We start from the raw sequence: 54,980 nt of genomic DNA on the forward strand, positions 1-54,980 counted from the left end.
GTAAGCCGTGTGCGCGAGAAGCGCATGCACGGTTTGACGGGCGGGGGCTGGAAACGGAGCCCTCACAGGCCACCGCGCCAGTCCCCGACCCTACTCAACTGGCAGCGATCACGCCTGACGGATCGAGGTGAAGGACAGTGTTTCCGCCGATTTCCTGGACCGTTTCAAGAAGTCGTACGAAGAGGAACACCCCTCCATCCAGCTGGAGTTCAAGATTCAGGGCTGGAGCGGAATCGGCCCCAAGGTGTCCGCGGCCCTGAAGGGCGACGACACCCCGGATGTCATTGAGGTCGGAAACACCCAGGTCGCCCAGTACGCGGAGAGCGGCGGGCTACGCAATCTGACTCTCGAGTCGATGCGCGATCTCGGAAGCGAGGAATGGCTGCCCGGCCTCGCCGATCCCGGCAGCATCGACGGCGTCCAGTTCGGCATTCCCTGGTACGCGGCCAACCGTGTGGTGATCTACAACAAGGACCTCTTCGAGCAGGCAGGTATCAAGAGCCCGCCGAAGACCCGGAACGAGTGGATCGAGGACAGTCGGCTGCTCAACCGGAACGGCAATCAGGGCATCTATCTCGCGGGCCAGAACTGGTATGTACTCGCGGGATTCATCTGGGACGAGGGCGGCGATCTGGCTGACGAGAAGGGTGGCGACTGGGAGGGGGCCCTCGACACGCCGGCCGCGATCAGAGGCATGGACTTCTACAAGGAGATCCAGTCGTTCGGCGACGGCCCGAAGAACGCCGACGAAGAGCATCCTCCGCAGACCGATGTGTTCGCCAAGGGCGATGTCGCGCAGATCATTTCCGTACCGGGCAGCGCCCAGCTCATCGAGCAGAAGAATCCCGAACTCAAGGGAAAGCTCGGCTACTTCCCGATACCGGGCAAGACCGCGAAGAATCCCGGGTCCGGTTTTATCGGCGGTTCCGATCTGATCGTTCCGGAGAAGGCGGACAACGGAAGCGCCGGTCTCGAGGTGATCAAGGCGCTGGCCGGCGCGACGTGGCAGGCGGACCTCGCGAGAACCATGAGCTATGTGCCGAACAAGGCGAGCCTCGCACATGCCATCGAGGGCCAGGAGGGCACCGCCGCGATGGCCGAGGGCGCCCGGCGAGGTCGCGCGACCCCCAACTCACCGCAGTGGGCGGCGGTCGAGGCCGAGAACCCGATCAAGCCGTACATGTCGGCCGTTCTGCGCGGCGGTGACCCACTGGCCGAGGCGAAGTCCGCTTCGGAACGGATCACCGCCCGGCTCGCGGGCAGCTGACCGGTCCGGGCCGCCGGACGGTCCACCGGGTCCGCCCGATCCGCCGCCCGAAACCTCGGGATTCAGCCGTCGCACATCCAGGCTCTCCACAGCGGTCATGTCGAATCCAGCCGGTCACGGAAGAAGTAAGGGGCCGGGCCGTCGCAGCAGTGCGGCAGCCCGGCAGCCGCCCTTGCCGATCCGTCCCCGGAGACCGCCATGAACGTGCTGCCCATCTCTCCGCTCGTCGCCGGCCCTCTCACCTCCACCTCCTTCGTGCCGGAGCAGCCCGCCCCGGCACGGTCCGAGGCTCCCGCGCCGCCGCTCTACCGCGTCTCCCTCGCCGTCACCCAGGACGAGGTGCGGGCCGCCCAGCGGCTGCGCCACCAGGTCTTCGCCGGTGAACTCGGTGCCCGGCTGGACGGGCCGGAACCCGGTCTGGACAGCGACGCCTTCGACGCGTACTGCGATCACCTGCTGGTACGGGAGCTCGCGACCGGCGACGTCATCGCCACCTACCGCCTTCTGCCGCCCGACCGGGCCCGTGTCGCCGGACGTCTCTACGCGGAGAGCGAATTCGATCTCGGCCGACTCGGACCGATCCGCGACGACATGATCGAGGTGGGTCGCTCCTGCGTCCACCCGGCCCACCGGGACGGCGCCGTCATCGCCCTCATCTGGGCGGGGCTCGCCCGCTACATGGAGCGCAGCGGGCGCAACTGGCTGGCCGGCTGCTGCTCGATACCCCTGGCCGACGGCGGTGCGCTGGCCGCAAACTCCTGGGACACCGTCCGGGCGAAGTACCTGGCCCCCGAGGAGTACTGGGTCACCCCGCACCGCCTCTGGCAGCCCAACGCCACCACCCGTCCCGGCGGAGCCGCCAGGACCCGCGCGCGCACCGGACTCGCCACCCTCCCGCCGCTGCTCCGTGGCTACCTCCGGCTCGGTGCCTGGGTCTGCGGGGCGCCCGCACACGACCCCGACTTCAACGTCGCCGACCTCTACGTCCTGCTGTCGCTGCGCCGCACCGACCCGCGTTACCTGCGTCACTTCCTGTCTCTCGCCCCGCTGACATGAGCGCCTGGCTGCCCACCGCGCCCTGCACGCCGCACGCCTGCGCCGGTCACGACGGCCCGGTGCGCGGCGCCCTCCCGGCCACGGCCCTGCTGCTCGCCGGGTGCACCCTCGTCCTCGTCGGCGCGGCGTGCGCCGCTCCCGTGCTGCTCCTCGGCGCGCGGCAGCGCGACCGGCTGATCGGGTGGTGGGCGTACGCGGTCGTGCGGGCGTTCGGAGTACGGATTCAGGTGACCGGCGACCCCGCGACGACGGCCGGGGCGGATCGCGCCGGTGCTCCCGGTGCGCTGGTCGTCGCCAACCACATCTCATGGCTGGACATCCCGCTCGTCGCCGCCGTGTTCCCGGGCCGGATGCTCGCCAAGAGCGAGATCCGGCGCTGGCCGGTTCTCGGCCCGCTCGCCGCGCTCGGCGGCACGCTGTTCGTCGAGCGCGACCGGCTGCGGGCACTGCCCACGACCGTGCGCACCATCGCAGGGGCACTGCGCGGCGGGTCACGGGTTGTGGTCTTCCCCGAAGGCAGCACCTGGTGCGGGCGTGGATCCGGTGGCCGGTTCCGGCCCGCTGTGTTCCAGGCGGCGATCGACGCGGACGCCGAGGTCCGTCCGGTACGCATCACCTACCGCACCGCGCGGACGGACGGGCGGGTGGCCGGTGCCGCCGCGTTCGTCGGTGACGATCCGCTCGCCGCCTCGCTGTGGCGGGTGGTTACGGCGGCCGGGCTGACCGCCGAGATCCGCGTCCTGCCGCCGATCCCCGCGGGCACCCGTCCCGGCCGCCGTGCTCTTGCCCGTACCGCTCAGACCGCCGTGGCCAGCGACACCGCGAACCGGTCCGCGGAGTCCGTCCACCACTGAGTCAACATGAGGCCGGCCGAGGCGAGTTCGCTCCGGATCCCTTCCTTGCGGAACTTCGCCGAGATCTCCGTACGCAGCTCCTCACCGGCTGTGAACGGCACCACCAGATCCAATTCCGGGATCTTCACCGTGAGCGTTCTGCGGGCCCGCAGGCGCATCTCGATCCACTCCCGTTTCGGGTCCCACAGCGCCACGTGGTCGAAGTCAGCCGGGTCGAAGTCGGCCCCCAACTCCCGGTCGACGACCGTCAGTACGTTCTTGTTGAACGCCGCGGTCACCCCGGCCGCGTCGTCGTACGCCGCGACGAGCCTCTCCTCGTCCTTCACCAGGTCGGTGCCGAGCAGCAGCGAGTCGCCGGGCGAGAGAAGCGACCGTACCGACTTCAGGAACACCGCCCGCTCGTCCGGCAGCAGATTGCCGATCGTGCCGCCCAGGAACGCGACGAGCCGCGGGCCCGGTGTGTCGGGCAGGGTGAGCTCATCGGTGAAGTCGGCGATCAGCGCATGGATCGACAGGTCCGGGCGCTCCGCGAGCAGGGTCTCGGCCGCGCCGCGCAGCGCGCTCTCGCTCACGTCGACCGGCACATAGCTGTGCAGCGCGGGCAGCGCGTCCAGCAGATGCCGGGTCTTCTCCGACGAGCCGGAACCCAGTTCGACCAGGGTCTGTGCCCCGGACGCCGCGGCGATCCCGGACGCGCGGGCGACCAGGATCTCCCGCTCGGCGCGGGTCGGGTAGTACTCGGGCAGCCGGGTGATCTCCTCGAACAGTTCGCTGCCGTGTGCGTCGTAGAACCACTTGGGCGGCAGGGTCTTCGGGTGCCGGGTCAGGCCGTGCAGCACATCGGCGCGCAGCGCCGCGTCCGTCGCGTCCGCCGGCAGGGTACGGGTCAGCTGAATGGGACTCACTCGGTTGGCTCCTTGAGCGGGGTGAGCAGAACGTCGGTGCAGGTCGCGACGAGCAGGGTGCGGTCGGGGACCGTGCGCCAGTGCGGATCGTCGTCGTACGGCTCCGAGGCCACGACCGCGCCGCGGCCCGGCTCGGTGAGGTACCAGAGGGTGTCTCCCCAGGCCGTCGCCACGATGGTGGTGCCGTCGGTGAGAAGGAGGTTCAGCCGCGAACCGGGCGCCGCCTCCGCGATCTCGCCCACGGTGTCCGCGACGGCCTGCGGTATGTCGTCCCCCTGGGCGATCCGGTGCTGCACGAGTGCCCAGACCAGGGCGGAGTCGCAGCGGGCGGTGAGGGTGAGGAGTTCGGCCGGGGGCAGCGTGGCGGCGAGCGGTGCCAGCGATCCGGGCCAGCCCTTTACCGCACCGTTGTGGCTGAACAGCAGCCGGCCCGAGGCGAACGGCGCGGCTGCCGCCTCGCCGTCCGCCCCCGGCTCGGTGGCGTCGCGTACGGCGGCCAGCAGTGCCGTGCTCCGCACCACCCTGGCCAGATCGGCGAAGGACAGGTCGGCCCAGATGGGCCCTTGGCGCCGGTAGCGACCGGGCACCGGGTCGCCGTCCGCGTACCAGCCCACCCCGAAACCGTCCGCGTTGACGGTCCCGTACTTCTGCTGCCGGGGCTGCCAGGACTGCCGGACCAACGCGTGGGACGGCTGCGCCAGCACCGAGCCGAGCGCAACCGGTGGCCCGACATAAGCAATATGACGGCACATCAGAGATCCCTCGCGGTGCGGAATCCGGAGAAGATCTGGCGCCGCACCGGCAGATCCCAGTTGCGGAACGTGCCCCGGCAGGCCACCGCGTCGACGGCGAACGACCCACCGCGCAGGACCTTGTGGTCGGGCCCGAAGAACACCTCCGAGTACTCCCGGTACGGGAACGCCGCGAAGCCCGGATAGGGGAGGAAGTCGCTCGACGTCCACTCCCACACATCGCCGATCAACTGACGTACGCCGAGCGGCGATTCACCTGCGGCGTACGCGCCCGCCCGCGCCGGACGCAGATGGCGCTGGCTCAGATTGGCCCGGTCCGGGGTCGGGTCCTCGTCGCCCCACGGGTAGCGGCGCGAGCGGCCCGAGTCCGGGTCGTGGCGCGCCGCCTTTTCCCACTCGACTTCGGTGGGCAGTCTGCGCCCCGCCCAGCGGGCGTACGCGTCCGCCTCGTACCAGCTCACATGGAGCACTGGCTCGTCGGCGGGCACCGGCTCGGTCACCCCGAATCTGCGGCGCAGCCACTGCCCCGCGTCCCGGTGCCAGAAGAGTGGAGCGGTCAGCTCGTGCTCGCGGACCATGGCCCACCCCTTTGGCGCCCACCAGCGCCGTTCGGTGTAGCCGCCGTCCTCGATGAAACGCTCGTACGCGCCGCAGGTGACCGGTGTCGTGTCGATGAGGAAAGCGGGGACGTCGCGCACATGGGCGGGGCGTTCATTGTCGAGGGCCCAGGGTTCGGTGGACGTTCCCATGGTGAATGGGCCGCCGGTCACCAGGACCTCGGCGGGCAGGGCGGCCGCGTCGTCGGGCCGCGGCGGTTCCGGTGCGGTGAGTACGGCCGGCCCCGACCTCAGTTGATGAGTGATCAGCATCGTCTCGTCGTGCTGCTGTTCGTGCTGGGCGATCATCCCGAAGGCGAAGCCCGCGTCCACGAGCGGGCGGCCGCCGGTCAGGGCGGTGCTGTCGAGGATGTCCAGGGCCCGGCCCCGTACCTCCGCCGCGTAGGAACGGGCCTCGGCGGGCGGCAGCAGCGGCAGGGACGGACGGCTGGCCCGCGGATGTTCGAACGCGTCGTACAGCCCGTCGATCTCGGGCCGCATCGGCTCCCGCCCGGCGACGCCCCGCAGCAGCCACAGCTCCTCCTGATTGCCGATGTGCGCGAGATCCCACACCAACGGCGACATCAACGGTGAATGCTGGGCGGTCAGTTCATGGTCGTCCACACTGTCGGTGAGGAGCGTGGTGCGTTCCCGCGCGGTGAGGAGCGCCGCAAGAGCGCGCCGGCGGAGCATCTCGGTGTCCACGCCGGTGGCCGAGGGGGTGGGGGAGTGGGTCATGAGTCTGCCTTCCTTCCCGGTTCCGGACGGAGCGCCGCCGCGGGAATCGCATGCATCGCCGGCCTCGACAGCAGTCCGGACAGATCGTCGGCCGGACATCGCCCCCGGGCGACATAACGGTCGTGGAATGTCGCCACCGCCTCCTGCGCAGCCTCGCTCGCACCCATCCGGGGCAGCGCGTCGAGGGCCAGCTGGAAGCAGACGGCGGCCACCGCCCGCAGTTCGGGGTCGGCCAGGCCGTCACGGGCGGCGCCGGTCCAGAGCGGGTTGCGCGGTGCCGATTGCGGGCCCGCCGTCTCGGCCAGCGGTTTGACGGTGCGGTACACGGTCTCGGCGGCCTCCGGGTCGTCGAACAGAGCGGTGGTGACGGCGAGCGGCACGAGCCATCCGTCGTCGCCCGGCTGCGCGTCGATCATGCGCAGTTCGAGATGCCCGCGCGGGCGCACCGGAGGAAAGAGCGTGCTGATGTGGTAGTCGAGATCGGCGCGCACCGGCGGCCGTGGCGCGCCCGTACGGATCCAGTCGCGGAAGGTCAGATCCTCCGGGACGGTCCAGGGCCCCTCGCCGTCGCGTATGCACATCACGGGGGTGTCGAGAACATGCGTGGCCCAGGCGTCGCGCGGGGCCAGATGGCCCGGCGGCGCCAGACTCCGTACCGGATCGAGATCCGCCCATATCGACTGGCGGGTGGACCGCAGTCCCGTCGGCCGGCCCAGCCGGTACGGCGAGTTGGCGAACGCCGCCACCAGCACCGCACCCAGCAGATGCGACAGCTGCCAGCGCCGCCCGTAGCCGAGTGGCCCCGGCTCCTCCTCGCCCGCGTCGAGACAGACCTGGACGGATGCGGTGGTGCACATCATGGCGCGGCCGGCCGTACCCGACCGGTCGAGTGAGACCTCCATGGCGTCGTAGCGGGGCTCGTGCAGCAGACGGTGCGGCGGATGCCAGGGGTCGACACCGACACCGACCGGTGCGAGGTCCTCCGCGTCGAGGGCGGCACGTACGGCGGCCAGATCGGCGGTCATGGCATCGACGCAGGCCATCAGGGAGTCGGCGGGGCGCGAGCTGAGCTCCAGCTGGCCGCCGGGTTCGAAGGTGAGTGCCGCACTCAGCGGCAGTGCGCGTACAGCGGCGACAGCCGCGTGGAGACGGTCGTGCGGGACCGGGATCCGGGGGTGGTCACGGTCGTGGATGAGCCATTCGAGCTCGACACCGACCGTGCGGGGCGGGCCCGTCTTGAAGCAGATACATCGCAGTAAATCCTCCGCCTCCCCCTCGCCGAGGGGGAGGTCGTACTCGGCCGGACCGTGGCCGACAGGTGCGTCCGGTGACATTCCGGGGCCTCCTTCTTCGGTGCGTCCGTACCACCCAAACCCGTGCCGGGAGATCGCACAAGAGGGCCCTTGTGCGACAGAAATTCGGTTGTAAACGGGCCTCGGAAGTACCGACCATGTCCCGTATGCACCACAAGGGGGAGTATTGATGAGCGCACGGCTTCGCGCCATCGCAAGAGAGACCGAGGCCATCGTCGAGCAGCGGTTCTACCGCACGCCCGCGGGGCGCGAGGTGAGTATCGAGCGTGCTCTGGCCGCCGCGCTTTCCGGGACCCGGCTGTACGGGCCCGAGCCGGTGCCCGTCGCCGTTCTGGACTCCGACCGCACCACGGTTTTCGAGGTCACCGGCGAGAGCAGCCTGCAGGCGGCGCGCCGGATGACGGGCGAAGGGCCCGGCAAGGTCGCCGTGCTGAACTTCGCCTCCGCCCGTAACCCCGGCGGCGGCTATCTCAAAGGCGCGCAGGCCCAGGAGGAGGCGCTCTGCCGCGGCTCGGCGCTCTACGCCACCCTGCTGCGCGCCCCCGGCCACTACGCCCACCACCGCGCCGAACGCAGCGCCTTCTACACCGACCGGGTCATCCACTCGCCCGGCGTACCGGTGTTCCGCGACGACCGGGGGCGCCTGCTGGACATCCCGTACACCGTGGGCTTCCTCACCTCGCCCGCACCGAACGCCGGAGTGATCCGCAGCCGGACCCCCGAGGACGCCCCTCGCATCCCCGCCGCGCTCGCGTCCCGCGCTGAACGGGTGCTGGAGGTCGCTGCGGTGCGCGGATACCGCAGGCTGGTGCTCGGCGCCTGGGGCTGCGGCGTGTTCCGCAACGATCCGGCGCGGGTGGCAGGTGCCTTCCGCGCGCTGCTCACCGACGGGGGTCGGTTCGCCGGGCATTTCGAGCAGATTGTCTTCGGTGTCCTCGACCGCGGTCCCGAATCGGCCACTTGTGCCGCATTCGCTCGCGTGTTCGAAAAAGAGCTGCGGATGCCGGGGTCGGGCACTCCCTGACCCCGCCGTTGAGCCAGAGGGGTGGACACCGACCGTCACCGTGACGTTGAGCCGGAGGGTCCACGTCAGCTGCAAGGGCCGCGGCGCCGCCGGTCAGTTCCAGCCGTAACGCTCCCGCAGCCGGCCGGCGACCAGATCGAACCGGTCCCGGTCCAGCGCGCACGCCTCGCGCCGCATCCCCTCCTCATGCACCCGCAGCACCCGGTCCAGATCGACCCAGGAGGGCCGGCCGGAGCTGTCCCACGGCCCGGCGCCGAGGGCCACCCACGCGCGGTCCCGGTCGTGCTGCTTGCTGGAGAGCTGCACGGCGAGCAGCGTGCCCGCCGCCTCCCGAGCCACCACCAGTACCGGGCGATCCTTGCCGCGCCCGGCGTCCTCCTCGAAGGGCACCCAGGTCCAGACGATTTCGCCGGGGTCGGGATCGCCGTCGCGGTCGGGGGCGTACGAGGTGCGGACCGGGCCCACCTCGTGCGGGTTCGCCTCGGCGGTCGCGGCGGGGCCTGAGCGCCCGGGGAAGTCGGCCGAGCCGTCGGCGGCGCGGACGGAGTCCGAGCGGTACGTGCTGTCTGAACGGTGAGGGATGGTCATCGGAACACCGTAGGGGCTGTCCGGCCCGCTCCGTGGACCGGGCCCGCCGCACGGGCAGCAGTCTCGGACTGTGTGGCGAACACGTTGTGCACCCGCTCCGACATCATCTTCTGCTGGTCGAGGAATCGACGGGCCGCATTGGCGATCGACACGAAGTCGTCGCCCACCTTGAAGATGACAGCACCGCGCACCCGCAGAGGAATCCCCTGATGCGTGACGCAATCGACGGACAGTTCCGTTTCGTTGAGATCCAGCGACATGTTCCGTACGGCCTGCACGCCGGGGAGGACGAGCGTGCCGTGCCCGGTGACGATGCGGAATCCCATGCCCTGTCCGAGGCCCTCGGTCTTGTGCTTGGAACCGGAGATGACGAGTGCCTCATTCGGCTCGGCCACTCGCCACATGAGCTTGAACAGGACGACCAACACCATGATGGCAGCGAGTACGAGACCCGCCGTGACGCCGATGACCATCGGCATGCGCCCCCTTATCGCAGTACCCCGCCGGTACTGCTGAACAGAGGGAGTCCTCTCCTGTGCGCGACGGCGGAGAAGAGGTGTGCGCAACCTTGCCGCAATCTTGACTGCCGCACCCGGAACGCCGGTCCTTCGCACACCTCAACTGTCGCAAGCAGGAGCCACATAGACCGTGCGCGGTGGCAGATACTCGATCACCGTCACCACCGCCCCCGGCTTGATACGGACCCCCGGCGAGGCGGGATGGGCGAGGAAGTGCTCGGCGCCCCCACGGATGTGAACGATCACCTCACCGACCAGCCCCGGCCCCACCGTCCCGGTCACCCTGCCGACCAGCCCCACCATCGACGAGTCATCCATGCCCCGGAGCGTACCCACTTCCAAGTGGTCTGGAAGACTGCCCGACGCCATGAGCCAGTTACCCAAGCAGCCCACCGAAGGCCCCGTCCCGACCAGCGCCGACGTGGCGCGGCTCGCCGGGGTCTCGCGGGCCACCGTGTCGTACGTACTCAACAACAACTCGACCGTCCGGATCAGCGAGCCCACCCGTCGCCGGGTCAGGGAGGCGGCCTCCGAACTCGGCTATGTGCCGCACGCGGCGGCCCGGAGCCTGCGCGCCGGACACACCCGGACGGTGCTGATGCCCACCGGGAACCACCCGATCGCTCCGCTCCACCACCGCTTCCTCCATGAACTCGAATCCGGGCTGCGCCGCCTCGACTACACCGTGGTCCAGCACGGGAGCCTCGGACTGGACACCGACGAGGCCGCCCGGGCCTGGGCCGAACTTCGCCCCGTCGCTGTGATCGCACCCGGCGGGGTGGCGCTCACACCGCAGGGCATAGCCGTCCTGCGGCGCTCCGGCGCCAAGGCAGTGATCACCCTCGGCCCACAGCCGGTGGACGACGCCCACGCCCTGGTCATGGACCAGCGAGAGGTCGGCAGTTGCGCCACCGGACATCTGCTGGAACGCGGACGACGCCGGATCGGCGTCGTCATGCCCGAGGAACCGGGCCTCGCCCTGTTCGCCGAACCGAGGCTGTCCGGAGCCCGGCGGGTGGCGGCCGATGGCGGAGCCCTCATCGAGCCGTTGCCCTTGCGGTACGACGAGGAGTCGGCCGGCGAGCTCGCCGGCCGGTGGCGCACACTCGGACTCGACGCCGTGTTCGCGTACAACGACGCCTACGCGATGCTTCTGATGCGGGCCCTCCAGGACGCGGGCATCGAGATACCGGGCGAGACGGCCGTGGTGGGCGCCGACGACCTGCTGCTCGGCAGGTTGCTGAGGCCCCGGCTGAGCAGTGTGCGGATGGAACTGGCCACGTCGCAGCCGCTGGCGGATATTGTCGACCGGCTGGTGCGGCATCCGGGAGGCGTGCCGGAGCGCCATGACCTGCTGAGGGTGCGGGCGATCCCCCGCGAGTCCAGCTGAGGGGGTTCAGCGCGGCAACGTGCGCGTCGCGCGTCGCTTGCTTAGCGTCATGACCATGAACCATCCGCAGAGTTACGAGATCCTGCTGGTCCCGGAGTTCACCGAAGGCCCCGCTGAGGCCCCGAAGGCCAAGGGCGCCTCCGAGGCCTCCGGAACCCCCGAGTCCGCCGATGCCGGCGGTGTCCGGCCCGCCGGCGCTCCTATCCGTTCTGCCGTCGTGACGGCCACCGGCGAGACGGGTGCGTCGGGCTACCCTCGGTACGCCGGGGAGGGCATGGTGGCGGACATCGATCCGGCGACCCGCACGGTGGAGGCGCTGCTTGTCGACGGTGCCGAACTGGACCTCGGGCTCTCGGTCAGGATCTCGGAGCGGACCGCCGACAGCTGACCGTCCGTGCTGACAACCGCCTTGCAAAAGGCCGGAGTTGGGCAACCCGCTCGTGCGTGACGCCTGCACCGGTCCGCGCGCGAAAAAGGGAGCAGCAGTTCGATCAATTCCCTTTTCGATCGGTGCGGCGCGACTACGATGTTGCACGTTCAACCGGGCGAGATCACGTTCGATGGCCGAACGCAGCTCGCACGGCTGCGCCGGATCGCGTAGTCCCGAGAGGCCGCGGCCGCACACCCCGCGTGCCCCACCGCATGGGACCACCCCTCGAACCGATCGACTGGAGAGTCTTCATGTCCCTGCTCGACCCCAAAACCTGGCAGTCCCGCACACTCGCGGGTGGTGAGTCGGATGTCGTCGAGCCCGCCACCGGAGAGGTCCTCGGACACGTCACCCTCGCCGCGCCCGAGGACATCGCGGCAGCCGCCGAGGCCGCGGCCGCCGCCCAGTCCGCTTGGGCCCGCACCCCGCACTTCGTGCGCGCGGCCGTCCTGCGCCGGGCCGGTGACCTGTTCAACGCCCACGCGGACGAGCTGCGCGAATGGCTCGTAAGGGAGTCCGGATCGATCCCCGGCAAGGCTGACTTCGAGCTTCACGTCGCCGCCCAGGAGTGCTACGAAGCCGCCGCGCTCGCCTCCCGGCCGGCCGGTCAGGTCCTCCCGAGCGAGGACCAGCGGCTCTCCTACACCCGCAGGGTCCCGGTCGGGGTGGTCGGCGTCATCTCCCCGTTCAACGCGCCGTTGATCCTCTCCATTCGGTCCGTCGCGCCCGCACTGGCCCTCGGCAACGCGGTGCTTCTCAAGCCCGACCCGCGCACCGCGGTCTGCGGCGGGCTCTCACTCGCCGCCGTCTTCGCCGAGGCCGGACTCGGCGAGGACCTGCTGCATGTCCTGCCCGGCGGCGCCGAGGCCGGACAGGCGCTCGTCGCCGAACCTCGCGTCCCGGTCATCTCCTTCACCGGCTCCACCACGGCGGGCCGTGCCGTCGGCGAGGCTGCCGGGCGGCTCCTCAAGCGTGTGCACCTCGAACTCGGCGGCAACTCCGCCCTCGTCGTCCTGGAGGACGCCGACCTGGAGGGCGCTGTGGCGCAGGCGACCTGGGGCTCCTTCTTCCACCAGGGCCAGATCTGCATGACCACCGGCCGCCACCTCGTCCACGCCTCGCTGCACGACGAGTACGTCGAGCGGCTCGCCGCGAAGGCGGACGCACTGGTTGTCGGCGACCCGCACCGTGAGCAGGTCCACCTCGGACCGGTCATCGACCGCGGCCAGCTCGGCAAGATCCACCGGCTGGTCGAGTCGAGCACCGCACGGGGTGCGAAGCTCGCGGCGGGCGGCACCCACCGCGACCTGTTCTACCGCCCCACCGTTCTCACCCACGTCGACGACCGGACACCCGCCTACGCCGAGGAGGTCTTCGGGCCGGTCGCCCCCGTGCGGTCCTTCGCCACCCTGGACGAGGCCGCGGCGCTGGCCGCCGACAGCCCGTACGGACTCTCGCTGGGCATCGTCACCCGTGACACCGCCCTCGGCCTGGAACTCGCCGACCGGATCCCGACCGGCATCGCTCACATCAACGACCAGACGGTGAACGACGAGGCGGTCGCACCCTTCGGCGGCATCGCCGCGTCAGGCACCGGGGCGCGCTTCGGGGGCGAGGCCAATCTGGAGGCCTTCACCGACCTGCGCTGGACGACGGTCCGCCGCGAACCGGCCGGCCACCCCTTCTAGGGCGTGTTTCGAAAGCCCCGTCTGCCAGGCGGTGTCTGGCCCGCCCCATGGGCGGACGACGCCACTTTCGAAACACGCCATACGTCCGGCGGATCGGGGGGCGGACACCCCCAGGGAGATCCGGACGCCGAAGGGGCCCGGCCGAACCGGCCGGGCCCCTTCACCGTCGCCCGCGCGCGCCGCCTACTTCGGTTCCTTCTGCTGGTCCTTGATGGACCTGCGGACCTCGTCCATGTCCAGCTTGCGGGCCTGCCCGATGACATCCTCGAGAGCTGTCTCCGGCAGGGCCCCCGGCTGGGAGAACACCGCCACATTGTCCCGGACGATCATCAGGGTCGGAATGGACCGGATCTCGAAGGCCGCCGCCAGCTCCTGCTGCGCCTCTGTGTCGACCTTGGCGAAGACCAGGTCGGCGTGGCGCTCGGACGCCGCGTCGTACACCGGCGCGAACTGCCGACACGGGCCACACCAGGAAGCCCAGAAGTCGATCAGGACGAACTCGTTCTCGCTGACGACCTGATCGAAGTTTTCCTTGGTGAGCTCTACGGTGCTCATGCTCTCGCTACCTCTTCCTGTGCCCGTTCGGACGTGTCCGGCACAACCGTGCCCGGTTCCGCGCTATTCCGCCTGCCCATGTGGCCATGGCTCACACCCACGGCCAGACTGTCCCCATGACAGATGCTGTGGAGAACGCCGTGTACGACGTCGTGGTGATCGGTGCCGGACCTGTGGGTGAGAACGTGGCGGATCGGACCCGGGCCGCTGGACTGTCCACGGCGGTCGTCGAGAGGGAGCTCGTCGGCGGCGAGTGCTCGTACTGGGCGTGCATGCCAAGCAAGGCGCTGCTGCGCCCGGTCGTGGCCCGTGCCGACGCGCGCAAGGTCCCCGGACTCAGCGCGGCGGTCCAAGGCCCCCTGGACACGGCAGCCGTCCTCGCCCACCGTGACGAATACGCCTCGCACTGGAAGGACGACGGACAGGTCGCCTGGCTGGAGGGGATCGGCGCGGACGTCTACCGGGGGCAGGGACGTCTGACCGGCACGAAGGAGGTCTCCGTCACAGGCCCTGACGGCACCGAACACCGGCTGACCGCCCGGCACGCCGTCGCCGTCTGCACCGGCAGCCGCGCCGTCGTTCCCGGCCTTCCCGGAGTCGCCGACGCCCGCCCCTGGACCAGCCGCGAGGCGACGAGCGCCAAAGAGGTGCCGGGTCGACTGGTGATCGTCGGCGGGGGAGTCGTCGGCGTGGAGATGGCCACCGTCTGGCAGGCTCTCGGCGCGCAGGTCACGATGCTGATCCGCGGCAAGGGGCTGCTACCGAAGATGGAGCCGTTCGCGGGCGAGCTGGTCGCCGAGGCCCTCACTGAGGCCGGAGCCGACATCCGTACAGGCGTCTCGGCCACCTCCGTGCGGCGTGCTGCCCCCGACGGACCGGTCACCGTGGAACTGGACAACGGCGAGCACATCGAGACCGACGAGATCCTCTTCGCCACCGGCCGTGCCCCGCGCACCGACGACCTGGGCCTGGAGACGGTGGATCTGAAGCCCGGATCCTGGCTCGAGGTCGACGACAGCTGCCGCGTCGAGGGCAGCAACTGGTTGTACGCGGTCGGCGACGTCAATCACCGGGCGCTCCTCACCCACCAGGGCAAGTACCAGGCCCGCATCGCGGGTGCCGCGATCGCCGCCCGCGCGCAGGGTGGCGCTCCGCCGGCGACCGGCCGCTGGGGCGCACACACCGCCACCGCCGACCACGCGGCCGTCCCCCAGGTCGTCTTCACCGACCCGGAGGCCGCATCCGTCGGGCTCACCCTCGCCGCGGCCGAGCGCGCCGGGCACCGGGTCCGCGCCGTCGACCACGACCTCGCCGCCGTCGCCGGCTCCGGACTGTACGCGGACGGCTACCGGGGCCGCGCCCGCATGATCGTCGACCTCGACCGCGAGATCGTACTCGGCGTCACCTTCGTCGGCCCCGGCATCGGGGAACTGCTGCACTCGGCGACGGTCGCCGTTGCGGGCGAGGTCCCCATCGACCGGCTCTGGCACGCGGTCCCCGCCTTTCCGACGATCAGCGAGGTGTGGCTGCGCCTGCTGGAGGCGTACCGGGGCTGAGTACGGCTGGTGAGCCAGTGCGTCGGCGTGTCCCGCCGTCCCTCCGAGGGACGGCGGGACACGCCGACGAGGTCCGTCGTCCCGCGCAGCTGCACCTACGAAGTGCCGGTGAGCTCACCGGGCGATGCGTTTTCCGGCTCTCACCAGTAGTGGCGCCGCCCACCGATCCCGTGGCCGACAGCACCGAGAATCCAGAGGACCGCACCGATCAGCACGAGGGCGACGCCGATGGTCGACAAGAAGGAAACCCCGGCAACCATGCCGAGCACGAGCAGAATGGCTCCGAGGACGATCATTGCGTCCCCCAATCTTTCAGGCCCACCTTCGAGTATGCGCCGGACGGCGTAACTCCGCGTCGCCGACGACTGCTGTCGCTCGTGCTGCCGTCCCGGGCCGCCGGGCAGTGGCCGGCTGGGGCCCGGACAGCTCGTCGGACAGCCGGGGTTTCAGGCCGACGACACGGCCGGTGGACCCCCTCGACCAGGCGCCATCCGGTCCGGCGAACCGCTACGCGACCCGCCTCTCCAGCACCTGCTGTTCCTCTTCCTCCTCGGGCAGCTTCACGTCGCTCACCAAGATGTTGACCTCCACGACCTCCAGACCGGTCATCCGCTCGATGGCGGCGATCACCTCGGTCCGGACCTCCCCCGTGAGCTCGACGATCGCGTATCCGTATTCGACGACGATCGACAGGTCGACCGCCGTCTGGACCTCGCCGACCTCGACCTTGACACCGCTGGTGACGGACTGACCACCCGCTCCGGGCACCCGTTCCCTCACAGCGCCCATACCGCGGGCGAATCCCCCTCCCATGCCCTGGACTCCGGGCACTCCCCGGGCCGCCAGCCCGGCGATCTTCGCCACCACGCCATCGGCGATCGTGGTTCGGCCCCGCGACCCAGGTTCCGTTCTGCGGTTTCCGCCGTGCAGTCCTGCTCCGTGCGTGGCCTCGGATTGTGGGCGGGTGGTCTCGGGCCGGTTCACCTGCGTTTGATCGGTCATCGTCGGTCGCCCTTCCGAAGAGAAGGTGGATTCGAACGCCTTGGCCATTTTACGTACCATTTGTCAACATTGCTCGAGCGGTAGGGGGATGTGGCCGGACCCACGGGCAGGCCCCGCCGCAGAGGGGAAGGGTGGGATTCCGCGGTTCGTCACGGAGATGGCTCGCCCGCCCACCGTCTGTCCGCTCTGCTGGTCACCGCAGACGAAAGGTCGACCCAACGATGCACGGGTGGCAGGGCCGTTGCGGTTCGGTGCGGTGTTCTTTCGTCCAGCGGGACGGCGGCTGCGCCGCACTCCGATCGTGGTTTTCCTGCCACAGGTGGCGAACCTCGCGGGGCCTGCACCTACCTGGGCTCCGCCTCCACGACCGCTTCGGTCGCACCGTCGACGAATTCGGACAGGCCGACCGGTCGTCGGGGGATGCTGTGGCCTGACGTCACCGGCAGGGCGGGCCGGTCCGGCGGTGGAGGACGACGCCGGGTCACGGGGCGTCGGTTCCGGTGCTCAGGGACCGCCCGCAGCGCAGGTTCCAGCGGCCGGACCGGCCGCTGAGCTCGGTCAGTGTCAACGGGGCGACGTCCAACCGCCAGAACACCTGCGGCGGAAGGCCCAGCGCATGCACGATCGCGGCGCGCACTACCGCGGGTTCGACCACAGCGATCAGGCGGCCGTCCCCGGCGCCGTCCCGATGCAACGAGTCCAGCCAGCCGCCCACTCGCGCACACAGGTCCAGTAGCGACTCGCCGCCATGCGGTGCCGCCGAAGGGTCGGACAGCCAGGCCGACACCGCCTCCGGCTCGGCCTCGCTCACCTCCGCCAGCCGCTGCCCGCTCCAGCGCCCCAAGTCCCAGCCGCGGAGGACCGGTTCGGGCTCGGACCGCAGCCCCAACGTCTCGGCGGTCCCGACGCACCGCTCGTCCGCTCCGCACACCCGACGATCGGCTGGAGGCACCGCGGCAGCGGCCGCACGCGCCCGCCGGACACCGGACGCGTCGAGCGGGGCGTCGCCGTCGAAACGGGCTTCACGCAGCGCCGCATTGAGCGCCGGTGAGATCAACATCACTTGCACCGTCAACATCGGTGTCACCTCCCTGAACTGTGGCCTTTCGGGTAAGCACACCATGGCATCCGGGCCTCCCGGCCCCGCAGTCGGCGCCATGGCGGCGCGTGCCCGCAGGCGGTATGGTCGCGACGAACATGACGACGGTGTGACGGAAGTCCGGTGAGAATCCGGCACGGTCGCGCCACTGTGAACCCGTACCTCTGCGGGAAGTCAGACCCGGCACTGTCGTCTCAGGCACCACGATCGGGACGCGTGTTCCCTCAGGAGGTTCTGCCATGGCACAGACTGCTGCCCCCGCAACCGTCGCCACACCCGCCATCACCCCCATCTCGCTGAAGGCCATTGCCCCGTGGGCGGTCTTCTTCGGCATTCTCATGCTCGTTCTGCTGTACTTCGTCGGCGCCGAGCAGGGTGCCACCGCCGTCATCTCCGGCGAAGGTGTCCACGAGTGGGTCCACGACGGTCGCCACCTGCTCGGTTTCCCCTGCCACTGACACGCTGCGCACCTCAGGGGAACCGCTCATGAACTCCATATCTGTCAGAGCGCTGCTCGTCCGCGGCATGCTGGCCGGACTCGCCGCGGGCGCGCTCGCTCTTGCCGTCGCCTACTTCCTCGGCGAATCCCGGGTGGACGCGTCGATCGCGCTCGAAGAGGCTCACAGCCACGAGCACGGCGGTGAGGAACTCGTCAGCCGTACCATGCAGTCCACCGCGGGTCTCGCCACCGGTGTCCTGGTCTTCGGTGTGGCGATCGGCGGCATCGCCGCGCTGGTCTTCTGCTACGCCCTCGGCCGCATCGGCAGGTTCGGCCCGAGGGCCACGGCCGCATTGATCGCGTTCGGCGCCCTGCTGACCGTGTATGTCGTGCCGTTCCTCAAATACCCGGCCAATCCGCCGGCTGTCGGAAATCCCGACACGATCGGCCAACGCACCACCCTCTTCTTCCTGATGGTCGTCCTCAGCGTGCTGTTGGCCGTCGCTGCCGTCATCTTGGGCAAGCGGCTGGCTCCCCGCCTGGGCAACTGGAACGCGTCCATTGCCGCGTCCGCCGCCTATGTGCTCGCCATCGGGCTGGCCTACGCCTTCCTGCCCTCGTTCAACGAGGTCGGCAAGGACTTCCCGGCCAGTCTGCTGTGGGAGTTCCGCCTTGCCACCCTCGCCGTTCAGGCCACGCTGTGGACCACTTTCGGTCTGGTCTTCGGCTATCTGACCGAGCGGCTGCTGGTGCCCAAGGCCGGCGCAGTGACGGCCGGGGGCGGTACCACGTCCCACCCGGCCGCCGCTGCGAGCTGAGGCGCCGGCCGACTCGTCGGCCGTTTGACGGCAGAACCCGCCGGGATCCCCCGGTGGGTTCTGCCGTCTATGCGGCGTCCGTCGCGTCGGTCGCTTCAGTCACGTACGTCGCATGCGTTGTGTCCGACGGCTCCGATGGCTCCGGCGTGTCCGACCAGTCGATCAGGAAGTGCTTCAGCCGGTCGTCCGCCCTGACGAAGCGCATTCCTGCCGCGACCATGACGTGGTGGGACGCGATGTTGTCGAGGTCGGCATCGCCGTTCACGGCGGCGATGCCCTCGCCGCGGGCGAACCCCAGCAGCGCCCGCAGCGCCTCGGAGGCGTACCCCTTGCCGCGCGCCGCAGGGGTCAGGCCGTAGCCGATGGTCACCTGCCCCTCCGCGTTCGGAGCGCCGTGAAAGCCCACTCCGCCTATGGCGTGTCCGTCCTGGCGGAGGCGGATCTCGTAGGCACCGAACGGCTGGGGGTTGCCGGTGTCGGCGCAGTGCTCCAAGAAATGCCCTGCCCCGGCCGCGTCGCCGTCGGTGGGGTACTCCGGTGCCCATAGGGCGCCCGGCCCCGGACGGCGGGCCACTATGTTCTCCGCCTCGTCGGGACTCAGCGGGTGGAGTACGAGTCGAGGTGTCAGAAGATCTCTCATGACTCGTCGGACTATCACGGCGGCGAGCTTCGGCGCACCGGAATTATCGGAGTCCTTGCTGTCGGAAGGAGTGGGTAGCAGGGCCGAGTACCGCTGATACGGGGAGTGGGCCGGTCCGACCGTGCGGAGCGCAGGGTCCGCCTCGCCCACCCGCAGGCGTACATCGAATCCCTTGATGAGCGGGACACGGCCGGCGTGTCGGTGCGCTCTTCTTGACGACGCCCACCACGGGGCGACGCACCGCATCACGGCCCCGGCCGGCGCAGGCGGCACCTCCCAGGCCGACGCGCGTGGACACGATCCCACCACAACTGTGGGCCCGGTCGGCACGCGTACGCCGACCGGGCCCACCGCCTGCACCCACAGTGGCCGGGAAGAGGGGCGGGGCTTCCCCGTCGGACAGCGTCCGTCCCGAAGCTCTCAGCTGCTCACGTCCTCCCCGAAGTCCCTGGACATCGCCGCTGCCATCCGCAGATGAGGTGTCGCCTCCTCCTGCCGGCCCTGCCGCTCCAGGGTGCGGCCGAGCATCAGCCGCGCATAGTGCTCCACCGGGTCACGCTCCAGCACCGCCCGCAGCTCCGTCTCGGCCTTGCCGAGCCGCGCCGAGTGGTAGTAGGCGCGGGCCAGCAGCAGCCGCGGCGCGACCTGCTCCGGCGCTTCCTCGACCAGTCCGGCCAGGATCCGGGCCGCGGTCAGGTACTCCTTGGCCTCGAAGAACATCCGGGCGCGGTCCCAGCGATCGGCTGCCGTGCCGAACTCATAATAGGTGTCGTTCACTTGCCCTCCTCGGTTGCGGCCTTGGGAGATCCGTCGGGCCATGCATCCAGTCGTTCGCGCGGCCCGCTTTCAGCTTGCACAACACCTCATTATGGTTGAACATTCCACCAAACTTTTGGCGCGGGTGCCGACCGCCCGCGCCTGCACAGGAATAGGTTGAGCGCCATGAGTAATCTCGATCGCCAGGCCGCACTCTCCGTCTGCGGTGGCCGGGGCTTTGTCGTCGCCGACCCGGTGCGTGAACTCCTCGCCCCGCGTCACGTCCCGCTCGGCGAGTCCACCGAGGTTCGCAGGCTGCTGCCCAACCTCGGCCGCCGGATGGTCGGAGCCTGGGCCTTTGTCGATCACTACGGCCCTGACGACATCGCTGACGAACCCGGGATGCAGGTACCGCCCCACCCCCACATGGGCCTGCAGACGGTCAGCTGGCTCCACGACGGCCAGGTGCTTCACCGCGACAGCCTGGGGAGCCTGCAGACGATCCGCCCGCGCGAACTGGGACTGATGACCTCCGGCAGGGCCATCAGCCACGCCGAGGAGAGCCCGAAGCCGCACGGTCGATTTCTGCACGGCGCTCAGCTCTGGGTTGCGCTGCCCGACGCTCACCGCCAGGTCGAGCCGCACTTCCAGCATCACACCGACCTGCCGACCGTCACCGCCCCCGGCCTCACCGCCACGGTGATCCTCGGCGAGCTGGACGGTGCCACCTCGCCCGGCACCGCCTACACCCCGATCGTCGGCGCCGACATCGCCCTGACCCGTGGCGCCGAGGCGCGCCTGCCGCTCGATCCGGACTTCGAGTACGCCGTGCTGTCAATGTCCGGCGAGGGGGAGGTCGACGGCGTGCCCCTGCTGCCCGGATCGATGCTCTACCTCGGCTGCGGCCGCACCGAACTCCCGCTGCGCGCCGACTCCGACACGGGGCTGATGCTCCTCGGGGGCGAGCCCTTCGAGGAGGAGATCGTCATGTGGTGGAACTTCATCGGACGATCGCAGGAGGAGATCGAAGGGGCGCGCAGGGACTGGATGGAGGGGTCCCGCTTCGGTGAGGTGAAGGGTTATGACGGGGGGCGACTGTCTGCTCCCCAACTGCCGCCGGTTGTGCTGAAACCGCGGGGAAGGGTGCGCTGAACTGCGGTGATGCGCTCTGGGTACATCGCCGTTGGGTGCCTTCTCCATCCTCCTCGGCTGGGCCGGCTGAGAGGGTGGGCGTGCCTGGCGATGATCAGCTCGGGTGCGGGTCACGACTTGCAGGTGTCGGCGCCTGTGGCCAGGTCTGATCGAACACTTGCTGACCCTTTGCTGACTCTACTGACAAGTAGTTAGATTTCGACGGGACCGCCTGCGAGGGGCTGAGCCGTCTGTCGGCCACCGCCGGTGGCGCTGTACGGCGAGCTCGGCCGGCTGACCGGCTCGCCGGTCGTGGAGCTCAACCGCGCCATCGCCGTCGCCGAGACCGATGGCCCCGAGGCGGGCCTGCGCATCGTCGACCAACTGGGCTTGGACGACTTCCGGTACCTGCACTCGACCAGGGGCGAGCTGTTGCTACGTCTCGGCCGGATCGAGGAGGCGCGTGACGCATACCGACGTGCCAGGGAGCTCACCGAAGTTGGCGCCGAACGGCGCTTCCTTGAACGCCGGCTGACAGAGTTGCCAGGCACCTCAGGATCGGGTTAGCCGAAATGCCAGGTCGACTTCGGCCTGCGTTCCGCATAACTCGGCAGCGGCTTGCCGCTGCCTTCGGAGGTGCGCAGGACGGGCATGTCGGTGAGCGGGTCGGTGAAGAACGCGAGAACGTCTCCTGTCGGTTATGGCAGGCAATGTCGAAGCGGATCTCGCCGCCCGGTAGCGCTTGATCCCGCGGTTCGGCGGTGTTCGGTGGTGGTGCCTGAATGGCGCAGCCACTTCAGAGGATGTCCTGCTTCCCAGACGGTCAAGTAATGGTAATCCTGTGATCTTGCAATTGGCCAGCTGTGCCCCCGGACCGGTCACGGCATGGGCCTCAAGGGGTGGGCGAGGAGGTCCACGCCGTCCGGTGGACTCATGAGTTCGCCGACCTTCGCCCAACCCCACCGCCGGTACAGCTCGCGCGCCGGCGCCTCGTTTGACGCGGCGAGCACGGCGAACGGCTCGGTACGGTCGGCCATCAGCACGTCGAGCAACTCACGCCCGTGCCCGCGACCCCGCAATGGGCAGGCGTCGGGCCTGAAGTTGTTCCGCACGAACACGACGAATGCTTTCGTGGAGTCCCTGAAGGCTGGGTTACGGCGTCGGCAGGCACGGTCTTCCACTCGGATCACGGACGTCGAGAACTCCATGATCTTGGAAGCCGTGTCTGTCACGCTCCCGGAACCCCACCGAGCCGGCAGGTCATTACGAACCGGACATCAAGCAACTACCCCGGGGCCCTGGCTCCGGTCCGGGTGCCGGAAAGGGACCGTCGACCAGTCCGGCGCGAGTCAGATGGACCCCAGCCTGAAAGCGACTGGTCGCGTTGAGTTCATCCATGATTTCCGCGATATGGCGGCGGCAGGTGCGGACTGATATCCCGAGCCGGCGCGCGACCATTTCGTCCTTGTGGCCCATCGCCATAAGCCGCACGATCGACTTCTTGAGGTCATCGATATTGCACGCGGTGTCCTTCGTATCGGGAATGAGCGGGGTCGCGCTGTTCCACAGGTTCTCGAAAGCGGCACAGGCGAACGAGACCATGGCGGGGTTGCGCACCACGGTCGCCGCCGTCATGCCGGTCCCGGGGGAAGAGGCCGGAGAATGCGGAAGGACGAGTATTTCTCCGTCGTAGGCGACGAGCGGATCGATCAGCTCGGCGCAGGTGCGGACCTCGGCCCCACGCTGGGTCAGCTCCCGCACCAGGGACTTGGTGACCAGGTCGCCGCGAATGGCGTGCTGGTAGATCAACCGGGCCCGTACGCCGCGATCGAGGAGGTCCAGGGCGGCGGTCCGGGCGGCCGGGAAGGCGCAGGGGCGGGCGCCGCTGGGCAGTACGAGGAGAAGCTCATCCCGGCAGCGGCTGCTCATCTCGGTGATCAGCGCGTGCAGGGAGGCGGTGTCGCCAATGCCGCCCTGGGGGGACTCGGCGTCGGACGGTCCTGCGCGGTCGGGCGTGCACATCCCGGTCACCTCGCGGTCGCAGACGCCGTCCGCCGCGCGCTCGCGCAGTCGCGCCGTGAGCGCCCGCGTCAGCCGCGCCCGGGTCTCCTGTGCGTCGGCCGGGGCGACGAATTCCCCGTCTCCGTCTCCCTGCCGCATCAGTCCCCGGAGGTGCGGCACCCGCTCAGCGCCGACCGACTGCTCAGGACTCAGGCTCAGCCTCTCGGTCACGTCGTCGCGTTCGAACCGGGGCTCTTCCGCACTGAAACGGTGCGTCTTCGTACCGTGGTCCAGTGGTGTGTATTCCCCCGCGGAGTGGGGTCCTCTGGCTGCCGACATTCGTTGTTACCCCCTCGTGCCCGCAGATCAGTGGGCCAACACTATTCCTTTACCTGTCTTGGTGTCGGGGCGGCCAACCGTTTGGGTCCCCCGTGTGCCGGGAACTGTCGTCGTGGCGATCTGCCCGAGGGGACCTGCGGGCGCTAGGGCGTGTTTCGAAAGCCCCGCCTGCCGGGCGACGCCTGGCACGCACGCTCGCTGCGTTGTCGGGCTCGCCCTGATACGCCCAGTATCGGGGCGACCCTCCGCCTTGCGATCGCACGCACCAGACGCCGCCCGGCCCGCCCTGCGGGCGGACGACGCCACTTTCGAAACACGCCCTAGCGGGGGCCCGGACGCGGCAGCGCGCCGCAGGGTCTGCGGCGCGCCGGGGTGCGGAGTGGAGCGGTGCGGGGCCGATGGGTGCGAGCGCCGATCGGGACCGGCCGGAGTTCAGACCGCTTCGGCTGTGGAGACCGTGAGCTGGAGGTCCACCGGCAGATCCTGCCGACGCGTGATGTTGAGCTTGCGGTAGACGCGCGTGAGGTGCTGTTCCACGGTGCTGACGGTGATGTGCAGCTTCAGGGAGATCTCGCGGTTGGTGTAGCCGCTCGCCGCGAGCGTGGCCACCCGGCGCTCGGAGTCGCTCAGCTTCGTGTCCACGTCCGCGCGGCACTCCGCCGGGACGATCCGCTCCCGCATCCGGTCCTGTCGGCCGAGTTCGGGGGAGATCTCCTCGCACAGCGACTCGGCGCCGCACTCCCGGGCCAGATTCCAGGCCCGCCGGATCACCGCGTCGGCGCGGGAGGGCTCGCCCGTCGCCCGCAGGGAACGGCCCAGCTCCGCGAGGGAACGTGCCAGCTCCACCCGGTCGCCGGAGCGGCCCAGTTCGTCGACGGACTGGTTGAGGAGCGAGAGCCGCTGGCGCGGATCCGAGGTCACCGCGCGTAGCCGCAGACTGATGCCGCGCACCCAGGGCCTGCGCGCGTCCGGGTCGGCGAACTGCTGGTCCACGAGCGCCTTGGCGCGCTGCGTCTCGCCGAGCCGGAACAGCGCGTCCGCCGCGTCCGTGCGCCAGGGCAGCATCGCCGGCCGGTCCATGCCCCAGCTCCTGGCGAGCCGGCCCACTTCCAGGAAGTCGCCCAAGGCGGCGTGGAGTTGGTGTGTCGCCATGAGGTAGAGGCCACGCGCGCGCAGGTAGGACAGACCGTGGGTGCTCTTGAACAGCGTGTTCGCGACGGGCTGGCGGAGCCAGCGGGCCACCGCCGCATGGTCCCCCATGAGGGTGCGTGCCCGGATCAGGGTGGCCGTGGGACTCCCGATGAACGCGCTGCTGCTCTGTTCGGGCAGGCAGTCCAGCGCACGGCGTGCGTACTCCTCGGCGGCGTGCAGATCACTCAGGCGCAGCAGTACCGCCGCGAGCGCGGAGGAGAACAGGGCCTGCCAGGCGGGGGCGTTCTGCCGTTCGGCCTCGGCCAACAGTTCACGGCAGCAGACGGCGGCACGTTCCGGGTGGCCGGAGTAGGTGAGGGACCGCAGGGCGCGCATGACTGGTTCCAGTGTGTCGTCGGTGAGGACGGTCGTACGCAGGAAGCGCTCGGCCGCCGTCGTCTCGGCGCCCGCCACGGGTCTTCCCACGCCGTGCCCTCCCGGATGATCGATCCGTACGTGGAGTGCGCCCGCCGGTTCGTCCGTACCGGACCCGTATCCTGGGCCTTCGTGGCCCCCGGCGTCGCTCGCCACGGTCTCCCTGAGGATCCGGGAGCGGACCTCGGCCGCCTCGGCGATCCGGCCCTGGCAGGTGAGGAGTTCGGCCAGGGGGCCAGGCGTTCGGCGGCCAGGCGGCCGGAGCGGAGCACGGCGAGCGGGGCGGAGAGGTGCTTCTCGGCCCGTCCCGGATTGACCCGCCAGGTGACGGCGGCGAGCCGGATCTTGATGTCGGCCCGCTGCTGCTCGCCGTGACTGAGTTCGTGGGCGAGTTCGAGTGCGTCCGTGGCGCGGGCGGGGTCCTGGTGCGTCAGCAGGTCCTCGGCGGCCTCCCGCAGTACGTCGACGGCCCAGGGGACTTCGGCGGGCGACCCGCCCAGCCTGGCCGCGGCGAGCAGGTGCCCGGAGACGGCAGTCGCGGATTCGCCCGCCAGGTGCAGGAGTTCGGCGGTACGCAGATGCAGGCCGGCCAGCACGTCGGCGGGCACCTGGTCAAGGATCGCGGTCTCGGTGTGCGGATGCGGGAACCGGTGCCCGTCCAGGATTCCGGAGGCGGCCAGCGAGGCCACCGACTGTGCGACGGCGACGGCCGGAACCCCCAGCAGTCGGCCCGCCCGTTCCGGTGTGTACGCGTCGCCCAACACGGCGAGCGCCGCGCCGAGTTCGAGCATGTGCGGCCCGCTGTGCAGCAGGCAGGTGAGCACGGCTTGTCCGAACAGCCCGCCCTGCTCGGGCCGGAAGGCGCCGGTTCCGGTCGGGGCGGAGTGGTACTCCTCCAGGAGGGCGCGCAGGAGCAGCGGGTTGCCGCCGCTGATCGTGTGGAACTCGCCGGACAGCGCCTCGCACGGCGCGGGGCCCGGGGAGCCGGCCGCGACGCGCCGGGAGCCCTCGGCGCTGAGCCGCCGCAGCCGGATTCGCCGTACGTTGCGGCTGCGGAGCAACTCGGTGCCGAAGGAGGCGTCCTGGCCATCCTGGTGCGGCGGTGCGGTGAGCACCAGTAGCATCCTGGTGGAGCGGCTGTGCCGGACGATGTGCTGGAGATAGCGCAGGGAGGCGCTGTCCGCGTGGTGCACGTCGTCGACGGAGATGACGAGCGGAGTGGCGGTGCTCAGCCGCTCCAGCGCAGTCTGGAACTCGCGCATCGCGCTGACCTGTGGCCGTCCGTCCGGTGCCGTGGAGACCTCGGGGAGCGCACCGGCCGGCGCGTCCCCGACGAGCTGCTGGATCAGACCGAGCGGCAGGTCCCGCTCGGCCAGGGAGCCGAACGCCCGCAGGGCCCGGTCATCGCCCGCGTCGGTCCATTCGGCGAGGGTGTCGATCAGCTCGCTCTTGCCGCATCCGGCGGCGCCCTCGATGAGGACGATGCGGGCCGCGCCGTTCCTGCACTCGTCCAGTGCGGTGCGCAATGCCTGCACTTCCGGCTCTTGTTCGGCCAATCCCACTCTGTCCCCCCGAACCCCGCGCTGCAGATTGGTATGTCTCCGCCCGGGGAAAGGTCCCGGTGGAACGCGTGTGCCGTACATGGAACCCCTGTGCGTACGTCACACGCGATGAGTGTGGCGCACGCACGCCCCAACCTCTAGTGGCCACAAGTTGCACACTTGCCAAGACGGGAGAACGTTCGGTGGATACGGGGCAACGGTTGTCGGGCCTCGGGGAGTTCGGCCGGTCCGGAGCCTTTAAGATGCCCAGACGGTTTCAAGGCGAGGGTGGTGCTGTGGGTCACCGAGAAGATCTTCTGGAGGGCGCGAAGCGCTGCCTGCTGGAGAAGGGGTTCGCCCGGACGAGCGCACGGGACATCGTGGCCGCGTCCGGCACCAACCTGGCATCCATCGGTTACCACTACGGTTCCAAGGATGCCCTGCTGGTCCAGGCGTACGTCCAGGCGATGCAGGAGTGGGGCGACGAGTTCGAGCCGGGCACCGCGGTCGGCGTCGACCTGGAGTCCGCCTCCTCGACGATCGAGCGCTTCGAGATGGTGTGGAACCGCATCGTCGAACTCTTCCCCGCGCGCAAGCCCCTGTGGGCGCTGAGCGTGGAGGTCGCGGGCCATGCGGAGAATCTGCCCCAGATGCGCGAGGGCCTCTCCAAGGCGCAGCCGTTCGGCTGGTCCGCGCTGGTGGCGCTCTTCCACGGCGTGGACGAGAGCGAGGTCGATGAGCAGATGGCGGTCACCCTCGGCCGGTTCTACGCCGCGTTGCTCAACGGGGTGATGTTGCTCTGGCTGTTCTCGCCGGAGACCGCACCCTCCGGACGCGACCTGGCCGAGGCGATGCGGGCCATCCTGGTGCTCCACCAGGGCGACACCACCGGCTCGGGTCCGGCCGCCTGAACGCGGTCGTTCAGGGCCGGGGTGTGCGGAGCGGGCCTGCCCCGGCCGTCCGGTCAGGGTTCGTCGCGCACGAGGCCGGCGTCCCGCAACTCGCTCACCCAGATGTCCATGTCGGTACGGGTGTTCTTCGGATCGGTGCTCCACAGCTCGGCCAGCATCTCGGCCGCTGGGCCGAGTTGCCCCTCGTGCTGACGCAAGGCGATCCACATGGCGGCGGCGACGGGGCTGCACCGGTAGCTGGTGCCGTCCGCCGCGGTGAGGAATTCCAGGCACCCGTCCTCGGTGACGCGCGAGGTGACGCCGTGTTCTGGTCGTACCGGCATTCTGGCCTCCGTTGTCGATAGCCGGTGGGTGACGGCCAACCATGAGGAGGAGGCGTGACCGTGTACGCGGGATGGGGCGGGACGACTGTCCGTCTGGCGCCTTGCGGGCGCCGACAGGGACTGCCTCGCACGTCGACTCGAGAGGGCAAGCCGCCCTACGCCGTAACAGACGTTAGTCTAGTACGGTCGTCTAAATTCTGGTGGGGATAACGGAACTCGTCCCGGTTGTATCGTCCCGCGCCATGAAGCACGGATGCCCCGGAGGGACTCCGGGGCATCCGTGCTTGGGGCGGGGTCTCACACCGGGCGCCGACCGGAGGGGCCTGTCGCCCGGTACCGGCTCAGGAGCCCACGGTGGCCACGCCCATGCGTCCGCGGATCAGGTCGAGGACCGCCGGCACGTGCGCGTCGAGGAAGAAGTGGCCGCCGGGGAACACCTTCAGCTCGAAGGGCCCCGTGGTGTGCTCGCGCCAGGACCCGGCCTCCTCGACGGTCACCTGCGGATCGTCGTCACCGACGAGCGCCACCACCTCCGAGCCGAGCGGCGGGCCCGGCCGGAACCGGTAGGTCTCCGCGGCCTTGTAGTCGCTGCGGATCGCGGGAAGGATCATGCGCAGGATCTCGGGATCGCCCAGCACTGCCGAATCCGTCCCGCTCAGCCGGGTGATGTCGTCGATAAGGCGATCATCGTCCGCCAGGTGCACGGTCTCTTCGCGCACCCGTGACGGCGCCCGGCGCCCGGAGACGAAGAGCGTGAGCGGCGATGTCCCCGCCGCCTCCAGCCTGCGGGCCACCTCGAAGGCGACCGTGGCCCCCATGCTGTGGCCGAAGAAGGTCAGCGGAACGTCCACCCAGGTCCGCAACTCCTCGACGATGAGACCGGCCAGCTCTTCGATGTCCTCGACACAGGGTTCGGTCCTGCGGTCCTGGCGGCCCGGGTACTGGATGGCGAGGACGTCCGTCGCCGGGGACAGCGCGCGCGCCACCGGGAAGTAGTAGGTGGCCGAACCGCCCGCGTGCGGGAAGCAGACCAGGCGGCCGCGCGCGTGCGGCGCTGGGTGGAAGCGCCGGATCCAGGATCCGGTCTCCCGGGAGTCATCCGTCATCAGTGCTCTACATCCTTCTGTCGGTGGGGAGTTGTTCCAGGCCCGGTACGCATCCGGTGACCCCGGGAAGCGGCTTCATCGCGCCGCCCAGCTTCCGGGCGGCCGGTAGGGGAGCGGCGCACGCCACCGGGGCGCGCAACCCGGCCCGTCCGGCTCGCGCGCCGGAGCGCGGCGAAGGCTCAGCAGTGCGGCGGTCACCGCGGCGATCTCCTCGGCGGACGGCGTACCGCCCAGGAAGCGCAGCACCGGCCCGGTACGGTCCGGACTCGCGGATGCGGTCGCCGGGGCGTCGGGGGGAGCGGTCATCGGCTTCGTCACTCCTACCAGGTGGTGATCAGGGGGCGCATGCCCGCTGAAGGACCAGGAATCTCAGGTCGGGTAATTGCCGTGCTTGCGCGCCGGGATCGGGGCGTCCTTGGTCCGCAGCATCGCCAGCGAACGCACCAGCACCGCACGCGTCTCGGCCGGATCGATCACATCGTCGACCAGGCCGCGCTCGGCCGCGTAGTACGGATGCATCAACTCCTGCTGGTACTCCTTGATCCGCTGCTCCCGCGCCACCTCCGGATCGGGCGCGGCAGCGATCTCCCGCCGGAAGACGATGTTCGCCGCGCCTTCCGCGCCCATCACGGCGATCTCGTTGCTCGGCCAGGCGAAGGACAGGTCGGCCCCGATGGAACGCGAGTCCATCACGATGTACGCACCGCCGTACGCCTTGCGCAGGATGACCTGGATACGGGGAACGGTCGCGTCGCAGTACGCGTAGAGCAGTTTGGCGCCGTGCCGGATGATGCCCTGGTGCTCCTGGTCGGTGCCCGGCAGGAAGCCCGGCACGTCGACGAGCGTGACCAGCGGGATGCTGAACGCGTCGCAGGTCTGCACGAACCGCGCAGCCTTTTCCGACGCGTGGATGTCCAGCACCCCGGCCTGCGAGGCGGGCTGGTTCGCCACGATGCCGACCGTGTGACCGTCCAGCCGGGCCAGCGCGCAGATGATGTTGGTGGCCCACTGCGCGTGGACCTCGAAGAAGTCCTCGTCGTCGACGATCTCCCGGATCACCGCGCGCATGTCGTACGACTGGTTGGCGTGGTGCGGCACCAGGCTCAGCAGGCTCTCGCACCGCCGGTCGGCAGGATCGCCGCTCGGTGCCTCGGGCGGCAGCTCGCGGTTGTTGGAGGGCAGCAGCGACAGCAGGTGCTTGACCTCCTCCAGGCACTCGGCCTCGTCGTCGTACACGAAGCCGGCCGCGCCGGAGACCGTCGCGTGCACCTGCGCCCCGCCGAGCTGTTCATGCGTCACCCGCTCGTTGGTGACGGCCTGCACCACGTCGGGCCCGGTGATGTACATCTGCGAGATGTCGCGCACCATGAAGACGAAGTCGGTGAGCGCCGGCGAGTAGGTGGCGCCGCCCGCGCACGGTCCGAGAATCACGCTGATCTGGGGGATCACACCGGACGCCCGCACATTGCGGCGGAAGATCCCGCCGTACCCGGCGAGCGCCGTCACCCCCTCCTGGATCCGCGCCCCGGCGCCGTCGCTCAGCCCCACCAGCGGCGCCCCGGCCGCGATCGCCAGGTCCATCACCTTGTGGATCTTCTGCGCGTGCGCCTCGCCCAGCGAGCCGCCGAAGACCCGGAAGTCATGGGCGTACGCGAACACCGTGCGGCCGTCCACCTGGCCCCACCCGGTGATCACACCGTCCCCGCTGGGCCGCCGGTGCTCCAGGCCGAAGCCCGTGGACCGGTGCCGCCGCAGCTGCTCCACCTCCTGGAAGGTGCCCGGGTCGAAGAGCAGCTCCAGCCGCTCCGGCGCGGTCAACTTGCCCCGGGCGTGCTGCTGTTCGGTCGAGCGCGGCCCCATCCCCTGGCGTGCCGCGCTCTTCAGCTCCGCCGTTTGAGTCACCAGCGAGCGCAGATCCGGCCGAGGCGCCGTGGAACGGTCGCTCCGGCCGTCCGACGGGGCGTCCTGCATCACTGTCATGGTTCCACCCATCCAAGGCTCGACGGTGCGCGGCGGCTTCTTCCGCCGGCGCCGGAATCCGGGTAACCGTCCCTCATTGAAGACCCGGCGCCGCTGCCATGGACTCCCCTAAGTTGCCCGCCACCCCCCTACGCGTGCGCCTCCCGCCGCTGAGCCCGCTCACCGACCCGGGCCGCGCGAACCCGCGACCCTTAGGGGCTCTACGGGGGACCACCGAGCGGAAGCGAAGTCCCTTTACACCGCATCGGCCGCAGGGCGCCGTGCCCCCCAAGCGCCACGCCCGTCAACGGAATTGGAACCCGCAACCTTAGGGGTTTTGGCAGCGGCGGGCAGACCTCAGCCTGGGTCCCGACCGGTTCGGAGGCTGACCGCTCCGGGCCGCCGTGCTGAAGGGCAGGAACACCATGAGAGACGACTTCCGCGCCGGTGGTGCGCTGGTCTTCCCCGGCATGAGTCCCACCCGCTTCCAGGACTCGGCCAAGTTCATGCTGATCAATCCGGTGGCGCGCCGACTGGTCGCCGAGGCCGACGACGCGCTCGGCTACTCGCTCGTCGACCGCTACCGGCAGACCGAGGGCGACTACAGCGAATACGCGCAGGTCGCGTTCCTCGTCAACTGCCTGGCCCTCGCCACCTGGGCGAACGACCGGTTCGACCCGGAACCCACTCTCTGCGTCGGCCCCAGCTTCGGCGGAAAGACCGCGGCGGCCCACACCGGCGTCCTCGGCTTCGCCGACGCGGTGCGCCTCACCGCCGGCTGGGCCAGACTCCTGGAGTCTTGGTTCGCCGCCAACCACCACGACGTCGTCACCCACTCCTTCACCCGTATCCCGCGCCCCGAACTGGACCGGGTGCTCGCCGAACTCGACGAGCGCGGTGAGTGGTACGAGATCTCCTGCCACGTCGACGAGGACTTCTACATGGTGTCGCTGCGCGCGACCGTGCTGGAGTGGCTCGGCAAGCGGCTGCGGTCCGTCGGAGGCCTGCCCTTGTACACGATGCGCCCGCCCATGCACGCGAGCGTCTTCGGCCCGCTGCGCGAGCGGGCCGAGCAGGAACTGTTCGCCCCGCTCACCTTCCACGACCCCCGGATCCCGGTCGTCGCCGACCAGGACGGCGCCCTGCTGACCACCGGCGACCAGGTCCGCACCATGCTGCTGGACGGCTTCGTCCGCCCGGTGCGCTGGCCCGCCGTCGTCGACGCCCTGCGCCGCCACGGCATCGGCAAGCTGTACGTCGCCGGCTCGGACAGCCTCTTCGGCCGGGTTCCCGTCACGACCAGGAACTTCGACGTGGTCGCCGTGGACCCGAGGACGGCGCTGCGGCCTGTCCGCCGGAGCCTGGCCGCCTGAGCGCGGTCCGATCGCCCCGACCCGACGCACCACCGGTGGGACGCGCCCAGGCCGGCGCCGCGTCCCGGCCCACACCGGCACCAGGACCGGCCGCGGAATTCCGAACGAGAGGTACACCATGACCCTTCTGACCAGGTCGGACCTGGGATTCGCCTATTTGCAGCTGACCGGGTCGGCCTGGCAGGAGCCGGTGCGGTACACCCTGGAGGAGCGGCTGGCGGCGCTGGCCGAGAACAACTGCGTCTCCATGGGCATGAGCGTCGAGGAGCTGGAGACGTTCCTGTCCGACAACTCTGAGGACAAGCTGCGCGGCCTGCTCTCCGAGTACGGGGTACGGCTGCAAGAGCTGGAGGTCCTCTTCGGCTGGAACGCCGGCCCGGAGGAGGGCGGCCCCGGCCTGGAGTCGGAAACCCACTTCTTCGATCTGGCCGTGGCAGCCGGTATCCCCGCGGTCAAGTCCTGTGCCGTCTACCCGCCCGGGGTCGAGGTGCCTCCCACCGAGGTCCTCACCGAGCGCTTCGGCGCGCTGTGCGACCGCGCCGCCGCGCGCGGACTGAACGTCTCCCTCGAAGCCATGGCCGTGATGCCCGGATTCACCTACCAGGTGGCCTCCGACATCATCGTCGCCGCCGACCGCCCCAACGCCGGTCTGCTCATCGACATGTGGCACCTCTTCCGCGACCCGACGGGCATCGGCTCGATCGAGCAGCTCACCGGCGCCCAGATCGCCAGCGTGGAGTTCGCGGACGCCCCGAGCACCCCGTCCGCCGACGTCATGAATGAGGTGCTCAGCGGCCGTCTGCTGCCGGGCGAGGGTGACTTCGACATCACCGGATTGCTGCACACGCTGGATGCCAAGGGCGTCGACCTCACCCCCTCGGTGGAGGTCCTCTCCGCCGACCTGCGTGCCCTGCCGCTCAGCGAGAACATCGCCCGTACCGCCGCCGCCGTCCGCGCCTCCCTCGAAAAGGCCCGCGGCTGAGCGTCCCGCCGCCTCGTACCGCCCAGAGACCTCTGGAGAAGAAACCATGTCCGATCTCGTCGACGCCTGCCCCCACGCCCAGCCCCGCCCCTTCCCCCTGGAGCGCACCGGCTGCCCCCTGGACCCCGCACCGGAGTACGCGGTCCTGCGGGAGACCGAGCCCGTCTCCCGGGTCAAGCTCAAGTTCAACGGCCGTGAGGCGTGGCTCCTCACCCGCTACGAGGACGTCCGGCAGATGCTGGGCGACCCCCGGTTCAGTTCCAACATGGCCGACCCCGGCTACCCGCTCCAGTTCGCCTTCCCCATGGAGCTGCTCGGCAAGGTCAAGCCCGCCCTGCTGCACATGGACCCGCCGGAGCACACCACGCACCGCATGATGCTGATGCCGGAGCTCAGCGTGAAGCGCGTCGAGGCGATGCGGCCGCGCACCCAGGAGATCGTCGACGAGTGCATCGACAACATGCTGGCCCAGGGCGGCCCGGTCGACCTGGTCTCCATGCTGTCGATGCCCGTGCCGTCCATCGGCATGTGCGAGCTGGTGGGTGTCCCGCACGAGTCGCGTGACCTGTTCCACCGCTGGGTCACCCTCCTGGTTACCCAGGGCAGTGCCGAGGAGCACGCCTCGGCCAACGCCGAGGTCGAGACGCTGCTCTACAAGCTCATCGCCGAACGCCAGAAGAACCCCGGCGACGACCTGATCAGCAGCCTGCTGGAGCGCAACGCGGACAAGAACGAGCTGGAGCCCGCCGACATCAGCGCCCTGGTCCGGGCCATGATCGCGGCCGGTCACGAGAGCACCGTCAACGGCATCACCATCGGCGCGCTCGTCCTCCTCCAGCACCCCGAGCAGGCCGACTGGCTCCGCGAGCACCCCGAGCTGTCGGGCCAGGCCGTCGACGAGCTGTCGCGCTACTCCAGCATCTCCGACCACGGCACCGTCCGGGTCGCACTGGAGGACGTCGAGATCGGCGGCCAGCTGATCCGCAAGGGCGAGGGAGTCATCTGCTCGCTCTCCGCGTCCAACCACGACCCGGCGGTCTTCAAGGACCCCAACACCCTGGACCTGAGCCGCCGCGAGGCACGCCACAACGTCGCCTTCGGTTTCGGACGCCATCAGTGCGCGGGCCAGATGCTCGTACGCATGCAGCTTCAGGTCGTCTTCACGACCCTGCTGCGCCGCATCCCCGGACTGCGTCTCGACGCGGCCCTGGACGAACTGCCCTTCAAGGCCAACGCCCTCATCGACGGCGTCCACGAGCTGCCGGTGACCTGGTAAAGGAGTTTTCCCCATGCGTGTGATCGTCGACAAAGAGCGCTGTGTCGCCGCCGGTTCCTGTGTGATCACCTCTCCCGCCGTGTTCGACCAGAACGACGAGGACGGCAAGGTGGTGCTGCTGATCGAGACCCCGGACGAGAAGCTGCGCGACGAAGTCCTGGAGTCCGTCAACGTCTGCCCGGTCGCGGCACTGAGCGTCGCCGACTAGGGCGTGTTCCGAAAGTCCTGCCGGGCGGCGTCTGGCACGCACGCTTGCTGCGTTGTCGGGCTCGCCCCGATACACCCAGTATCGGGGCGGCCCTCCGCCTTGCGATCGCACGCACCAGACACCGCCCGGCCCGCCCTACGGGCGGACAACGCCTGCCGTGGCAGGCAACGTTCGCCCCGTCGCGACGCCCGGCACACCCCCAAGATCTTCGAGCAGGGGGGACCCCCAGAGCACGCACCGAACGCCGCTCCTTGACGGCAAACGTTTCCTGCTAGGCAGCGGGGCGCCGCCCCCGACAGCCGGGGCACGGGACCCACCCCCTCCGGGCCCGTGCCCCGGCTCCGCCGGACCTCCCCCTCATTCCCGAAGAGCCCGAAGAGCCCGAAGAGCCCGAAGAGCCCGAAGAGCCCGAAGAGCCCGAAGGGCCTGAACAACCCGAAGAGCCCGAAGAGCTTGCCCCCGTCGTGTGAGGACACCGGCCCGCTCGCCACCCACACCCGAAAGCGACGTTGGAACCGTGGAGAATCAGAACACCACTTACGCGCCGACGGCGCACGGGAACGGCGCGACGGTCCATTCCCTGCTCGACGACGCGACCGCCGACACCCCGGACGGGCAGTGCCTGCACGACTCCGCCGGCGAGGTGACCTACCGGCGGATGGCCGAGCTCAGCCACGGCTTCGCCGCCTGGCTCACCGAGCAGGGCGCTGCCCGCGGCGACCGGCTCGTCGTCCAACTCCCCAGCAGGCGCGAGCTGGTGGCCATGGTCTACGGGGCCTCCCGCCTCGGCGTGATCCTGGTGCCGCTCAACCCCGCGATGAAGGAGTACCACCTCCGATCCGTCATCGAGGACGCCGAACCCTCCCTGGTCATCGGCGACGGCCCCACCACCGAGATACTCGGCCGGGCCACCGACCTGACCGTGCACGACCTCGCGGCGATCTGGCCCCACGTCGAGGAGGCAGCCGGGCGCCCCGCGTCGCCGCCCGCCGACATCAGCGCCGACGACATCGCGTTCCTCGTCTACACCTCCGGCAGCACCGCCGCCCCCAAGGCCGTCGTGTGCCCGCACGCACAGGTCGTCTTCGCCTCCCGCGCCATCCAGGAGGTGTTGGCCTACCGCCTGGACGACGTCGTCTTCTGCCGCTTCCCGATCTCCTGGGACTACGGCCTCTACAAGGTGCTGCTCGCCTGCCTGGGTCGCTCCCAACTGGTCCTGGACGGCGGTGAGTCCGACCTCGTCCTGCTGCGGCGGATGCGCGAGACCGGCGCCACCGTGGTGCCCATCGTCCCCTCACTGGCCACGATGATCGGCACCCTCGCCCGGCGCGACACCCAGGACCCGTCCCCGGTAAGGATGTTCACCAACACCGGCGCCGCCCTGCCCGCCCACGCGGTCACCGCGCTGCGCGAGGCGTTCCCCGGCGCGCGGGTGGTCCGCCAGTTCGGGCAGACCGAGTGCAAGCGCGTCACCATCATGCCGCCCGAGCAGGAGCACGAGCGCCCCCACTCGGTGGGCCTGCCGCTGCCCGGTACCACCGTCCTGATCCTCGACGCCGAGGGCCGCTCCCTCCCGGCCGGCGAGACCGGCGAGATCGTCGCCGTGGGACCGCACGTCATGCCCGGCTACTGGCGCCGCCCCGAACTGAGCGCGCGCACCTTCCGCCGCGACCCCGCCACCGGGGCGCTCCGGCTCCATACGGGCGACTACGGCCGACTCGACGAGGACGGCTACCTCTACTTCGAGGGCCGCCGCGACGACATGTTCAAGCGCAAGGGCATCCGGATGAGCACGGTCGAGGTCGAGGCCGCCGCCATGGACATCCCCGGTGTGCGCACCGCCACCGCGTTGCCGCCAACCGACACCCGCGACCTGGTCATCTTCGCCGAGACCGAACTTGCCCCGCACACCGTCCTGAAGGAACTGGCCGAGCGCCTGGAGTCGGCCAAGGTGCCCGCCCTGTGCCGGGTCCTGGACGAACTGCCGCTGAGCCTGCACGGGAAGAACGCCCGGCAGGTCCTGACCGAGATGATCGACGGGGAAGAGCGATGAGCCGCTACCAGGCACTGGCCGAACGCTTCGGCACACCGCTGTACGTCTACGACCTCGACGAGATCGACGCGGCCCGGCAGCAGCTGTTCGACGCGCTGCCCGAGGAGTTCACCCTCTTCTACGCTCTCAAGGCCAACCCCCACCCCGGCCTCGTCCGGGCCCTGCGGGAGGGCGAGGGCCGCCACTGCCGGCCCGAGATCAGCTCCACCGGCGAGCTGGAGTCCGCCCTCGCCGCGGGCTTCGACGGCGCGGACTGCCTCTACACCGGCCCCGGCAAGACCGCGGGCGAGCTGGACGAGGCGATCCGCCTGGGCGTCCGCCTCTTTTCCACCGATTCCGTCTCCGACGTCCGCCATGTCGCCGACGCCGCCTTGGCGAACGGTGTGAGCGCCGACTGCCTGCTGCGCGTCAACAGCGCCACGGCCAGCGCCACCAGCAGCATCCGCATGACCGGCACTCCCTCGCAGTTCGGCTTCGACAGCGAGACGCTGGTCGACGTCCTGCCCGAACTGCGGACGGTGGACGGTGTCCGTATCGCCGGGATGCACTTCTTCCCGCTGAGCAACGCCAAGGACGAGGACAGCCTGGTCGGCGAGTTCCAGCACACCATCGAGCTGGCCGCCCGCCTCCAGCACGAGCTGGACCTTCCCTTGCGCTTCCTCGACATCGGCGGCGGTTTCACCGTGCCGTATGCCGTGCCCGGCAGCCGGGGCGCGTACCCCAAGCTGCGCGGAGAACTCGCGGCCGCACTGGACACCCACTTCCCGCAGTGGCGCACCGACGGCCCCGAGATCGCCTGCGAGTCGGGCCGCTACCTCGTCGGAGCGAGCGGCACACTGGTCGCCTCCGTCAGCAACGTCAAGGTCAGCCGGGGCCGCAAGTTCGTCATCCTCGACGCGGGCATCAACACCTTCGGCGGTATGTCCGGCCTCGGCCGGCTGCTGCCGGTCGCCGTCGGAACCGAATCGGGGGAGTGCGTCGAATCAGCCAGCCTGGTGGGCCCCTTGTGCACACCCGGCGACATCCTGGGCCGCGAGATCGACCTGCCCGCGCTCGCGCCCGGCGACCTGGTGACGATCCCCAACGCCGGAGCGTACGGGCCGACCGCCAGCCTGCTGATGTTCCTGGGACGCCCGGCCCCAACCGAGGTCGTCGTCCGGGGCGACACGGTGCTGTCCGTCTCCCGGATCGAGCACAGCCGCAGCTACGCGGCCGTGGACGAACCGTCCGCCCGCACCGTTACGGGAGCAGCCGAATGAGCGCCGACCTCAGCCATCGCACCACGGGCGCCGTGAGCCCGGTCGACGGCCGGCGTGGCACCGTGGTCGTCGCGACCGTGGCCTCCGATTCACACACCTGGAACCTCGTCTTCCTCCAGCTGCTCATCGAGGAACTGGGCTACGAGGTGATCAACCTGGGCCCGTGCGTGCCGGACCAGGTCCTCGTCGACGCCTGCCGGGAGACCGCGCCCGACCTGGTGGTGATCAGCAGCGTCAACGGCCACGGCCACCAGGACGGCCTGCGCGTCATCGACGCCCTGCGCGCCTGCGGTGAACTCGCCGCGACCCCGGTGGTCATCGGCGGTAAGCTGGGCGTCGCCGGGCAGCAGAGCGACGCGGCGATCGGCGAGCTGATCACCGCCGGGTTCGACGCCGTCTTCGACGACGCGTCGACCGCCACAAGGGAGTTCAGCCGGTTCGTCGGCACGCTGCCCACAGCCATGCGCTCCCTGGAGCGCACCGAGGTCGTGGCGTGAGACCGGGCGCGCGCCCGCTGCGGCGGACGGCCGAGGGGGCGCGCCCGGTGGACTTCGGAGCCTTCGTACGGGCCAGACGCCGGTCAGGGGAGCTGGTGGTGCAGCCCCGCATGGGTTTCAGCGACCCCGGCATGATGCGCGCCGGGCTGGCCGCCACTCGCGCCGCGAACGCCGCGACGGTCGGCACCCTGACCCTTGACAGTTACACCCGGGTTGGTGAACTCGCCTCCGTGGAGGACGCGTTGCGCGCCGGGGCCGACCTCAACGGCTACCCCATCGTCAGCTACGACTCGGCCGTGACCGGGCAGGTCCTGGCCGGCATCAGAGACGAGACGTTCCCGGTCCAGGTCCGCCACGGATCGGCCGTCCCCGGAGACATCTTCACCGCGCTGCGCAGGACGCTGATCAACGCCACCGAGGGCGGCCCCGTCTCCTACTGCCTCCCCTACGGTCGTACTCCGTTGAACGAGTCCGTACGGAACTGGGTGCGCTGCACCGAGGATTTCGCCCTGCTGCGGGAATCGGGTATGGAACCGCATCTGGAGACATTCGGTGGCTGCATGCTCGGTCAATTGTGCCCACCGAGCCAGCTGGTGGCGATCAGTGTCCTCGAAGCGCTTTTCTTCTGCCAGCACGGAATACGCAGCGTGTCGCTCAGCTATGCCCAGCAGACCCACCCGGAGCAGGACCGGGAAGCGGTCGCGGCGCTGCGGCGGCTGTGTGACGAATTGCTTCCCACGCCCAACTGGCACGTGGTCATCTACGCCTACATGGGCGTCTACCCGACCACGGAGAAAGGCGCCTATCTGCTGCTCGACCAGGCGACCCGCCTCGCGGTGGACTCCGGCTCGGAGCGGCTCATCGTGAAGACGGTGGCGGAGTCCCGCCGGATCCCGACCGTCGCGGAGAACGTCGCCGCGCTGGAGTCGGCGGCCCGGACCGCCCGCACTGCCCCACCCGCCGGCGCGGCCCCTACCGAAGCCGACTCGCAGACGTACCTGGAGGCCAGAGCGCTGGTCGAGGGCGTACTCGAACTGGCCCCGGACATCGGACGCGCACTCGAACTCGCCTTCAAACAGGGCGCCCTGGACATCCCCTACTGTCTCCACCCGGACAACCACGGCCGAGCCCGCAGTTACATCGACGGCGACGGAAGGCTGCGCTGGGCCGGCATCGGGCGGCTGCCCCTGGGCGGGCTCGTGGGCCGGGCCCTTGCCCGGGAGGTCACCTCGACGGGGCTGCTCGCCGATCTCTCCTACGTACAAAGGGCGTTCGACCAGCGGGCGATGGAATCCGGCAAGGACCGGGACCGCGACGGCGCGGGCATCGCCCCGGCCGGATACCGGCCCCTTCCGTCCGGCGGACAGCAGAAGAGGCCTTAGGGGGGCGCTAGGGGCTGTGCGCGGCCTTTCGCCTTCATAGCGTGACCCGCAAGTGGTGCGGTTCCTTGGTGATTTCCGTCCAGCGACGGGCGACAATTGTGTGGAGTGCAGATGACTGAGTCGGAAAACTTCGTCTCTGGCACCGACGGTGTGCCGGATGGGGGCACGGTGCAGCAGGCCGCACTCGTGCGTGAGCTGGAATCCCTCCCCACCTCGGAGCAGACCCGGGTGCTGCTCGGCCTGGTGCGTGAGAGCACCCTCGCCGTGCTGCGGCAGGCCCGGCCGGACGCCGCGCAGACCGTGGACCCGGCACGCGCCTTCCGCGAGCTGGGGCTCGACTCCGTGGCGCTGGTGGCCCTGCACACCCGGCTGGTCGCGGCCACCGGCCTCCCGCTGCCCCCTACCGTCGCCTTCGACCACCCCTCACCGGCCGCCCTCGCCGCACATCTGCGTACCGAGGCTCTGGGCCTGCCCGACCTTCCCGACCCGGTCGTGGCCCACCGAACCGCGGACGAGGACGACCCGATCGCCGTTGTCGGCATCGGCTGCCGCTACCCGGGCGACGTGGCGTCCCCGGACGACCTGTGGCGGCTGGTCGCCGAGGGCACCCACATCCGCGACGCGTTCCCCACCGACCGCGGCTGGAACCTCGACCGGCTCTTCGACGACGACCCGGCCACCCCCGGCACCACGTACGCCCGCCACGGCGGATTCCTCTCCGAAGCCGCCGAATTCGACGCGGACTTCTTCTCGATCAGCCCCCGCGAAGCCCTGGCGATGGACCCGCAGCAGCGTCTCGTGCTGGAGACCGTGTGGGAGGCCCTGGAGCGGGCCGGCATCGACGCGGACACCCTGCGCTCCAGCCGTACCGGCGTCTTCGTCGCGGCCGAGCCGCAGGAGTACGCGATGCGCCTGCACGAGGCGCCGGACGGCCTGGACGGATACCTCCTCAGCGGCAATGCCCCGAGCGTGGTCTCCGGCCGCGTCGCCTACACGCTCGGCCTCGAAGGCCCCGCGCTGACCGTCGACACCGCCTGCTCGGGTTCGTTGGTCGGCCTCCACCTCGCCGTCCAGTCACTGCGCAGCGGCGAGTGCACCCTCGCGCTGGCGGGCGGTGTCGCCGTCATGGGCAGCCCCGGCGTCTTCACCGCGTTCAGCAGACAGCGCGGTCTCGCGGCTGACGGCACGGTCAAGGCGTTCGCCGCCGCCGCCGACGGCACCGCCTTCGCCGAGGGAGCCGGTGTGTTCGTCCTCGAGCGCCTCTCCGACGCACAGGCCAACAATCACCCTGTCCTCGCCGTCGTGCGTGGCACGGCCATCAATCAGGACGGCGCCTCCAACGGCCTGACCGCGCCCAGCGGCCGGGCCCAGCGCCAGGTCATCCGCCAGGCCCTCGCGGACGCCGGACTCACCGCCGGCGAGGTCGACGCCATCGAGGCGCACGGCACCGGCACCACCCTCGGTGACCCCATCGAGGCCCAGGCGCTCCTGGCCACCTACGGTCAGGACCGCTCCGACGGCCCGGCATGGCTCGGCTCGGTGAAGTCGAACATCGGACACACCCAGGCGGCGGCGGGCTCGGCCGGCCTGATCAAGATGATCATGGCGATGCGGCACGGCGTGCTCCCCGCGACGCTGCACGTGGACGCCCCCACGCCCCACGTCGACTGGGCGGCGGGCGACGTCCGCCTGCTGACCGAACCCGTGCCCTGGGCGCCCGGCGACCGCCCCCGCCGGGCCGCCGTCTCCTCCTTCGGCGTCAGCGGCACCAACGCCCACATCGTCGTCGAGGAGCCGCCGGCCCCGACGCTGGAGTCCGCGGCGGCCGACGGCGACGGCGCGCCCACCGGCACCGTACGGCCCGTGCCCCTCACTCTGTCGGCCCGCGGCGAAGCCGCCCTGCGCGGCCAGGCGCGGCGCCTGCTGGCCCGTGTCGAGGGCGACCCCGCCGTCCGCCCGCTCGACCTCGCCTGCTCCCTGGCGACCACGCGTACCGCGCTGCCGCAGCGCGCCGTTGTGCTCGCCGACGACCTCGCGGGCCTGCTCGACGGGCTGCGCGCCGTGGCCGACGGCGACGACGCCCCGAACGTGCTCACCTCGGCCGTCGCGGGCGGGACCGCCTTCCTCTTCACCGGGCAGGGCAGCCAGCGCCTCGCCATGGGCCGCCGCCTCTACGACGCCTACCCGGTCTACGCCAAGGCGCTCGACAACGCCATCGGCTACCTCGACCTCCAGCTCGACTGCTCCCTGTGGGACGTCCTGTTCGCCGACGAAGGCACCCCCGAGGCGGCCCTGCTGGACCGCACCATGTACGCGCAGGCGGCCCTCTTCGCCACCGAGGTCGCCCTGTTCCGGCTCCTGGAGTCCTGGGGCGTCCAGCCCGACTACGTGGCCGGGCACTCCATCGGTGAGCTGACCGCCGCCCACGTCGCCGGCGTCCTCTCCCTCGACGACGCCGCCACCCTCGTCGCCGCGCGCGGTCGGCTGATGCAGGCCCTGCCCGAGGGCGGCGCGATGATCGCCGTCGAGGCGGCCGAGGAGACGGTGGAACCGCACCTGGCGGACTGCCGCGACACGGTGGGCATCGCTGCCGTCAACGGCCCACGCTCCGTCGTCCTGTCCGGGGACGCGGAGACGGTCACCGCCATCGCCGCCCGCCTGGAGGCCGCCGGGCACCGCACCAAGCGGCTCCGGGTCAGCCACGCGTTCCACTCGCCGCTGATGGCCCCCATGCTCGACGACTTCCGGCAGATCGCTCAGATCCTCACCTACGCCGCCCCGAAGATCCCCGTCGTCTCGGCCCTCACCGGCCGGCTCGCCACCGCCGGGGAACTCGGCGACCCCGAGTACTGGGTGCGCCACGTCCGCGACGCCGTCCGCTTCCACGACACCGTCGAGGCGCTCATGGACCGGGGCGTCACCACCTTCCTCGAACTCGGCCCCGACCCGGTGCTCTGCGCCCTGGGCCGTGCGAGCGCCGACCCGGCCGCCGTGTTCACCCCGGTGCTGCGGCGCGGACAAGACGAGCTCCGCCAGCTCCTCTCGGCGCTCGCCACCGCCCACACGCGCGGCACCCGCATCGACTGGCACGCCTTCTTCGCCGGTAGCGGCGCCCACCGGATCGACCTGCCCACCTACGCCTTCCAGCGCGAGCGGTACTGGCTGAACGCCCCCGACACGGCCCAGGACGCGGCCGCGCTCGGCCAGGTCGCCGCCGACCACCCCCTGCTGGGCGCGGTCGTCGGCCTCGCGGACACCGGAGGCGCCGTCCTCACCGGACGGGTCTCGCTGCGCTCGCACCCCTGGCTCGCTGACCACGTCATCGCGGGCACCGTCCTGCTGCCTGGCACCGTCTTCGTCGACCTCGCGGTCAGGGCCGGTGAACAGACCGGCTGCGATCGCCTCGACGAACTCGTCATGGCGGCCCCGCTCACCCTGCCCACAACGGGCGGCGTCGCCCTCCAGATCGTCGTCGACGCCCCCGGCGCCGACGGCCGCCGCGCCCTCGCCTTCTACTCCCGCGACGAGGACGCTCCCGCCGACGCGCCGTGGACCCGGCATGCCACCGGCCGCCTGGCCCCCCAGGACCCGTCCGGCCCGCAGGCCGCCGGCTTCGCCAAGGGCAGCTGGCCGCCGCCCGGCGCCGAGCCCGTCGACGTCACCGGCCTCTACGAGGACCTGGCCACGCAGGGCTACGGCTACGGCCCCGCCTTCCACGGCCTGCGCGCGGTGTGGCGGGTTGGGGAGGGTGAGGTGTTCGCCGAGGTACGGCTGCCCGATGCGGCCGGTGATCCGGCGTCCGCGTTCGGCCTCCACCCCGCGCTCCTGGACGCCGTCCTGCACGCCACCGACTTCGCCACCGAGGTGGCCACCGACGGTCCCGACGACCGCGTCCTGCTGCCCTTCGCCTGGACCGGCGTCACCCTGCACGCCACGGGCGCGACCACCCTGCGGGTGCGCATCACCGCCACCGGCGCCGACGAGGTCGCCCTCGAACTGGCCGACGCCACCGGAGCCCCGGTGGCCTCCGTCGACTCCTTCCTCGTCCGCCCCGTAGTCCCCGGCCAACTCGCCGCCACGGCCCACCCCGACGCGCTCTTCCACGTCCACTGGACCGCGCTGCCGACCCCCGCCCCCACCACACCGGCCACCGACACCGCGGTCCACATCTGCACGACCCCGTCCGGCACCGACCACGCCGCCGACCTGCGCACCGTCCTCGGCACCACCCTCACCGCCGTACGGTCCTGGCTCGACGACGAACGCTCCGCCACCGCGCGACTCACCGTGCTGACCCACGGCGCGGTCGCCGCCGCCCCCGGCGAGCAGGCCGCACTTGCCCAGGCCCCCGTCTGGGGCCTGGTGCGCTCGGCACAGGCCGAGCACCCCGGCCGCTTCCTCCTGCTCGACACCGACGGCTCACTGGACACCGACGCGCTGCTGCGCCTCATCGCCGACTCGGCCGAACCCGAAATCGCAGTGCGCGAAGGCCAGTTGTACGTACCCCGGCTGACCAGGACCACCCAGGTTCCGGCCACCGGCGCCACCCCCTGGCGAAGCGAGGGCACCGTCCTGATCACCGGCGGCACCGGCGGCGTCGGCGCCACCCTCGCCCGCCACCTGGTCACCGCACACGGCGTCCGGGGACTGCTCCTCACCAGCCGCCGGGGCGCCGACAGCCCCGGCGCCGAGGAACTGCGCGCCGAACTGACCGCGCTCGGCGCCGAGGTCACCATCGCCGCCTGCGACGCCGCCGACCGCGACGCGCTGGCCCACCTCCTGGCCGCCGTACCGGACCGGCTCCCGCTCAGCGCGGTCGTGCACGCGGCGGGCGTCCTGGACGACGGACTGATCGACTCCCTCGACGACGCACGCCTGGACACCGTCCTGCGCCCCAAGGCCGACGGTGCCTGGAACCTGCACGAACTCACCCGCGACAGCGACCTGTCGGCGTTCGTCCTGTTCTCCTCCACCGCCACCCTCCTGGACGGTGCCGGACAGGGCAACTACGCCGCCGCCAACGTCTTCCTCGACGCCCTGGCCACCCACCGCGCCGCCCTCGGCCTCCCGGCCACCTCACTCGCCTGGGGACTGTGGACCGGCACCGGCGGCATGGGCGGCTCCCTCGACGAGGCCGCGCTGCGACGCATCGAACGCCTCGGCCTCCAGCCCCTGTCCGTCGCGGAGAACCTCGCCCTGCTGGACCGTGCGGCCACCACCGACGCCCACCCGGCCGTCGTCCCCGTACGGCTGAACCTGCGCGCGCTCCACGCCCGCGCCGACGACGTACCGGCCCTCCTGCGCGCCCTGGTCCGACCGCCGCGCCGCGCCGTGGGCGCCGGCGGCGTCAGCGTCGAGCAGTCCCTCGCGCGCAGCCTGACCGGCCTGACCCGATCCGAGCGCGGCGAAATCCTCCTCGACCTCGTCCGCACGCAGGTTGCCGCCGTCCTCGGCCACGACGGGCCCGAACGCGTCGTCCCCACCAGGGCATTCAACGAGATGGGCTTCGACTCGCTCGCCGCTGTCGAACTCCGCAACCGGCTCGGCTCCGCCACCGGCCTGCCGCTGACCGCTACCCTCGTCTTCGACTACCCCTCGCCCGGCGCGCTCGCCGACCACCTCGCCTCCCGCCTCGGCGGTGACGCGGAACACAATGCCCGCCACCACACCCCGGCCGCCCCCATCGCGTCCGACGACGACCCCATCGCCATCGTCTCCATGGCCTGCCGCTATCCCGGCGGCGTGACCTCGCCCGAGGAGCTGTGGCGCCTGGTCGAGGAGGGACGCGATGTCGTCTCGGCGTTCCCCACCGACCGGGGCTGGGACACCGACATCCACGACCCGGAGGTGGGCGTCCCGGGCAAGAGCCTCACCGACCAAGGTGGCTTCCTCTACGAAGCGGCCGACTTCGACGCCGAGTTCTTCGGCATCAGCCCCCGCGAGGCCCAGGCCATGGACCCCCAGCAGCGACTGCTGCTGGAGATCGCCTGGGAGACCGTCGAGCGCGCGGGCATCGACCCGCACTCCCTGCGCGGCAGCGACACCGGTGTGTTCGCCGGGGTGATGTACCACGACTGGGGCCTGCGGCTGGGCCCGCTGCCCGAGCACGTGGCCGGCTACCACGGCAACGGCAGCCTCGCCAGCGTCGTGTCCGGACGCGTCGCCTACACCCTTGGCATCGAGGGCCCCGCCGTCACCGTCGACACCGCCTGCTCGTCCTCCCTCGTCGCCCTGCACTGGGCCTCCCAGGCCCTGCGTCGTGGCGACTGCTCCCTCGCCCTCGCGGGCGGCGTCACCGTCATGTCCACCCCCGACACGTTCGTCGACATGAGCCGGCAGCGCGGTCTCGCTGCCGACGGCCGGTGCAAGTCGTTCGGCAGCGGCGCCGACGGCACCGGCTGGGGCGAGGGCGTCGGCATGCTCCTGCTGGAGCGCCTCTCCGATGCCGAACGCAACGGTCACCGCGTCCTCGGCATCGTCCGGGGCTCCGCCGTCAACTCCGACGGCGCCTCCAACGGCCTCACCGCCCCCAACGGCCCCGCACAACAGCGCGTCATCCGCCGTGCGTTGAGCGTCGCCGGGCTCACCCCCGCCGACGTTGACGCGGTCGAGGGCCACGGCACCGGCACCACCCTCGGCGACCCGATCGAGGCCCAGGCACTGCTGGAGACCTACGGCCAGGAGCGCTCCGAGGACGGCAGCCCGCTGCTGCTCGGCTCCATCAAGTCCAACATGGGCCACACCCAGGCGGCGGCCGGTGTCGCGGGCGTCATCAAGATGGTGCAGGCGATGCGCCATGGCACCCTGCCCGCGACCCTGCACGCCGACGAACCCTCGCCCCAGGTGGACTGGAACTCCGGCGCCGTCGCCCTGCTGACCGAGCCCACCGCCTGGCCCGCGCACGGCCGCCCGCGCCGTGCCGGGGTGTCGTCGTTCGGTATCAGCGGCACCAACGCCCACGTGATCATCGAGGAGCCGTCCGCCACCACACCGCAGGACGCGCCGGAGCCGGCGCAGGCGCAGTCCACGTCCGGCCTGGTCGCCTGGCCGCTCTCGGCGAAGACCCCGGACGCGTTGAGCGCCCAGGCGACGCGCCTGCTGGACCACCTCGCGACCGTCCCGGACGACGTCCTCGCAGAGACGGGCCACGCCCTCGCGACGACCCGCGCCACCCTGGACCACCGCGCCGTCGCACTCGGAGCCGACCGCGCCGAACTCGCCGCCGTCCTTGCGGCGTTGGCCTCTGGCATGGGGCCGGTGCGGGACAGGGTCAGCGAGGGCAAGGTCGCCTACCTGTTCACGGGACAGGGCGCTCAGCGGCTCGGGATGGGCCGGGAGCTGTACGAGGCGTACCCGGTGTTCGCGGAGGCGTTCGATGCGGTGGTCGCCGAGCTGGACGCCCGGTTGGGCCTGAGTCTGCGGGAGGTGGTGTGGGGTGAGGACGCCGACCTGTTGAACGGGACGATGTTCGCCCAGGCCGGCTTGTTCGCGGTGGAGACGGCTCTGTTCCGGCTGCTGGAATCTTGGGGCGTACGCCCGGACTTCCTGGCGGGCCATTCGGTCGGCGAGATCGCGGCCGCTCACGTCTCGGGCGCGCTGTCGCTGCCGGACGCGGCCGAACTGGTCGTCACCCGGGGCCGGTTGATGCAGGCGCTGCCTGCCGGTGGATCGATGGTCGCGGTGGAGGCGGCGGAGGCCGAGGTGCTTTCGCTGCTGAACGCCGAGGTGGGGATCGCGGCGGTCAACGGGCCGCGTTCGGTGGTCGTCTCGGGCACGGAGGCGGCGGTTGCCGAGCTGGTCGCCACGTTCGAGGCGCAGGACCGCAGGACGAGTGTCCTGCGGGTGTCCCACGCGTTCCATTCGCCGTTGATGGAGCCGATGCTGGCGGAGTTCGATGCGGTGGTGGCCGGGCTGTCGTTCGGCGCCCCGTCGATTCCTGTCGTGTCGGGTGTGTCGGGTGACCTGGCGCAGGACTGGGGCTCGGCCGACTACTGGGTGCGGCACGTCCGCGAGGCGGTGCGGTTCGCGGACGCGGTCCGTTTCCTGGAGGACCGTGGCGTCACCTCGTACATCGAGATCGGCCCCGACGCCGTGCTCAGCGGCATGGGCCAGGGCTGTGTCCAGGACGCGGACGCGGTGGCGTTCGTCCCGTCGCTGCGACGCAACCGGCCCGAGGCCCGTGAACTCCTGGCCGCCGTCGGCCGCGCCCACACGCGAGGCGTCACCGTCGCCTGGGACGCCTTCTTCGGTCTCCGTGGCATCGGGCAGGGCCCCGACCTGCCCACGTACGCCTTCCAGCACCAGCGCTACTGGCTCGACCTCCCCACCGCCCCCGGTGACCTGGACGCAGTGGGCCTCGAACCCGTCACCCACCCCCTGCTGAGCGCCGCCGTGGCGACGCCGGACAACGGCGGAGTCGTCCTCACCGGACGGCTCGCCACCGGCACGCAGCCGTGGCTCGCCGACCACGGGGTCCTGGGCAGCGTGCTGCTGCCGGGCACCGGCTTCGTCGAACTCGCGGTGCGGGCGGGCGACCACGTCGGCTGTGGCCGGATCGAGGAACTGCTCCTCGAAGCGCCGCTCACCCTCCCCGCCCGGGGCGGAGTCGCCCTGCGCGTCGTCGTCGGCGCACCTGACCCCTCCGGCGCCTGCTCCGTCAGCATCCACTCGCGCGGCTCCACGGACCCCGACGCCCCCTGGACCCGGCACGCCTACGGCACCCTGACCCGCGAGGCACCCGCCCCGGCCTTCGACCTCACCCAGTGGCCACCGCCCGGTGCCACCCCGGTGGACACCGCCTCCGCCTACGAGCGGCTGAGCGAGCGCGGATACGCCTACGGTCCCGCCTTCCAGGGGCTGCGAGCCGCCTGGCGGCGCGGCGACGACGTGTTCGCCGAGGTCGCCCTCGACGACCCCGCTCGCGGTGAGGCGGCGGCCTTCGGGCTGCACCCCGCGCTCCTCGACGCCGCCATGCACGCCGACCTGCTCACCGACCCGGCCCCTGATGCCGCGACCCTGCTGCCGTTCTCCTGGAACGGCGTCACCCTGCACACCGCGGGGGCCTCCTCGCTGCGCGTCCACATCCAGCGGGTACGCGGCGACGAGGTGTCCGCCATCGTGGTCGCGGACGAGAGCGGCGCACCGGTGGCGACCGTGGAGTCCCTGGTCTCCCGCGCGGTCTCCCCGGAGCAGATCGCCGCCGCCTCCGGCGCCGCGTCCGCCTCCCTCCACCGTGTCCTCTGGCAGCGGACGGCGCCCGTCGCCGCGACGGCCGACGCCACCGCCCCCGAGTGCACGGTCCTGCGCTGCCCGTCCGCACCGGAGGGTACGGACGTCCCGGACGCGGTGCGCGCCCTGACTCACCAGGTGCTCGGCGCGGTGCAGGACCGGCTCACCGAGCCCGAGACGGTCACCGGCCCCCTGATCGTGGTGACCCGGCGCGCGATGTCAGTTGTGCCCGGCGAGGACGTGGACCCGGCCCAGGCCCCCGTATGGGGTCTGGTGCGGGCCGCGCAGGCCGAGAACCCGGGCCGGTTCCAACTCGTCGACGTGCACGACGACGCCGAGGCGACCGATGAGGCGTTTGCCGCCGCCATCGCCTCCGGCGAACCCGAATCGGCCTTGCGTGGCGGCGAGTTGTGGGTACCGCGCCTGGGTCGGGCCACCGGGCCCGACCCCGTGCCTCCCGCCCCGTGGGACCCCGAGGGCACGGTGCTGATCACCGGAGGCACCAGCGGCCTCGGCGCACTCGTCGCCCGCCATCTCGTCACCGAGCACGGCATACGACACCTCCTGCTGGTCGGCCGACGCGGCGCGGAGGCGCCCGGCGCCGGTGCACTCACCGACGAGCTGACCGGCCTGGGCGCCCAGGTCACGGTCGCCGCGTGCGACGTGGCCGACCGTGACGGGCTCGCCGCCTTGCTCGCGGGGATCGACGCAGGTCACCCGCTGCGCGCCGTCGTGCACGCGGCGGCGGTCGCCGACGGCGGCCTGGTCGGCAGCCTCACACCCGAGCGGTTCGACGCCGTCCTGCGGCCCAAGGCCGAAGGCGCCTGGCACCTGCACGAACTGACCAAGGACACCGACCTCACCGCGTTCGTGATGTTCTCCTCGGCGGGCGGACTCGTTCTGGCCGCCGGACAGGCCGACTACGCGGCGGCCAACGTCTTCCTCGACGCGCTCGCCACCCACCGCGTCGCCGCCGGACTGCCCGCGACGGCGATCGCGTTCGGCATGTGGGAGGTCAGCACCGGGCTCGGCGGCGACCTCACCGAAGCCGACCTGGACCGAATGCGGCGGCTCGGCCTGCCCGCTCTCCCCGCCGCCCGGGGCCTGGCGCTCTTCGACGCCGCCCTCGGCGCCGAGGACGCCGTCGTCGTCCCCCTGACCATCGACGCGGCGGCGCTCGCCGCCCGCAACGACGAACTGCCCGCCCTGCTGCGTGGCAGGGTCCGCACCCCCGCGCGCCGCACCGTACAGGCGACTGCCACCGGCTCCGCCCTGGAACGGCGCCTGGCCGGTGCGAGCCCCGAGGAGCGCGCCCGCATCCTGCTGGACACCGTCCGCACGCAGGTCGCCTCCGTGCTCGGCTATCCGTCGCCCGAGGCGGTCGGACCCGACACGGCCTTCCGCGACCAGGGATTCGACTCCCTCGCCGCCGTCGAACTGCGCAACCTGCTGGTCGGCTCGACGGGACTGCGGCTGCCCGCGACCCTGGTCTTCGACTACCCCAACTCCCGTGCCGTGGCCGGTCATCTCGACACCCTGCTCACCGGCACGGCCACTGCCTCCCCCGTCCCTGTCGCGCCGGTCGCGGCCCTCGACGACGACCCGATCGCGGTGGTGGCCATCAGTTGCCGCTTCCCCGGCGGAGTCCGCTCGCCCGAGGACCTGTGGGACCTCGTCGCGGACGGTGTCGACGCCATCGGCGACTTCCCCGCCGACCGCGGCTGGGACAGCGACGCCCTCTACGACCCCGAACCGGGGCTCCCCGGCCGCACCTACGTACGCGAGGGCGGATTCCTCTACGACGCCGCCGAGTTCGACCCCGAGTTCTTCGGCATCATGCCGCGCGAAGCCCTCGCGATGGACCCGCAGCAACGACTGCTGCTCCAGTGCGCGTGGGAGACGTTCGAGCGCGCCGGGATCGACCCGGAGACGCTGCGCGGCAGCCAGACCGGTGTGTACGCCGGTGTGATGTACCACGAGTACGGCAGCCGGGTCACCGACGTTCCCGACGACCTGGCCGGCTACCTCGGCAACGGCAGCGCGGGCAGCATCGCCTCCGGCCGCGTCGCCTACGCGCTCGGCCTCGAAGGCCCCGCCGTCACCGTCGACACCGCCTGCTCCTCCTCCCTGGTCAGCCTCCACATGGCCTGCCAGGCGCTGCGCACCGGCGAGATCGATCTCGCCCTTGCGGGCGGTGTCACCGTCATGCCGACGCCGGAGATCTTCGTCGACTTCAGCCGCCAGCGCGGCCTCGCCGCCGACGGACGCTCCAAGGCGTTCGCCGGTGCCGCCGACGGCACGAGCTGGGCCGAAGGCGTCGGCCTGCTGCTGATCGAGCGCCTCTCCGACGCCCGCCGCAACGGGCATCCCGTCCTCGCGGTCGTCCGGGGCAGCGCCATCAACCAGGACGGCGCCTCCAACGGCCTGACCGCGCCCAACGGCCCCTCGCAGCAACGCGTCATCCGCAAGGCCTTGTCGGCCGCCGGGCTCACCCCGGCCGACGTGGACGCGGTGGAGGGACACGGCACCGGCACCCGGCTCGGCGACCCGATCGAGGCGCAGGCCCTGCTCGCCACGTACGGCCAGGACCGCCCCGCCGACCGCCCGCTGTGGCTCGGCTCGGTGAAGTCGAACATCGGTCACGCGCAGGCCGCCGCCGGTGTCAGCGGCGTCATCAAGATGGTGATGGCCCTGCGCAACGACCTGCTGCCCCGGACCCTGCACGTCGACGAGCCGTCGCCGCGGTGGTCGCCTCACCGGAGGCCGGCGGCGTGGTGCTCACCGGGCGCCTCTCCGTGCGCACCCACCCCTGGCTCGCCGACCACGACGTCCTCGGAACCGTGCTGCTGCCCGGCACCGGCTACGTCGAACTGGCCATCCGGGCCGGTGAGGAAGTCGGCTGCGAGGTGGTCGAGGAACTCACCATCGAGGCACTGATGCCGCTCCCGCCCCACGGCGGACTCGCGATCCAGGTCGTCGTCGACGCACCCGACGCGGGCGGACGCTGCTCCCTCGCCGTCTATTCCCGGCCCGACGACGCCCGGTCCGACGCCCCCTGGAGCAAGCACGCCAGCGGTGTACTCGCCCCCGGAACCGCCCAGGCGCCGCCCGCCGGCACTCTTACCCTGGACCCGGCCGACTGGCCGCCCACGGGCGCGACCGAGGTCGACATCTCCGGCGTGTACGACTACCTCACCGGCCAGGGCTACGGCTACGGACCCATGTTCCGGGGCCTGCGCGGCATCTGGTCCCGGGGCAAGGAGACCTTCGCGGAGGTGTCCCTGCCGGAGGACTCTCTGGACGTCGGCAAGGAGTTCCGCCTCCACCCGTCCATCCTCGACGCGGCCCTGAGCGCCACCGACTTCATGGACGGCCGCCGCCCTCAGGACGTCGGCGGCACCCAGCTGCCGTTCGCCTGGTCAGGAGTCACCCTGCACGCGGCCGGTTCCTCCCGGCTGCGGGTGCGCATCACCGCCGTCGAGTCCCACCGTTCACAGGGTTCGGACGCGGTGCGCCTGGAACTCACCGACCCCTCGGGCACCCCGGTCGCCACCATCGACTCGCTCGTGGTCCGGCCCGTCACGGCGGCCAAGGTCAACGCCGCGGCCGCTGCCGGGGGCGGCGAGCGCGAGGCCGTGTTCCAGCTGGTCACCCAGCAACTCCCGCTCGGCGGGGCCGTCGCCGCGTCCACCGACCGCTGGGCGGTGATCGGCGTCGATACCGACCTTGCCACCGGCACCCTCTACCCCGACCTCACGGCACTGGGCGCCGCCCTCTCCGGCGGGGCACCCGCACCCGGGATCGTCGTCCTGCCCGTACCGTCCGGCCTCCCTGGCGGCTCCTCCGGCGACCATGAGGACATCCCGGCCGCCGTCCGCTCCGTGACCGGGTACGTCCTCGACACGGTGCAGTCCTGGCTGGCGGACGAGCGGTACGCCCAGTCCCGCCTCATCGTCGTCACCCGCAACGCCCTCCCCGTCAAGGAGAGCGACGCCGCCCCCGTGGACCTCGTCCAGGCGCCGGTGTGGGGGCTCCTGCGCTCCGCACAGGAGGAGTACCCGGGCCGGTTCGTGCTCGTCGACTCCGACGGCAGCGCCACCGCCCGCGAGTCGCTCCCCGCCGTGGCCGCCTCCGGTGAACCGGAAGCGATCCTGCGCGGCGCCGAAGTACGCGTACCCCGCCTTGCCCGGGTGGCGGCGGCAGCACCCACCATGCCCCTGCCCTGGGACGCCGACGGCACCGTACTGATCACCGGAGGGACCAGCGGCCTCGGCGCCGTCGTCGCCCGCCACCTGGTGGAACAGCACGGTGTACGCCATCTCCTGCTGGCCGGTCGACGTGGCGAGGACGCCCCCGGCGCCACCGAACTGCGCGACGCACTGCACGGACTCGGCGCCCACGTCACCCTCGCGGCCTGCGACACCGCCGACCGCGCGGCCGTCGACGACCTCCTGACCGGCATCCCCGCCGCACACCCGCTGACGGCGGTGGTGCACGCGGCCGCCGTCATGGACAACGCACTCCTCGCCGGCCTCACCCTCGCACAGGTCGACGCGGTGATGCGCCCCAAGGTGGACGCGGCCTGGAACCTGCACGAGGCGACACGCGGCCTGGACCTGAAGGCGTTCATCCTCTTCTCCTCCTGCGCTGGACTCGTCGTCGGCGTAGGCCAAGGCAACTACGCCGCGGCCAACCGCTTCCTGGACGCCCTCTCCGCCCACCGCCGCGCCGCCGGACTCCCCAGCACGTCACTGGCGTTCGGGCTCTGGGAGACCAAGACCGGCCTCGGCGGCGGCGTCACCCACGCGGACCTGCGACGCATGCGCACCATGGGCATGCCCGCCCTGCCGACCGCCGAGGGCCTCGCGCTCCTCGACGAGGCCCTGGAGCTCGACCAGCCGGTCCTCGTACCCATACGGGTGCAGCGCGATCAGCACACCACCGCCGAACCGCCGCACCTGCTGAAGGACGTACTCGGCGCTCCGGAACGGCCCACCGTCCGTAAGGAGGTCCGCGCCCCCGCCGTCACGACGGTGAGCGCAGCCGCCACTCAACTGACCCTGGAACAAAGGCTGTCCGGTATGAAGGCGGCCGAACGCAAGCGCACCGTGCTGGACGTCGTACGCGAGGAGGTCGCCGGCGTCAGCCACAGCGGCCCCGCCACGATCGACGTCTCCAAGGGCTTCACCGAGCTCGGCCTCGACTCGCTCGCCGCGATCGACCTGCGTAACCGGCTGCAGAAGGCCACCGGCCTCCGCCTCCCGGCGACCCTCATGTTCGACTACCCCAGCCCGATGGTGCTGGCCGACTTCCTGCTCGACGAACTCCCGCCGGGCATCGAGGAGAACACCCCCGAGACCGCTCCCGAACCCGCCTCCGCCCGGAACGCTACGGGGGCGGCAGGGGACCGGGACGACGCCTCCATCCGGCAGGCGCTCACCACCATCCCGGTCGACGCACTCCGCGACTCCGGCCTGCTGGACGAACTGCTGAAACTGGCCGACCACCCGGCAGCACCCGCCGTCGCATCCGGTACGCGAGCCCTCCAGGGCGAGGCCGGGCAGGCCGGCGAAGCGATCAGGACCATGGACGTCGACGACCTGGTGCGGGCCGCGCTCGCGGCCGCCGACCCCACCCGGAACCCGAGCGAGGGCTGAGAAACATCATGGAAGCATCTGTAGAGCAGCTGGTCGCCGCCCTCCGCGCGGCCATGGTCGAGAACGAACGCCTCCGCTCGCACAACGACCGCCTCACCGACGACGCCACCGAGCCGATTGCGATCGTGGGGATGGCGTGCCGTTATCCGGGTGGGGTGGGTTCTCCGGATGAGTTGTGGGATCTGGTGGTGGAGGGCCGGGACG

At 71.2% G+C, this 54,980-nt stretch carries 43 protein-coding genes, 2 pseudogenes and 1 riboswitch; of the genes and pseudogenes, 24 read left to right on the forward strand and 21 right to left on the reverse strand.

The window, feature by feature from the left end:
* The first annotated feature begins 121 nt into the window (after positions 1-121).
* The 3 genes from AB0N06_RS26575 to AB0N06_RS26585 all read left to right on the forward strand — a co-directional run bounded on the left by AB0N06_RS26575 (position 122) and on the right by AB0N06_RS26585 (position 3,177).
* Positions 122-1,267 (forward strand): extracellular solute-binding protein, encoded by a 1,146-nt coding sequence (locus AB0N06_RS26575; RefSeq protein WP_366137221.1) that lies wholly within the window; start codon positions 122-124, stop codon positions 1,265-1,267.
* A gap of 198 nt (positions 1,268-1,465) precedes the next feature.
* Complete coding sequence (locus tag AB0N06_RS26580; protein WP_366137182.1) at positions 1,466-2,323, forward strand: GNAT family N-acyltransferase; 858 nt, start codon at positions 1,466-1,468, stop codon at positions 2,321-2,323.
* Complete coding sequence (locus tag AB0N06_RS26585; RefSeq protein WP_366137183.1) at positions 2,320-3,177, forward strand: lysophospholipid acyltransferase family protein; 858 nt, start codon at positions 2,320-2,322, stop codon at positions 3,175-3,177. Before AB0N06_RS26580 ends, AB0N06_RS26585 begins: the two co-directional genes overlap by 4 nt.
* Here AB0N06_RS26585 and egtD read toward each other — a convergent pair.
* The 4 genes from egtD to egtA are packed head-to-tail and all read right to left on the reverse strand — an operon-like array spanning position 3,120 to position 7,502.
* Entirely contained in the window at positions 3,120-4,082 is a 963-nt protein-coding gene (gene egtD, locus AB0N06_RS26590; protein WP_366137184.1) for an L-histidine N(alpha)-methyltransferase, read from the reverse strand. The genes AB0N06_RS26585 and egtD overlap by 58 nt on opposite strands.
* The gene (gene egtC, locus AB0N06_RS26595) at positions 4,079-4,834 is read right to left on the reverse strand and encodes an ergothioneine biosynthesis protein EgtC (RefSeq protein ID WP_366137185.1); all 756 of its coding nucleotides are present in this window, start codon (positions 4,832-4,834) and stop codon (positions 4,079-4,081) included. Before egtC ends, egtD begins: the two co-directional genes overlap by 4 nt.
* Positions 4,834-6,168 carry an ergothioneine biosynthesis protein EgtB gene (egtB, locus tag AB0N06_RS26600; RefSeq protein ID WP_366137186.1) on the reverse strand — a complete coding sequence of 445 codons (1,335 nt, stop codon included), beginning with the start codon at positions 6,166-6,168 and terminating at the stop codon, positions 4,834-4,836. The genes egtC and egtB overlap by 1 nt, the downstream gene beginning before the upstream one ends.
* Complete coding sequence (gene egtA / locus AB0N06_RS26605) at positions 6,165-7,502, reverse strand: ergothioneine biosynthesis glutamate--cysteine ligase EgtA (RefSeq protein WP_366137187.1); 1,338 nt, start codon at positions 7,500-7,502, stop codon at positions 6,165-6,167. Before egtA ends, egtB begins: the two co-directional genes overlap by 4 nt.
* Positions 7,503-7,650: 148 nt before the next feature.
* Here egtA and AB0N06_RS26610 point away from each other — a divergent pair, with 148 nt between their 5' ends.
* A complete protein-coding gene (locus AB0N06_RS26610) occupies positions 7,651-8,505 on the forward strand; it encodes a TIGR02452 family protein (RefSeq protein ID WP_366137188.1) in 855 nt (284 codons plus the stop codon).
* A 93-nt stretch (positions 8,506-8,598) separates the two neighbouring features.
* Here AB0N06_RS26610 and AB0N06_RS26615 read toward each other — a convergent pair whose 3' ends face one another.
* The 3 genes and pseudogenes from AB0N06_RS26615 to AB0N06_RS26625 form a co-directional block, all read right to left on the reverse strand.
* A complete protein-coding gene (locus tag AB0N06_RS26615) occupies positions 8,599-9,093 on the reverse strand; it encodes a type II toxin-antitoxin system PemK/MazF family toxin (RefSeq protein ID WP_366137189.1) in 495 nt (164 codons plus the stop codon).
* Between the two features lie 74 nt (positions 9,094-9,167).
* Positions 9,168-9,572: pseudogene (locus tag AB0N06_RS26620) on the reverse strand (SPFH domain-containing protein); the annotation flags it as partial.
* Between the two features lie 138 nt (positions 9,573-9,710).
* On the reverse strand, positions 9,711-9,929 hold the full coding sequence (locus AB0N06_RS26625; protein WP_366137190.1) for a hypothetical protein: 219 nt from the start codon (positions 9,927-9,929) through the stop codon (positions 9,711-9,713).
* A 49-nt stretch (positions 9,930-9,978) separates the two neighbouring features.
* On the opposite strand from AB0N06_RS26625, the gene AB0N06_RS26630 reads away from it, so the two are divergent.
* The 3 genes from AB0N06_RS26630 to AB0N06_RS26640 all read left to right on the forward strand — a co-directional run bounded on the left by AB0N06_RS26630 (position 9,979) and on the right by AB0N06_RS26640 (position 13,119).
* Entirely contained in the window at positions 9,979-11,001 is a 1,023-nt protein-coding gene (locus AB0N06_RS26630) for a LacI family DNA-binding transcriptional regulator (RefSeq protein ID WP_366137191.1), read from the forward strand.
* Between the two features lie 55 nt (positions 11,002-11,056).
* On the forward strand, positions 11,057-11,389 hold the full coding sequence (locus tag AB0N06_RS26635) for a hypothetical protein (RefSeq protein ID WP_366137192.1): 333 nt from the start codon (positions 11,057-11,059) through the stop codon (positions 11,387-11,389).
* Between the two features lie 293 nt (positions 11,390-11,682).
* Positions 11,683-13,119: an aldehyde dehydrogenase family protein gene (locus AB0N06_RS26640; RefSeq protein ID WP_366137193.1), complete on the forward strand. Its 1,437-nt coding sequence runs from the start codon at positions 11,683-11,685 to the stop codon at positions 13,117-13,119.
* Between the two features lie 183 nt (positions 13,120-13,302).
* On the opposite strand, the gene trxA is transcribed toward AB0N06_RS26640, so the two are convergent.
* Positions 13,303-13,674, reverse strand: a complete 372-nt coding sequence (gene trxA / locus AB0N06_RS26645; RefSeq protein WP_366137194.1) for a thioredoxin — start codon at positions 13,672-13,674, stop codon at positions 13,303-13,305.
* Positions 13,675-13,790: 116 nt separating this feature from the next.
* Here trxA and AB0N06_RS26650 point away from each other — a divergent pair, with 116 nt between their 5' ends.
* On the forward strand, positions 13,791-15,230 hold the full coding sequence (locus AB0N06_RS26650) for an NAD(P)/FAD-dependent oxidoreductase (protein WP_366137195.1): 1,440 nt from the start codon (positions 13,791-13,793) through the stop codon (positions 15,228-15,230).
* Between the two features lie 140 nt (positions 15,231-15,370).
* On the opposite strand, the gene AB0N06_RS26655 is transcribed toward AB0N06_RS26650, so the two are convergent.
* The 3 genes from AB0N06_RS26655 to AB0N06_RS26665 form a co-directional block, all read right to left on the reverse strand.
* Positions 15,371-15,526, reverse strand: coding sequence for a DUF6131 family protein (locus AB0N06_RS26655; RefSeq protein ID WP_366137222.1), 156 nt, complete (start codon positions 15,524-15,526; stop codon positions 15,371-15,373).
* Positions 15,527-15,737: 211 nt separating this feature from the next.
* On the reverse strand, positions 15,738-16,232 hold the full coding sequence (locus AB0N06_RS26660; protein ID WP_366137196.1) for an Asp23/Gls24 family envelope stress response protein: 495 nt from the start codon (positions 16,230-16,232) through the stop codon (positions 15,738-15,740).
* A 481-nt stretch (positions 16,233-16,713) separates the two neighbouring features.
* Positions 16,714-17,292: a histidine phosphatase family protein gene (locus tag AB0N06_RS26665; RefSeq protein WP_366137197.1), complete on the reverse strand. Its 579-nt coding sequence runs from the start codon at positions 17,290-17,292 to the stop codon at positions 16,714-16,716.
* Between the two features lie 126 nt (positions 17,293-17,418).
* A riboswitch (adenosylcobalamin (AdoCbl) riboswitch) is annotated at positions 17,419-17,567 on the forward strand.
* 3 nt (positions 17,568-17,570) lie between these two features.
* On the opposite strand from AB0N06_RS26665, the gene AB0N06_RS26670 reads away from it, so the two are divergent.
* Entirely contained in the window at positions 17,571-17,789 is a 219-nt protein-coding gene (locus AB0N06_RS26670; protein WP_358859456.1) for a CbtB domain-containing protein, read from the forward strand.
* 28 nt (positions 17,790-17,817) lie between these two features.
* Complete coding sequence (locus AB0N06_RS26675; protein ID WP_366137198.1) at positions 17,818-18,588, forward strand: CbtA family protein; 771 nt, start codon at positions 17,818-17,820, stop codon at positions 18,586-18,588.
* Positions 18,589-18,655: 67 nt separating this feature from the next.
* On the opposite strand, the gene AB0N06_RS26680 is transcribed toward AB0N06_RS26675, so the two are convergent.
* Together AB0N06_RS26680 and AB0N06_RS26685 are read right to left on the reverse strand one after the other, a co-directional pair.
* Positions 18,656-19,228, reverse strand: coding sequence for a GNAT family N-acetyltransferase (locus AB0N06_RS26680; RefSeq protein WP_366137199.1), 573 nt, complete (start codon positions 19,226-19,228; stop codon positions 18,656-18,658).
* Between the two features lie 420 nt (positions 19,229-19,648).
* On the reverse strand, positions 19,649-20,005 hold the full coding sequence (locus AB0N06_RS26685; protein WP_366137200.1) for a tetratricopeptide repeat protein: 357 nt from the start codon (positions 20,003-20,005) through the stop codon (positions 19,649-19,651).
* Between the two features lie 165 nt (positions 20,006-20,170).
* Here AB0N06_RS26685 and AB0N06_RS26690 point away from each other — a divergent pair, with 165 nt between their 5' ends.
* Both AB0N06_RS26690 and AB0N06_RS26695 read left to right on the forward strand, forming a co-directional pair.
* A complete protein-coding gene (locus AB0N06_RS26690) occupies positions 20,171-21,136 on the forward strand; it encodes a pirin family protein (RefSeq protein WP_366137201.1) in 966 nt (321 codons plus the stop codon).
* Between the two features lie 246 nt (positions 21,137-21,382).
* Entirely contained in the window at positions 21,383-21,682 is a 300-nt protein-coding gene (locus AB0N06_RS26695) for a hypothetical protein (RefSeq protein ID WP_366137202.1), read from the forward strand.
* 311 nt (positions 21,683-21,993) lie between these two features.
* On the opposite strand, the gene AB0N06_RS26700 is transcribed toward AB0N06_RS26695, so the two are convergent.
* The 4 genes from AB0N06_RS26700 to AB0N06_RS26715 all read right to left on the reverse strand — a co-directional run bounded on the left by AB0N06_RS26700 (position 21,994) and on the right by AB0N06_RS26715 (position 26,556).
* Positions 21,994-22,347: a hypothetical protein gene (locus AB0N06_RS26700; protein ID WP_366137203.1), complete on the reverse strand. Its 354-nt coding sequence runs from the start codon at positions 22,345-22,347 to the stop codon at positions 21,994-21,996.
* Between the two features lie 31 nt (positions 22,348-22,378).
* A complete protein-coding gene (locus AB0N06_RS26705) occupies positions 22,379-23,347 on the reverse strand; it encodes a LuxR C-terminal-related transcriptional regulator (protein ID WP_366137204.1) in 969 nt (322 codons plus the stop codon).
* Between the two features lie 540 nt (positions 23,348-23,887).
* On the reverse strand, positions 23,888-24,913 hold the full coding sequence (locus AB0N06_RS26710) for a LuxR C-terminal-related transcriptional regulator (RefSeq protein WP_366137205.1): 1,026 nt from the start codon (positions 24,911-24,913) through the stop codon (positions 23,888-23,890).
* Positions 24,832-26,556 carry an ATP-binding protein gene (locus AB0N06_RS26715; protein WP_366137206.1) on the reverse strand — a complete coding sequence of 575 codons (1,725 nt, stop codon included), beginning with the start codon at positions 26,554-26,556 and terminating at the stop codon, positions 24,832-24,834. The genes AB0N06_RS26710 and AB0N06_RS26715 overlap by 82 nt, the downstream gene beginning before the upstream one ends.
* A 302-nt stretch (positions 26,557-26,858) precedes the next feature.
* Here AB0N06_RS26715 and AB0N06_RS26720 point away from each other — a divergent pair, with 302 nt between their 5' ends.
* Positions 26,859-27,473: a TetR/AcrR family transcriptional regulator gene (locus AB0N06_RS26720; RefSeq protein ID WP_366137207.1), complete on the forward strand. Its 615-nt coding sequence runs from the start codon at positions 26,859-26,861 to the stop codon at positions 27,471-27,473.
* Between the two features lie 53 nt (positions 27,474-27,526).
* Here AB0N06_RS26720 and AB0N06_RS26725 read toward each other — a convergent pair whose 3' ends face one another.
* The 4 genes from AB0N06_RS26725 to AB0N06_RS26740 form a co-directional block, all read right to left on the reverse strand.
* The gene (locus tag AB0N06_RS26725) at positions 27,527-27,796 is read right to left on the reverse strand and encodes a PqqD family protein (protein ID WP_366137208.1); all 270 of its coding nucleotides are present in this window, start codon (positions 27,794-27,796) and stop codon (positions 27,527-27,529) included.
* Positions 27,797-28,137: 341 nt separating this feature from the next.
* Complete coding sequence (locus AB0N06_RS26730; protein ID WP_366137209.1) at positions 28,138-28,902, reverse strand: alpha/beta fold hydrolase; 765 nt, start codon at positions 28,900-28,902, stop codon at positions 28,138-28,140.
* A gap of 75 nt (positions 28,903-28,977) precedes the next feature.
* Positions 28,978-29,208 carry an acyl-CoA carboxylase epsilon subunit gene (locus AB0N06_RS26735; protein ID WP_366137210.1) on the reverse strand — a complete coding sequence of 77 codons (231 nt, stop codon included), beginning with the start codon at positions 29,206-29,208 and terminating at the stop codon, positions 28,978-28,980.
* Positions 29,209-29,271: 63 nt separating this feature from the next.
* Positions 29,272-30,882, reverse strand: coding sequence for an acyl-CoA carboxylase subunit beta (locus tag AB0N06_RS26740; protein WP_366137211.1), 1,611 nt, complete (start codon positions 30,880-30,882; stop codon positions 29,272-29,274).
* 485 nt (positions 30,883-31,367) lie between these two features.
* Between AB0N06_RS26740 and AB0N06_RS26745 the strand changes: the two genes are divergently transcribed.
* The 11 genes and pseudogenes from AB0N06_RS26745 to AB0N06_RS26795 all read left to right on the forward strand — a co-directional run.
* Positions 31,368-32,234: an ACP S-malonyltransferase gene (locus tag AB0N06_RS26745; protein WP_366137224.1), complete on the forward strand. Its 867-nt coding sequence runs from the start codon at positions 31,368-31,370 to the stop codon at positions 32,232-32,234.
* Positions 32,235-32,352: 118 nt separating this feature from the next.
* Entirely contained in the window at positions 32,353-33,216 is an 864-nt protein-coding gene (locus AB0N06_RS26750; RefSeq protein WP_366137212.1) for a sugar phosphate isomerase/epimerase, read from the forward strand.
* A gap of 46 nt (positions 33,217-33,262) precedes the next feature.
* The gene (locus tag AB0N06_RS26755) at positions 33,263-34,492 is read left to right on the forward strand and encodes a cytochrome P450 (RefSeq protein ID WP_366137213.1); all 1,230 of its coding nucleotides are present in this window, start codon (positions 33,263-33,265) and stop codon (positions 34,490-34,492) included.
* A 13-nt stretch (positions 34,493-34,505) separates the two neighbouring features.
* A complete protein-coding gene (locus tag AB0N06_RS26760) occupies positions 34,506-34,700 on the forward strand; it encodes a ferredoxin (RefSeq protein WP_366137214.1) in 195 nt (64 codons plus the stop codon).
* A 517-nt stretch (positions 34,701-35,217) separates the two neighbouring features.
* Positions 35,218-36,753: an AMP-binding protein gene (locus tag AB0N06_RS26765; RefSeq protein WP_366137215.1), complete on the forward strand. Its 1,536-nt coding sequence runs from the start codon at positions 35,218-35,220 to the stop codon at positions 36,751-36,753.
* Positions 36,750-38,012 carry a type III PLP-dependent enzyme gene (locus tag AB0N06_RS26770; RefSeq protein ID WP_366137216.1) on the forward strand — a complete coding sequence of 421 codons (1,263 nt, stop codon included), beginning with the start codon at positions 36,750-36,752 and terminating at the stop codon, positions 38,010-38,012. Before AB0N06_RS26765 ends, AB0N06_RS26770 begins: the two co-directional genes overlap by 4 nt.
* Complete coding sequence (locus tag AB0N06_RS26775) at positions 38,009-38,509, forward strand: cobalamin-dependent protein (protein WP_366137217.1); 501 nt, start codon at positions 38,009-38,011, stop codon at positions 38,507-38,509. Before AB0N06_RS26770 ends, AB0N06_RS26775 begins: the two co-directional genes overlap by 4 nt.
* On the forward strand, positions 38,506-39,891 hold the full coding sequence (locus AB0N06_RS26780) for a methylaspartate mutase (RefSeq protein ID WP_366137218.1): 1,386 nt from the start codon (positions 38,506-38,508) through the stop codon (positions 39,889-39,891). The genes AB0N06_RS26775 and AB0N06_RS26780 overlap by 4 nt, the downstream gene beginning before the upstream one ends.
* A gap of 111 nt (positions 39,892-40,002) precedes the next feature.
* Positions 40,003-51,786 (forward strand): annotated as a pseudogene (locus AB0N06_RS26785) (SDR family NAD(P)-dependent oxidoreductase); the annotation flags it as partial.
* Between the two features lie 104 nt (positions 51,787-51,890).
* Complete coding sequence (locus AB0N06_RS26790; protein ID WP_366137219.1) at positions 51,891-54,776, forward strand: type I polyketide synthase; 2,886 nt, start codon at positions 51,891-51,893, stop codon at positions 54,774-54,776.
* A gap of 8 nt (positions 54,777-54,784) precedes the next feature.
* Positions 54,785-54,980, forward strand: a 196-nt coding sequence (locus AB0N06_RS26795) for a polyketide synthase docking domain-containing protein (RefSeq protein WP_366137220.1), incomplete at its 3' end; no start/stop codon positions are given.

Source organism: Streptomyces sp. NPDC051020 (assembly GCF_040683105.1).
Taxonomy (GTDB): Bacteria; Actinomycetota; Actinomycetes; order Streptomycetales; family Streptomycetaceae; genus Streptomyces.

Excerpts from the sequence above, each read along its gene's own strand:
- AB0N06_RS26655 (WP_366137222.1), bottom strand. The coding sequence starts at position 15,526 with ATGATCGTCCTCGGAGCCATTCTGCTCGTGCTCGGCATGGTTGCCGGG.
- AB0N06_RS26755 (WP_366137213.1), top strand. The coding sequence starts at position 33,263 with ATGTCCGATCTCGTCGACGCCTGCCCCCACGCCCAGCCCCGCCCCTTC.
- AB0N06_RS26735 (WP_366137210.1), bottom strand. The coding sequence starts at position 29,208 with ATGACCGCTCCCCCCGACGCCCCGGCGACCGCATCCGCGAGTCCGGAC.
- AB0N06_RS26750 (WP_366137212.1), top strand. The coding sequence starts at position 32,353 with ATGACCCTTCTGACCAGGTCGGACCTGGGATTCGCCTATTTGCAGCTG.
- AB0N06_RS26725 (WP_366137208.1), bottom strand. The coding sequence starts at position 27,796 with ATGCCGGTACGACCAGAACACGGCGTCACCTCGCGCGTCACCGAGGAC.
- AB0N06_RS26585 (WP_366137183.1), top strand. The coding sequence starts at position 2,320 with ATGAGCGCCTGGCTGCCCACCGCGCCCTGCACGCCGCACGCCTGCGCC.
- AB0N06_RS26630 (WP_366137191.1), top strand. The coding sequence starts at position 9,979 with ATGAGCCAGTTACCCAAGCAGCCCACCGAAGGCCCCGTCCCGACCAGC.
- AB0N06_RS26625 (WP_366137190.1), bottom strand. The coding sequence starts at position 9,929 with ATGGATGACTCGTCGATGGTGGGGCTGGTCGGCAGGGTGACCGGGACG.
- AB0N06_RS26760 (WP_366137214.1), top strand. The coding sequence starts at position 34,506 with ATGCGTGTGATCGTCGACAAAGAGCGCTGTGTCGCCGCCGGTTCCTGT.
- AB0N06_RS26745 (WP_366137224.1), top strand. The coding sequence starts at position 31,368 with ATGCTGATCAATCCGGTGGCGCGCCGACTGGTCGCCGAGGCCGACGAC.
- AB0N06_RS26615 (WP_366137189.1), bottom strand. The coding sequence starts at position 9,093 with ATGACCATCCCTCACCGTTCAGACAGCACGTACCGCTCGGACTCCGTC.
- egtB (WP_366137186.1), bottom strand. The coding sequence starts at position 6,168 with ATGACCCACTCCCCCACCCCCTCGGCCACCGGCGTGGACACCGAGATG.
- AB0N06_RS26635 (WP_366137192.1), top strand. The coding sequence starts at position 11,057 with ATGAACCATCCGCAGAGTTACGAGATCCTGCTGGTCCCGGAGTTCACC.
- AB0N06_RS26680 (WP_366137199.1), bottom strand. The coding sequence starts at position 19,228 with ATGAGAGATCTTCTGACACCTCGACTCGTACTCCACCCGCTGAGTCCC.
- AB0N06_RS26740 (WP_366137211.1), bottom strand. The coding sequence starts at position 30,882 with ATGACAGTGATGCAGGACGCCCCGTCGGACGGCCGGAGCGACCGTTCC.
- trxA (WP_366137194.1), bottom strand. The coding sequence starts at position 13,674 with ATGAGCACCGTAGAGCTCACCAAGGAAAACTTCGATCAGGTCGTCAGC.
- egtA (WP_366137187.1), bottom strand. The coding sequence starts at position 7,502 with ATGTCACCGGACGCACCTGTCGGCCACGGTCCGGCCGAGTACGACCTC.
- AB0N06_RS26665 (WP_366137197.1), bottom strand. The coding sequence starts at position 17,292 with ATGTTGATCTCACCGGCGCTCAATGCGGCGCTGCGTGAAGCCCGTTTC.
- AB0N06_RS26610 (WP_366137188.1), top strand. The coding sequence starts at position 7,651 with ATGAGCGCACGGCTTCGCGCCATCGCAAGAGAGACCGAGGCCATCGTC.
- egtC (WP_366137185.1), bottom strand. The coding sequence starts at position 4,834 with ATGTGCCGTCATATTGCTTATGTCGGGCCACCGGTTGCGCTCGGCTCG.
- AB0N06_RS26690 (WP_366137201.1), top strand. The coding sequence starts at position 20,171 with ATGAGTAATCTCGATCGCCAGGCCGCACTCTCCGTCTGCGGTGGCCGG.
- AB0N06_RS26770 (WP_366137216.1), top strand. The coding sequence starts at position 36,750 with ATGAGCCGCTACCAGGCACTGGCCGAACGCTTCGGCACACCGCTGTAC.
- AB0N06_RS26675 (WP_366137198.1), top strand. The coding sequence starts at position 17,818 with ATGAACTCCATATCTGTCAGAGCGCTGCTCGTCCGCGGCATGCTGGCC.
- AB0N06_RS26580 (WP_366137182.1), top strand. The coding sequence starts at position 1,466 with ATGAACGTGCTGCCCATCTCTCCGCTCGTCGCCGGCCCTCTCACCTCC.
- AB0N06_RS26670 (WP_358859456.1), top strand. The coding sequence starts at position 17,571 with ATGGCACAGACTGCTGCCCCCGCAACCGTCGCCACACCCGCCATCACC.
- AB0N06_RS26730 (WP_366137209.1), bottom strand. The coding sequence starts at position 28,902 with ATGACGGATGACTCCCGGGAGACCGGATCCTGGATCCGGCGCTTCCAC.
- AB0N06_RS26640 (WP_366137193.1), top strand. The coding sequence starts at position 11,683 with ATGTCCCTGCTCGACCCCAAAACCTGGCAGTCCCGCACACTCGCGGGT.
- AB0N06_RS26660 (WP_366137196.1), bottom strand. The coding sequence starts at position 16,232 with ATGACCGATCAAACGCAGGTGAACCGGCCCGAGACCACCCGCCCACAA.
- AB0N06_RS26650 (WP_366137195.1), top strand. The coding sequence starts at position 13,791 with ATGACAGATGCTGTGGAGAACGCCGTGTACGACGTCGTGGTGATCGGT.
- AB0N06_RS26775 (WP_366137217.1), top strand. The coding sequence starts at position 38,009 with ATGAGCGCCGACCTCAGCCATCGCACCACGGGCGCCGTGAGCCCGGTC.